This window comes from Pantoea sp. BL1, from assembly GCF_000963985.1.
Lineage (GTDB): Bacteria > Pseudomonadota > Gammaproteobacteria > Enterobacterales > Enterobacteriaceae > Pantoea > Pantoea rwandensis_B.
Map to the genome: position 1 here is coordinate 57,672 of NZ_JZRH01000008.1, position 57,450 is coordinate 115,121.

56 protein-coding genes and 2 tRNA genes (2 of these 58 running past the window's edge) are annotated in these 57,450 nt (G+C 52.3%); 28 read left to right on the forward strand and 30 right to left on the reverse strand.

The window, feature by feature from the left end; translation table 11 throughout:
* A protein-coding gene (locus tag VH86_RS25685; protein WP_197080195.1) for a hypothetical protein crosses the window boundary here: on the reverse strand, nt 1-240 show its 5' portion. Its footprint begins 42 nt before the window's first position; the window shows 240 of its 282 coding nt (coding positions 1-240); it begins with the start codon at nt 238-240; the stop codon falls past the left edge of the window.
* Between VH86_RS25685 and VH86_RS05190 the strand changes: the two genes are divergently transcribed.
* Nucleotides 185-499, forward strand: coding sequence for a BON domain-containing protein (locus tag VH86_RS05190; RefSeq protein ID WP_034828856.1), 315 nt, complete (start codon nt 185-187; stop codon nt 497-499). The two genes, VH86_RS25685 and VH86_RS05190, sit on opposite strands and share 56 nt — an antisense overlap.
* 60 nt (nt 500-559) lie before the next feature.
* Here the strand turns inward: VH86_RS05190 and ompW are convergent, their stop codons facing one another.
* Complete coding sequence (ompW, locus tag VH86_RS05195) at nt 560-1,192, reverse strand: outer membrane protein OmpW (RefSeq protein WP_038646668.1); 633 nt, start codon at nt 1,190-1,192, stop codon at nt 560-562.
* Nucleotides 1,193-1,532: 340 nt separating this feature from the next.
* Between ompW and VH86_RS05200 the strand changes: the two genes are divergently transcribed.
* Genes VH86_RS05200 through yciA form a run of 3 tightly spaced genes read left to right on the forward strand, consistent with a single transcriptional unit; the run spans nt 1,533 to nt 3,336 of the window.
* The gene (locus tag VH86_RS05200; RefSeq protein ID WP_045832157.1) at nt 1,533-2,267 is read left to right on the forward strand and encodes a YciC family protein; all 735 of its coding nucleotides are present in this window, start codon (nt 1,533-1,535) and stop codon (nt 2,265-2,267) included.
* Nucleotides 2,268-2,326: 59 nt separating this feature from the next.
* Nucleotides 2,327-2,866 carry a septation protein A gene (locus tag VH86_RS05205; RefSeq protein ID WP_038646666.1) on the forward strand — a complete coding sequence of 180 codons (540 nt, stop codon included), beginning with the start codon at nt 2,327-2,329 and terminating at the stop codon, nt 2,864-2,866.
* A gap of 53 nt (nt 2,867-2,919) precedes the next feature.
* A complete protein-coding gene (yciA, locus tag VH86_RS05210) occupies nt 2,920-3,336 on the forward strand; it encodes an acyl-CoA thioester hydrolase YciA (RefSeq protein WP_045832158.1) in 417 nt (138 codons plus the stop codon).
* 53 nt (nt 3,337-3,389) lie between these two features.
* Here yciA and tonB read toward each other — a convergent pair whose 3' ends face one another.
* Nucleotides 3,390-4,112: a TonB system transport protein TonB gene (gene tonB / locus VH86_RS05215; protein ID WP_176505717.1), complete on the reverse strand. Its 723-nt coding sequence runs from the start codon at nt 4,110-4,112 to the stop codon at nt 3,390-3,392.
* 205 nt (nt 4,113-4,317) lie between these two features.
* On the opposite strand from tonB, the gene VH86_RS05220 reads away from it, so the two are divergent.
* Both VH86_RS05220 and VH86_RS25890 read left to right on the forward strand, forming a co-directional pair.
* Nucleotides 4,318-4,614, forward strand: a complete 297-nt coding sequence (locus tag VH86_RS05220) for a YciI family protein (RefSeq protein WP_034828845.1) — start codon at nt 4,318-4,320, stop codon at nt 4,612-4,614.
* A 3-nt stretch (nt 4,615-4,617) separates the two neighbouring features.
* Nucleotides 4,618-4,788 (forward strand): hypothetical protein, encoded by a 171-nt coding sequence (locus VH86_RS25890; RefSeq protein ID WP_166936081.1) that lies wholly within the window; start codon nt 4,618-4,620, stop codon nt 4,786-4,788.
* A gap of 16 nt (nt 4,789-4,804) precedes the next feature.
* On the opposite strand, the gene VH86_RS05225 is transcribed toward VH86_RS25890, so the two are convergent.
* Nucleotides 4,805-4,978, reverse strand: a complete 174-nt coding sequence (locus tag VH86_RS05225; RefSeq protein ID WP_097117257.1) for a YciY family protein — start codon at nt 4,976-4,978, stop codon at nt 4,805-4,807.
* Nucleotides 4,979-5,141: 163 nt separating this feature from the next.
* Here VH86_RS05225 and cls point away from each other — a divergent pair, with 163 nt between their 5' ends.
* Both cls and VH86_RS05235 read left to right on the forward strand, forming a co-directional pair.
* On the forward strand, nt 5,142-6,602 hold the full coding sequence (gene cls, locus VH86_RS05230; protein WP_034828843.1) for a cardiolipin synthase: 1,461 nt from the start codon (nt 5,142-5,144) through the stop codon (nt 6,600-6,602).
* A gap of 37 nt (nt 6,603-6,639) precedes the next feature.
* On the forward strand, nt 6,640-6,969 hold the full coding sequence (locus VH86_RS05235) for an HI1450 family dsDNA-mimic protein (RefSeq protein WP_196250121.1): 330 nt from the start codon (nt 6,640-6,642) through the stop codon (nt 6,967-6,969).
* Nucleotides 6,970-7,022: 53 nt separating this feature from the next.
* On the opposite strand, the gene oppF is transcribed toward VH86_RS05235, so the two are convergent.
* The 7 genes from oppF to VH86_RS05270 all read right to left on the reverse strand — a co-directional run bounded on the left by oppF (nt 7,023) and on the right by VH86_RS05270 (nt 15,641).
* Complete coding sequence (oppF, locus tag VH86_RS05240) at nt 7,023-8,027, reverse strand: murein tripeptide/oligopeptide ABC transporter ATP binding protein OppF (RefSeq protein WP_034828839.1); 1,005 nt, start codon at nt 8,025-8,027, stop codon at nt 7,023-7,025.
* Nucleotides 8,024-9,043: an ABC transporter ATP-binding protein gene (locus VH86_RS05245; protein ID WP_038646659.1), complete on the reverse strand. Its 1,020-nt coding sequence runs from the start codon at nt 9,041-9,043 to the stop codon at nt 8,024-8,026. Before VH86_RS05245 ends, oppF begins: the two co-directional genes overlap by 4 nt.
* Nucleotides 9,044-9,054: 11 nt before the next feature.
* Nucleotides 9,055-9,963 (reverse strand): oligopeptide ABC transporter permease OppC, encoded by a 909-nt coding sequence (oppC, locus tag VH86_RS05250; RefSeq protein WP_038646658.1) that lies wholly within the window; start codon nt 9,961-9,963, stop codon nt 9,055-9,057.
* A gap of 15 nt (nt 9,964-9,978) precedes the next feature.
* Nucleotides 9,979-10,899 carry an oligopeptide ABC transporter permease OppB gene (gene oppB / locus VH86_RS05255; protein ID WP_038646657.1) on the reverse strand — a complete coding sequence of 307 codons (921 nt, stop codon included), beginning with the start codon at nt 10,897-10,899 and terminating at the stop codon, nt 9,979-9,981.
* A gap of 81 nt (nt 10,900-10,980) precedes the next feature.
* Complete coding sequence (gene oppA / locus VH86_RS05260) at nt 10,981-12,618, reverse strand: oligopeptide ABC transporter substrate-binding protein OppA (RefSeq protein ID WP_045816097.1); 1,638 nt, start codon at nt 12,616-12,618, stop codon at nt 10,981-10,983.
* 159 nt (nt 12,619-12,777) lie between these two features.
* Complete coding sequence (locus VH86_RS05265) at nt 12,778-14,418, reverse strand: ABC transporter substrate-binding protein (RefSeq protein ID WP_045832159.1); 1,641 nt, start codon at nt 14,416-14,418, stop codon at nt 12,778-12,780.
* Nucleotides 14,419-14,993: 575 nt separating this feature from the next.
* Entirely contained in the window at nt 14,994-15,641 is a 648-nt protein-coding gene (locus VH86_RS05270) for a YchE family NAAT transporter (RefSeq protein ID WP_045816095.1), read from the reverse strand.
* Nucleotides 15,642-16,085: 444 nt separating this feature from the next.
* Between VH86_RS05270 and adhE the strand changes: the two genes are divergently transcribed.
* A complete protein-coding gene (gene adhE, locus VH86_RS05275; RefSeq protein ID WP_045832160.1) occupies nt 16,086-18,764 on the forward strand; it encodes a bifunctional acetaldehyde-CoA/alcohol dehydrogenase in 2,679 nt (892 codons plus the stop codon).
* A gap of 52 nt (nt 18,765-18,816) precedes the next feature.
* Here adhE and tdk read toward each other — a convergent pair whose 3' ends face one another.
* Nucleotides 18,817-19,437: a thymidine kinase gene (gene tdk / locus VH86_RS05280; protein WP_034828884.1), complete on the reverse strand. Its 621-nt coding sequence runs from the start codon at nt 19,435-19,437 to the stop codon at nt 18,817-18,819.
* A gap of 417 nt (nt 19,438-19,854) precedes the next feature.
* On the opposite strand from tdk, the gene hns reads away from it, so the two are divergent.
* Entirely contained in the window at nt 19,855-20,262 is a 408-nt protein-coding gene (gene hns / locus VH86_RS05285) for a histone-like nucleoid-structuring protein H-NS (RefSeq protein WP_034828823.1), read from the forward strand.
* A gap of 96 nt (nt 20,263-20,358) precedes the next feature.
* Here hns and VH86_RS05290 read toward each other — a convergent pair whose 3' ends face one another.
* From VH86_RS05290 to rssA, 5 genes are all read right to left on the reverse strand, one after another.
* Entirely contained in the window at nt 20,359-21,366 is a 1,008-nt protein-coding gene (locus VH86_RS05290) for an NAD-dependent epimerase (RefSeq protein ID WP_045832161.1), read from the reverse strand.
* Nucleotides 21,367-21,380: 14 nt separating this feature from the next.
* On the reverse strand, nt 21,381-22,721 hold the full coding sequence (locus tag VH86_RS05295; RefSeq protein WP_045832162.1) for a UDP-glucose/GDP-mannose dehydrogenase family protein: 1,341 nt from the start codon (nt 22,719-22,721) through the stop codon (nt 21,381-21,383).
* A 23-nt stretch (nt 22,722-22,744) separates the two neighbouring features.
* Nucleotides 22,745-23,653 (reverse strand): UTP--glucose-1-phosphate uridylyltransferase GalU, encoded by a 909-nt coding sequence (galU, locus tag VH86_RS05300; protein ID WP_034828817.1) that lies wholly within the window; start codon nt 23,651-23,653, stop codon nt 22,745-22,747.
* A 193-nt stretch (nt 23,654-23,846) separates the two neighbouring features.
* The gene (gene rssB, locus VH86_RS05305) at nt 23,847-24,863 is read right to left on the reverse strand and encodes a two-component system response regulator RssB (RefSeq protein ID WP_034828815.1); all 1,017 of its coding nucleotides are present in this window, start codon (nt 24,861-24,863) and stop codon (nt 23,847-23,849) included.
* A 102-nt stretch (nt 24,864-24,965) separates the two neighbouring features.
* Nucleotides 24,966-25,871 (reverse strand): patatin-like phospholipase RssA, encoded by a 906-nt coding sequence (gene rssA, locus VH86_RS05310; RefSeq protein WP_045832163.1) that lies wholly within the window; start codon nt 25,869-25,871, stop codon nt 24,966-24,968.
* 96 nt (nt 25,872-25,967) lie between these two features.
* Between rssA and VH86_RS05315 the strand changes: the two genes are divergently transcribed.
* The 5 genes from VH86_RS05315 to xthA all read left to right on the forward strand — a co-directional run bounded on the left by VH86_RS05315 (nt 25,968) and on the right by xthA (nt 28,611).
* Nucleotides 25,968-26,423 (forward strand): YchJ family protein, encoded by a 456-nt coding sequence (locus VH86_RS05315; RefSeq protein WP_034828811.1) that lies wholly within the window; start codon nt 25,968-25,970, stop codon nt 26,421-26,423.
* A 57-nt stretch (nt 26,424-26,480) separates the two neighbouring features.
* Complete coding sequence (gene purU / locus VH86_RS05320; protein ID WP_045832164.1) at nt 26,481-27,329, forward strand: formyltetrahydrofolate deformylase; 849 nt, start codon at nt 26,481-26,483, stop codon at nt 27,327-27,329.
* Between the two features lie 143 nt (nt 27,330-27,472).
* Nucleotides 27,473-27,557 (forward strand) — tRNA-Tyr (locus VH86_RS05325).
* Nucleotides 27,558-27,603: 46 nt separating this feature from the next.
* Nucleotides 27,604-27,688: transfer RNA gene (locus tag VH86_RS05330), tRNA-Tyr, on the forward strand.
* A 110-nt stretch (nt 27,689-27,798) separates the two neighbouring features.
* A complete protein-coding gene (gene xthA, locus VH86_RS05335) occupies nt 27,799-28,611 on the forward strand; it encodes an exodeoxyribonuclease III (RefSeq protein ID WP_045832165.1) in 813 nt (270 codons plus the stop codon).
* A gap of 33 nt (nt 28,612-28,644) precedes the next feature.
* On the opposite strand, the gene VH86_RS05340 is transcribed toward xthA, so the two are convergent.
* The 4 genes from VH86_RS05340 to VH86_RS05355 all read right to left on the reverse strand — a co-directional run bounded on the left by VH86_RS05340 (nt 28,645) and on the right by VH86_RS05355 (nt 32,634).
* Nucleotides 28,645-28,899 carry a YnjH family protein gene (locus tag VH86_RS05340; RefSeq protein WP_369800309.1) on the reverse strand — a complete coding sequence of 85 codons (255 nt, stop codon included), beginning with the start codon at nt 28,897-28,899 and terminating at the stop codon, nt 28,645-28,647.
* Between the two features lie 41 nt (nt 28,900-28,940).
* Nucleotides 28,941-30,863: a DNA topoisomerase III gene (locus VH86_RS05345; RefSeq protein ID WP_045832167.1), complete on the reverse strand. Its 1,923-nt coding sequence runs from the start codon at nt 30,861-30,863 to the stop codon at nt 28,941-28,943.
* A 22-nt stretch (nt 30,864-30,885) separates the two neighbouring features.
* The gene (selD, locus tag VH86_RS05350; RefSeq protein WP_045832168.1) at nt 30,886-31,929 is read right to left on the reverse strand and encodes a selenide, water dikinase SelD; all 1,044 of its coding nucleotides are present in this window, start codon (nt 31,927-31,929) and stop codon (nt 30,886-30,888) included.
* A gap of 153 nt (nt 31,930-32,082) precedes the next feature.
* A complete protein-coding gene (locus VH86_RS05355) occupies nt 32,083-32,634 on the reverse strand; it encodes an NAD(P)H nitroreductase (RefSeq protein WP_045832169.1) in 552 nt (183 codons plus the stop codon).
* A gap of 169 nt (nt 32,635-32,803) precedes the next feature.
* Between VH86_RS05355 and sppA the strand changes: the two genes are divergently transcribed.
* The 3 genes from sppA to pncA all read left to right on the forward strand — a co-directional run bounded on the left by sppA (nt 32,804) and on the right by pncA (nt 36,387).
* The gene (gene sppA, locus VH86_RS05360) at nt 32,804-34,663 is read left to right on the forward strand and encodes a signal peptide peptidase SppA (protein ID WP_045832170.1); all 1,860 of its coding nucleotides are present in this window, start codon (nt 32,804-32,806) and stop codon (nt 34,661-34,663) included.
* An 85-nt stretch (nt 34,664-34,748) separates the two neighbouring features.
* The gene (gene ansA, locus VH86_RS05365; RefSeq protein ID WP_045832171.1) at nt 34,749-35,762 is read left to right on the forward strand and encodes an asparaginase; all 1,014 of its coding nucleotides are present in this window, start codon (nt 34,749-34,751) and stop codon (nt 35,760-35,762) included.
* A gap of 16 nt (nt 35,763-35,778) precedes the next feature.
* Complete coding sequence (pncA, locus tag VH86_RS05370) at nt 35,779-36,387, forward strand: bifunctional nicotinamidase/pyrazinamidase (protein ID WP_034828795.1); 609 nt, start codon at nt 35,779-35,781, stop codon at nt 36,385-36,387.
* 35 nt (nt 36,388-36,422) lie between these two features.
* On the opposite strand, the gene VH86_RS05375 is transcribed toward pncA, so the two are convergent.
* Nucleotides 36,423-36,704, reverse strand: a complete 282-nt coding sequence (locus VH86_RS05375) for a YeaC family protein (protein WP_045816085.1) — start codon at nt 36,702-36,704, stop codon at nt 36,423-36,425.
* A gap of 2 nt (nt 36,705-36,706) precedes the next feature.
* Nucleotides 36,707-37,117: a peptide-methionine (R)-S-oxide reductase MsrB gene (msrB, locus tag VH86_RS05380; protein ID WP_045832172.1), complete on the reverse strand. Its 411-nt coding sequence runs from the start codon at nt 37,115-37,117 to the stop codon at nt 36,707-36,709.
* Nucleotides 37,118-37,455: 338 nt separating this feature from the next.
* On the opposite strand from msrB, the gene gapA reads away from it, so the two are divergent.
* The gene (gene gapA / locus VH86_RS05385; RefSeq protein ID WP_039335472.1) at nt 37,456-38,454 is read left to right on the forward strand and encodes a glyceraldehyde-3-phosphate dehydrogenase; all 999 of its coding nucleotides are present in this window, start codon (nt 37,456-37,458) and stop codon (nt 38,452-38,454) included.
* Nucleotides 38,455-38,528: 74 nt separating this feature from the next.
* Nucleotides 38,529-39,404, forward strand: a complete 876-nt coding sequence (locus VH86_RS05390) for a D-hexose-6-phosphate mutarotase (protein ID WP_045832173.1) — start codon at nt 38,529-38,531, stop codon at nt 39,402-39,404.
* A gap of 21 nt (nt 39,405-39,425) precedes the next feature.
* Here the strand turns inward: VH86_RS05390 and VH86_RS05395 are convergent, their stop codons facing one another.
* Nucleotides 39,426-40,274, reverse strand: a complete 849-nt coding sequence (locus VH86_RS05395) for an aldo/keto reductase (RefSeq protein ID WP_045832174.1) — start codon at nt 40,272-40,274, stop codon at nt 39,426-39,428.
* A gap of 84 nt (nt 40,275-40,358) precedes the next feature.
* A complete protein-coding gene (locus VH86_RS05400) occupies nt 40,359-41,108 on the reverse strand; it encodes a MipA/OmpV family protein (protein WP_045832175.1) in 750 nt (249 codons plus the stop codon).
* Between the two features lie 407 nt (nt 41,109-41,515).
* Between VH86_RS05400 and yeaG the strand changes: the two genes are divergently transcribed.
* The 6 genes from yeaG to VH86_RS05430 all read left to right on the forward strand — a co-directional run bounded on the left by yeaG (nt 41,516) and on the right by VH86_RS05430 (nt 50,244).
* On the forward strand, nt 41,516-43,450 hold the full coding sequence (gene yeaG / locus VH86_RS05405) for a protein kinase YeaG (RefSeq protein ID WP_045816081.1): 1,935 nt from the start codon (nt 41,516-41,518) through the stop codon (nt 43,448-43,450).
* 91 nt (nt 43,451-43,541) lie between these two features.
* On the forward strand, nt 43,542-44,819 hold the full coding sequence (locus VH86_RS05410; RefSeq protein WP_045832176.1) for a YeaH/YhbH family protein: 1,278 nt from the start codon (nt 43,542-43,544) through the stop codon (nt 44,817-44,819).
* 230 nt (nt 44,820-45,049) lie between these two features.
* Nucleotides 45,050-46,777, forward strand: a complete 1,728-nt coding sequence (locus VH86_RS05415) for a potassium/proton antiporter (protein ID WP_038646621.1) — start codon at nt 45,050-45,052, stop codon at nt 46,775-46,777.
* Nucleotides 46,778-46,854: 77 nt separating this feature from the next.
* Entirely contained in the window at nt 46,855-47,088 is a 234-nt protein-coding gene (locus VH86_RS05420) for a DUF1480 family protein (RefSeq protein WP_034828766.1), read from the forward strand.
* Between the two features lie 377 nt (nt 47,089-47,465).
* Entirely contained in the window at nt 47,466-48,932 is a 1,467-nt protein-coding gene (wbaP, locus tag VH86_RS05425; RefSeq protein ID WP_045832177.1) for an undecaprenyl-phosphate galactose phosphotransferase WbaP, read from the forward strand.
* A 118-nt stretch (nt 48,933-49,050) separates the two neighbouring features.
* The gene (locus VH86_RS05430; RefSeq protein ID WP_045832178.1) at nt 49,051-50,244 is read left to right on the forward strand and encodes a multidrug effflux MFS transporter; all 1,194 of its coding nucleotides are present in this window, start codon (nt 49,051-49,053) and stop codon (nt 50,242-50,244) included.
* Here the strand turns inward: VH86_RS05430 and dadX are convergent.
* Both dadX and VH86_RS05440 read right to left on the reverse strand, forming a co-directional pair.
* Nucleotides 50,237-51,307: a catabolic alanine racemase DadX gene (gene dadX, locus VH86_RS05435; RefSeq protein ID WP_034828760.1), complete on the reverse strand. Its 1,071-nt coding sequence runs from the start codon at nt 51,305-51,307 to the stop codon at nt 50,237-50,239. The genes VH86_RS05430 and dadX overlap by 8 nt on opposite strands.
* A gap of 21 nt (nt 51,308-51,328) precedes the next feature.
* Nucleotides 51,329-52,630, reverse strand: coding sequence for a D-amino acid dehydrogenase (locus tag VH86_RS05440; protein ID WP_045816078.1), 1,302 nt, complete (start codon nt 52,628-52,630; stop codon nt 51,329-51,331).
* A gap of 501 nt (nt 52,631-53,131) precedes the next feature.
* Here VH86_RS05440 and VH86_RS05445 point away from each other — a divergent pair.
* Nucleotides 53,132-54,667, forward strand: coding sequence for a SpoVR family protein (locus VH86_RS05445; protein ID WP_034828757.1), 1,536 nt, complete (start codon nt 53,132-53,134; stop codon nt 54,665-54,667).
* Between the two features lie 36 nt (nt 54,668-54,703).
* On the opposite strand, the gene fadR is transcribed toward VH86_RS05445, so the two are convergent.
* A complete protein-coding gene (gene fadR / locus VH86_RS05450; protein ID WP_045832179.1) occupies nt 54,704-55,423 on the reverse strand; it encodes a fatty acid metabolism transcriptional regulator FadR in 720 nt (239 codons plus the stop codon).
* 316 nt (nt 55,424-55,739) lie between these two features.
* On the opposite strand from fadR, the gene dsbB reads away from it, so the two are divergent.
* Nucleotides 55,740-56,273: a disulfide bond formation protein DsbB gene (gene dsbB, locus VH86_RS05455; protein ID WP_034828752.1), complete on the forward strand. Its 534-nt coding sequence runs from the start codon at nt 55,740-55,742 to the stop codon at nt 56,271-56,273.
* Between the two features lie 39 nt (nt 56,274-56,312).
* Here dsbB and VH86_RS05460 read toward each other — a convergent pair whose 3' ends face one another.
* Complete coding sequence (locus tag VH86_RS05460) at nt 56,313-56,759, reverse strand: YcgN family cysteine cluster protein (protein ID WP_038646609.1); 447 nt, start codon at nt 56,757-56,759, stop codon at nt 56,313-56,315.
* 65 nt (nt 56,760-56,824) lie between these two features.
* Nucleotides 56,825-57,450, reverse strand: partial view of a fumarylacetoacetate hydrolase family protein gene (locus VH86_RS05465; RefSeq protein ID WP_038646607.1) — the 3' portion only. It continues 34 nt past the right edge of the window; the window shows 626 of its 660 coding nt (coding positions 35-660); its start codon lies beyond the right edge, outside the window — the gene reads right to left on this strand; it ends in the stop codon at nt 56,825-56,827.

Below are 57,450 nucleotides of genomic sequence, written 5' to 3' on the forward strand. Positions count from 1 at the left end.
TAGTTTTGCCCTGCTCTTCCAGCTTACCTTTTGCCTTGCTGCCTTCATTGGATCAATAAGTGGTAAAAATCGCGTATTTCCATCTTTTTCACCCCAGGCGATTTGCCGATTTGAAAAGCGCATACCACAATTAATCGCACCGTCTCGTTGCGGTGAAACACCATCTAAGACAGGGAGATAACCAATGAATTTTTTCAAAGTCGTTGCAGGATTATTAATGGCTGCGGTAATGGCGATCACACTGAGCGCCTGTGCACCAACAGCAACAAAGGAAGGGACCGGGGGCTATATCGATGATACGGTGATCACCACCAAGGTTAAGGCACAGTTGTTGAATGACGACTCGCTGAAATCCACCGAGATCAACGTCGAAACCTTTAAAGGAAAAGTGCAGTTAAGTGGCTTTGTCAGTTCTCCGCAGATGGCGAACCGTGCAGTGACGGTGACCCGCAGCGTGGCAGGCGTTAAATCTGTGGTTAACAATATGCAGATTAAGTAACAGCGCACCCATCATGCAGCGGGCGGCCTTCGGGTCGCCCGTTGTGTTTCGGTTGTTGCCTCAGAAACGGTAGCCCACACCAAAGAAGAACACCCACGGATCGATGCGCGTGTTAATGTTCTGCTGCTCACCGTTGGCTTTAAATTTCACGGTAGTATCAATGTCCATGTACCACAGGGATGCGTTTAGCATCCAGTCACGGTTGATTTGATAATCCATCCCCACCTGACCCGCCACACCCCATGAATCTTTGACGCTGAGATCGCTTAAGCCTGCGTCCTGGCCGGTTTGATTAAATTTGGCATCGTAGAACGTGGTGTAGTTGATACCCACCCCAACATACGGACGCACCGGGCTTCTGCTATCGAAGAAATAGTACTGTGCCATTAGCGTAGGCGGTAGCTGGCGCACGGTAGCGAGATTTCCGGTGGCACCAAGGCCAACTTTGTGACGGAACGGTGTCGCCGCCAGCAGCTCAACACCGATGTTGTCCGTCGCCATGTAGGTGAAGGTCAAGCCAAGCTGGGTGTCGTTGCTCACGCTAAAGCCGCCCATACCCAGCACATTGTCAGAGCCTTCGGTTGGACGAACAGTCGCGCTGCCGGCACGCATGAAGAAATCACCCGCCTGATGGGCCAGTGCCAGTTGAGGAATAGCCAGAGCCATGAGCAATGCGCATTTTGCCAGTTTCATAATCACTCCTTTGCAGAAAAGTAAGGTCTTAATCGGGTTTGCGGCACAAGATCTAACCCTTTTTTGGTAAAAGATCATCTGCATCAATTCAAATTAATCACTTAAAAAACAATGGATTGATTCAGATCAATTTCCGGCATTACACGTCAAGAAGAAAAACCGCTGAGGAGGGCTTGAACGCAGATCAAGTGGGTTTGCACCTTTTATGAACCGGTTGCGAGTGACAATTTCCTATTCTTTACCAGAGATGACACAAAGTTATGGTCTTCCGGGTGCCCGCCAGCCCACAGAACATGTACAATCGCCGGGTTAATTAACCCGGTTCCATCAAGGAGAGTACATGTCTATCACGGCAAGCTCGTTATACCGTGACACAGGAAATTTTCTGCGTCATCAGCTGGTTACTATTGTGCTGATGGCATTGCTGACGTCGTTCATTACGGTGATTGTCGGTCATGCATTAACCCCAGGCGAAGACCAGTTATCGCTTCTTAGTCAGGCTGACGACAGTGCAACCTCACTGTTTGAACTGGTACAGAATATGTCACCGGATCAGCAACGCATCTTGCTGCGTGCTTCAGCTGCCGGCACCTTCGCTGCCCTGATCGGCAACACGCTGCTGCTGGGCGGTATGCTGTGCCTGATCCCGCTGGTTTCGAATGGCCAACGCGTGAGTGCGCTGCGAGCGATCGGTGCCTCCGCGCCACTGCTGCCGAAACTGCTGCTGCAGACCTTCCTGATTACCCTGCTGGTGCAAATCGGCTTTATGGTATTGATGGTGCCTGGCGTGATTCTGGCGATTCTGCTGTCACTGGCACCGGTGATGCTGGTCAGCGAGAAAATGGGCGTGATTGGCGCGATGCGCGCCAGTATGAAACTGGCATGGAAGAACATGAAAGTCATCGCCCCCGCCATCGTGTTGTGGTTACTGGCGAAGATTGTGCTGATGTTCCTTATTTCATCACTCACGGTGCTACCGGTGAACATCGCGTCGGTGGTGATGAATGCGCTGGGTAATCTGGTCTCCGCGGTTCTGATTATCTATTTGTACCGACTGTATATGCTGTTACGTTAACAGCAGTGGCGCTCTGCGGAGCGCCTTAATTGAATGCTCCTGCCTTAACTGGAAACACTATGAAGCAGTTACTTGATTTTCTTCCCCTGGTAGTTTTCTTCATCTTCTACAAGCTGTACGACATCTTTGTCGCCTCAGGCGCCCTGATTGTTGCCACGGGCCTGGCGCTGGTCGTCAGTTGGGTGCTGTATCGCAAACTGGAAAAGATGACGCTCTTCACCTTCGCACTGGTGACGGTGTTTGGCACATTGACGCTGGTGTTCCATAACGATGAGTTCATCAAATGGAAAGTCACCGTGATCTATTCCCTGTTCGCATTGGCCCTGCTTTATAGCCAGTTCTTTATGGAACAGCCGCTGATTCAACGCATGCTCGGCAAAGAACTGCAGCTGCCAGGCGTTGTGTGGCGTCGATTGAATATTGCCTGGGCCATCTTCTTCTTCGTCTGCGGCCTGGTAAATATCTATGTTGCGTTTTGGTTATCACAAGAGTTTTGGGTTAACTTTAAAGTGTTTGGTCTGACCGGCCTGACCCTACTGTTTACTCTGTTTAGCGGCGTGTACATCTGGCGACAGATGCCGCAACAAGAACAAAAATAAGCCACTCCGCCCGGCACTGTCGGGCTTCTCTTCACCTGCAGAAGAACTGAGCAATGGACGAAAAACATAAATTGCCGCAAGGCGAAATGGTGTCGCGCACCCTGGCGATGCCAGCGGATACCAATGCCAATGGTGATATTTTTGGCGGCTGGTTGATGTCACAGATGGATATGGGCGGTGCCATCATGGCCAAGGAGATCGCCGAAGGTCGTGTGGTCACCGTACGTGTTGATGGCATGTCGTTCCTGAAACCGGTAGCCGTGGGCGATGTCGTGAGCTGCTATGCGCGTTGCATACGTACCGGCAACAGTTCGATGACCATCAATGTAGAAGTGTGGATCAAGAAGGTTTCGTCTGAGCCAATCGGTCAAACGTATTGCGCCACTGAAGCGGTTTTTGTTTACGTTGCCGTGGATAACACCGGAAAATCCCGACCGCTGCCACCTGGCAAAGGCAATCTTGCCGATTAACAGCGATAAAAAAAGCGGTCAATGACCGCTTTTTCTTTGCCTCGAACCCAGGCTTACTCAATGTTCGCGCCGCCGTTAATGCGGAACACAATGTTCATGGTCAGGCCTTTGCCAGGACGACCTGGCTGATAACGCCACTTCTTCATGGCCTGCTTCACTTCACGCTCAAACATATTGCGCGGTTCGGCAGAGAGAATTTCCACGTTATCGACACGACCATCGCTATCCACATCAAACTGTACGCGTACACGCCCTTCCACGCGTAACGCAAACGCGCGCGCTGGGTAGGCAGGTTTGCTCACGTTCATCGCTTTCGGCCCATCAGAGACGGTCTGCGTTGGTGCTGGATTGCTTTTCGGTGCCGTGGTCGGGCGCGTCTGGGTGGTCGGGATATCCTGCTTAACCGGATTCTCCTGCGGCTTCACTTCTTTACGCGGCTTCGGCTCGACCTTTTTCTCTACCTTGGGCTTCGGTTTTGGCTTGGGCTTCGGTTCAGGTTTCGGAATCGGCACGGGCTCGACTTTAGGCGGCTCTGGTGCGACTTCCGGCTCAGGTTCGGGCTCTGGCGGCGGCGGAGTCACCACGGCGGGAGCCGGTTCTGGCTGCACTTCAGGCGCCACCATGGTCACGCTGATTGGCTGGGATGCTTTCGGAACCTCAATGGTCTGATGAAACGATGCATAGAGAATGCCCGCAATCAGCGAGCCGTGGAGTACCACGGACAAGATCATAGCTACGGGGGTACGTGTAGGAAGAGGCGTAGTCAACGTCGTCATATCAGTCATATTCATTGAGTGAAGCGCAGATTTTAAATGCAAATAGCAATCAGTTTCAATAAGCGATGTGTAAGCCACTCGCAGAAAGGCGTTTTTTAGCGGGGATTGCGCTATATGACGGTGGATTTATCTTTCATTTGCACTCTGATTAACGATCACTTAACGTGTCTCGCAATTTCGGCAAGTCTAACGGGAGTACCCCATCGTGCTTTACGTCATTTATGCGGAAGATACCGCAGATTCACTGGAAAAACGCAATTCCGTACGCCCTGCGCATCTCGCGCGCTTGCAGTTACTGCAGGATGAAGGTCGACTGATCGCCGCTGGCCCAATGCCCGCTGTCGATAGCAACGATCCGGGTCCCGCAGGTTTTACCGGTTCAGTGATCATTGCCGAGTTTTCCTCGCTGGAAACCGCACAATCCTGGGCTAATGACGATCCGTACATTGCCGCTGGCGTGTATGAGAAAGTGGCGGTTAAACCGTTTAAACGCGTATTTTAATCGATGTGGCAGTCTGTTTTACTGCTGGTAGCGGTGTTAACGCTGATTGGCAGAGCACTCTGGATTTGGCGTCAGCAAGGCTGGCGCCAGGCCCGGCAGCACATTGTGATGTTAGTCGTGCTGGCAGCCGCATTACAGATCGTCAATGTCTCTCTGGTGTTACGCGGCGCTTAACGGCCGCGTAAGCCATTTACATATTCTGCGTGATGAACAGGATGGATCGGCGATGCTGCTGCGCCACCTGATGACGAATGGCATGGATACGTTTATAGCGACGTGACTGCCCTTCCAGCCAACGTGCACGACGGCGGTGTACCTGACGTAACATTCTCCAGCGCGCCACTTCATTTCTGCTTCGTCTCATCACATCCTCATCAGACAGGCTAAACTCGCCAGGCATTATAAAGATCTGATTGAAAATGCCAAATCGAAAGCTTCATTGAACTGTCATTCACGATTAAAGGTTTCACTAGTGCTATTCAGCACGTAAACTTTCCCCATCAAAGCGCGAACAGGATGTCCACTTAATGACTACATTTTATACCCTAATCAGTTGGTTACTGCTGTTCGGCTACTGGTTGCTGATTGCGGGTGTCACGCTGCGTATCCTGATGAAACGCCGCGCAGTGACGTCCGCCATGGCCTGGTTGCTGATCATCTATATTCTGCCGCTGGTGGGTATTATCGCGTATCTGTCGTTTGGTGAACTTCATCTGGGCAAACGCCGGGCGGAGCGCGCACGCACCATGTGGCCCTCCACCGCCAAGTGGCTTAACGACCTCAAACAGTGCCGCCATATCTTTGCCACCGAGCACAGTGACGTGGCACGTTCATTATTTGAACTCTGTCACCATCGTCAGGGCATTGCGGGTGTAAAAGGCAATCAGCTGCAGCTGCTCACTAACTCTGATGATGTGATGCATGCGTTGATCCGTGATATCCAACTGGCTCGTCACAACATCGAGATGGTGTTTTACATCTGGCATCCGGGCGGCCTGGCGGATGAGGTCGCGGAGTCGCTAATGGCGGCTTCACGCCGGGGCGTGCATTGCCGCCTGATGCTGGACTCCGCGGGCAGCGTGGCATTTTTCCGCAGCCCCTGGGCGAATATGATGCGCAATGCCGGTATCGACGTGGTTGAGGCGTTACAAGTGAGCCTGCTGCGTGTGTTCCTGCGCCGTATGGATTTGCGACAGCATCGTAAAGTGGTGCTCATCGATAACTATATTGCCTACACCGGTAGCATGAACCTGGTCGATCCTCGCTACTTCAAGCAGGATGCAGGCGTGGGTCAATGGATCGATTTGATGGCGCGTATGGAAGGGCCGGTCGCGACCACGATGGGCATCGTTTACGCCTGTGACTGGGAGATCGAAACCGGCAAACGCATTCTACCGCCCGCGCCGGATGCCAACATCATGCCCTTTGAGCAGGAAAGCGGTCATATCATCCAGGTGATCGCTTCGGGACCGGGCTTCCCGGAAGATATGATTCACCAGGCGCTGCTGACGGCGGTCTACTCCGCACGTGAACAGCTGATCATGACGACGCCCTATTTCGTCCCCAGTGACGACCTGCTGCACGCCATCTGCACCGCTGCGCAACGCGGTGTGGAAGTCAGTATTGTGGTGCCACGCCACAATGATTCGCTGTTGGTGGGCTGGGCCAGCCGCGCGTTCTTCACCGAGTTGCTGGAAGCCGGCGTAAAAATTTATCAGTTTGAGGACGGTTTGCTGCATACCAAAAGCGTGCTGGTCGATGGACAGCTGAGTCTGGTCGGTACCGTAAACCTTGATATGCGCAGCCTGTGGCTTAATTTTGAAATCACGCTGGTGGTGGATGATGATGGATTTGGCAGCGATTTGGCCACGGTGCAGGATGACTATATCGCCCGCTCACGCTTACTGGATGGTGCGCGCTGGGCTAAACGTGCGTGGTGGCAGCGCATCGTTGAACGACTGTTTTACTTCTTTAGCCCTTTACTGTAAAACGAGCGACAAGATTACCGCCTCAGAGTAAGCAGGAATGACCATGGATTTAAATAATCGCCTTACCGAAGATGAAACGCTGGAACAGGCCTACGACATTTTTCTTGAACTGGCAGGTGATAACCTCGATCCGGCTGACATCATTCTGTTCAATCTGCAGTTTGAAGAGCGCGGCGGTGCAGAGTTGTTTGACCCGTCGGAAGACTGGCAGGAGCACGTCGATTTCGATCTCAACCCGGACTTCTTTGCGGAAGTGGTGATTGGTTTGGGTGAAGCGGACGGCGAGCCGATTACCGATGTGTTTGCCCGCGTGCTGCTGTGCCGCGAGAAAGACCATAAGCTGTGCCACATTCTCTGGCGTGAATAATCGCTGACGCATAAAACAACGCCGGGCAATTGCCCGGCGTTTTCTTTTCGACCTTATAAAGGATCGACCTTCAAACAGGATACTGCGTGGCGGAAACTCCCCTCCAGCAAAGGACGCGTTTTCGCACACTCAGGTCCGGCAATCGGACAACGGGTGCGGAATACGCAGCCCGATGGCGGATTGATCGGTGAAGGCAGTTCACCCTCCAGCAGCTGGATCTGTTTGTTTTTTTCCAGATCCGGATCCGGGATCGGCACCGCAGACATCAGTGCACGGGTGTAAGGATGCTGCGGATTGTTGTACACCGAGTCATAAGTACCCAACTCGACCGCATGACCGAGATACATCACCAGCACACGGTCAGAGATATGCTTCACCACCGCCAGATCGTGCGCAATAAAGATCAGCGATAATCCCATTTCACGTTGCAGCTGCTGCAGCAAATTCACTACCTGCGCCTGAATCGACACATCCAGCGCCGAAACCGGTTCATCGCAAATAATCAGCTTGGGTTCGAGGATAAGCGCACGCGCAATACCGATACGCTGACACTGACCACCGGAAAACTCGTGTGGATAACGGTTGATGAGGTTTGGCAGTAGCCCAACCTTCATCATCATGTTCTTCACCTTATCCTTCACTTCCTGCTTTGGCATCTTCGGATAGTAGGTGCGCAGCGGCTCGGCAATGATGTCGCCAATGGTCATGCGCGGGTTCAGCGAGGCCAGCGGATCCTGGAAAATCATCTGGATATCGCTGCGCGCCTGGCGCCACTCATCCTGACTCTGTCCCAATAAATCACGTCCCAGCCAGGCCACACGACCGTCGGTGGCTTTCACCAGGCCGATGATGGCGCGTGCCAGGGTTGATTTACCACAGCCCGATTCGCCCACTACGCCGAGGGTTTCCCCCTCATACAAGCGCAGGCTAACGCCATCCACTGCTTTCAATGTTTTTGGCGGCTGCCAGAACCACTGTTTGCCGTCTTTAATATCGAAATGCACCTTAAGATCGGCGATTTCCAGTAAGACTTTCTTCTCTTCGATGACGGTGCTCATGCTAATTCCTCCACCGGTTTGAAGCAGGCACGCAAACGCCCCTCCGCGAAAGGCTCCAGCGGCGGTGACTTGGCACAGACGTCCATCGCAAAGGCGCAACGTGGCTGGAACGGGCAGCCCTGCGGCAAGCGCAACAGGTTAGGCGGGTTGCCAGGAATCGTGGTGAGTGAATCCCCCTCTTCCGCATCCAGGCGCGGCACCGCACTTAGCAAGCCAATGGAGTAAGGATGTGCAGGCTGATAAAACACATCGCGTGCGCGGCCATACTCCATGGTACGACCGGCGTACATCACCAGCACTTTGTCACAGATACCGGCAACCACCCCGAGATCGTGCGTGATCATGATGATCGCGGTGTTGAATTCGCGTTTCAGCTCGTTCAGCAGCGTCATGATTTGTGCCTGCACCGTCACATCCAGTGCCGTGGTCGGTTCATCGGCAATCAGCAATTTAGGACGGCACAGCAGTGCCATGGCGATCATCACACGCTGACGCATGCCGCCAGAGAACTCATGCGGGAACATCTTCATGCGCTTGCGTGCTTCAGGCATTTTCACCGCATCCAGCATGCGCACGGACTCTTCAAACGCCTGCGCGCTGCTCATCCCTTTATGCAGTTTCAGCACTTCCATCAGCTGCTCGCCGACGCGCATATACGGATTAAGCGAGGTCATCGGGTCCTGGAAAATCATCGCAATCTGCTCGGCGCGCAGCTTGTTCAGTTTGTTCTCCGGCAGATTGAGAATCTCATCGCCATTGAATTTTGCCGAACCGCCAATGCGTCCGTTTTTTGCCAACAGGCCCATCAGGGCGAAAGCGGTTTGCGACTTGCCCGATCCCGATTCGCCGACGATACCCAGGGTTTCGCCGGCACGCAGTGAAAAGTTCAGGTCGTTGACTGCGGTGACATCACCATCGTGGGTGCCAAAGGTCACGCGCAGGTCTTTAACGTCCAGCAGCAGGTTACTGTTTCCCGCACGTGCAGCCATTGCTGGCTGAAATTCATGTATGGTCATCGGGAAACTCCTTAACGATCTTTCGGGTCGAGGGCATCACGCAGGCCATCGCCGATAAAGTTGAAACAGAACAGCGTAACCACGAGGAAACCCGCCGGGAACATCAGCAACCAGGGCGAGACTTCCATGGAGTTGGCGCCGTCACTCAGGAGTGCGCCCCAACTGCTTAGCGGCTCTTGCGTACCCAACCCGAGGAAACTGAGGAAGGATTCAAACAGAATCATGCTGGGCACCAGCAATGAGGCATAGACCACGACCACACCCAGCACGTTTGGCACGATGTGACGCAGCACGATGTTGAAGGTCGACACTCCACCCACCTGAGCCGCTTCAATAAACTCTTTGCGCTTCAGGCCCAGCGTCTGGCCACGCACGATACGCGCCATATCCAGCCACGACACCATGCCGATCGCCACAAAGATCAGCAGGATATTACGGCCGAAGAAGGTCACCAGCAGGATCACGAAGAACATGAACGGGAAGGAGTTGAGAATTTCCAGAATACGCATCATCACGGAGTCGATTTTGCCGCCGAGATAGCCCGCCAGCGAACCATACAGCGTGCCCACCAGCACCGCGATCAACGCGGAGGCAATGCCGACCATTAATGAGATACGACCACCAATCGCCACGCGCACCAGCAAGTCACGTCCCGAGGAGTCGGTACCAAACCAGTGGCCTGATACCGTATCCGGTGCCGCAGACATCATGCCCCAGTCGGTATCATCATATTTAAACTGCGACAACACCGGCGCAAAGATCACGAACAGAGTAATCGCTAACAACACCAGCAAACTGATCAGCGCAGCGCGGTTATGGATGAAGCGGCGACGCGCATCCTGCCACAGGCTGCGCCCTTCGACTTCCAGTTTTTCACTGAAGGCATCCAGAGCTTCGCTGTTTTTCTTACTTAACATCATGGGCGAACTCCAGAATCAGTAACGAATTTTCGGATCGATGACGGCATACAGCACATCAACAATCGCGTTAAACAGAATGGTCAACACGCCGACCAAAATGGTCAGACTCATCACCAAAGAATAGTCACGGTTCAGGGCACCGTTGACAAACAGCTGGCCAATACCCGGCAGACCGTAAATCGATTCGATCACCATTGAACCGGTGATGATGCCGACGAATGCCGGCCCCATATACGAGAGCACGGGTAACATGGCAGGTTTCAATGCATGGCGCAGTACGATACGGCGCAGCGGCAACCCTTTAGCACGCGCAGTGCGGATAAAGTTGGAGTGCATCACTTCAATCATCGAGCCACGGGTGATACGTGCGATGCTGGCGATATAGGCCAGAGAGAGCGCCACCATCGGCAGCAGCATGTAATTCCACTGCCCGCCGTTCCAGCCACCGCCCGGCAACCAGCGCAAGGTGATGGCAAAGACCAGCACCAGCAGCGGCGCAACGACAAAGCTGGGTATCACGACGCCCGTCATGGCGACCCCCATCACCGCGTAATCCCACAAACTGTTTTGCTTAAGCGCGGCAATAACGCCGGCCGTCACGCCGAGGATGACAGCAAGGAAGAAGGCGGCGAGGCCGAGTTTGGCCGAAACCGGGAAGGCGTGGCCGACCAGATAGTTTACGGAGTAATCTTTGTACTTAAACGATGGACCAAAGTCGCCGTGCGCCAGTTGCACTAAATAACTGACGTACTGTTTGCCGATCGGATCGTTCAGGTGATATTTGGCTTCGATGTTCGCCATCACTTCAGGCGAGAGCGTACGTTCGCCGGTAAACGGACTGCCGGGTGCCAGTCGCATCATAAAGAAGGAGATGGTGATCAGGATGAAGAGCGTCGGGATCGCTTCCAGAAGCCGACGCAGGATGAATTTTAACATTGCCGTACCTACCAGGCTGTTGCTTCACAAAGTCAAAAAGGCGGCGCTACAGCGCCGCCACTGTCGATAGCCTGAGTGCTATTAATGTTTAATGATATACAGGTTTTTATCGAGGGTTTTATCCAGCGGGTCATTGCCGGTGTAACCGCCAACGTACGGTTTCACCAGACGCGCATTCACGTAGTAGTAAACCGGTACGATGGTGCTGTCTTTATCCAGAATCTGCTCAGCTTTCTGGTAATCCGCGACACGGGCTTTATCGTCAACCGCTTTCACCGCATCGTGGATCACTTTATCGAAGTCCGCGCTCTTATAGTGCGAGGTGTTACTGCTGCTGTCAGACAGCATGATGTTCAGGAACGAGGTTGGCTCGTTATAGTCTGCACACCAGGCCGCACGGGAAACATCGAAGTTGCCCTGATGGCGGGTATCCAGGAAGGTTTTCCACTCCTGGTTTTCCAGCTTGATGTTGACGCCGATGTTCTTTTTCCAGATCGAAGAAGCGGCGATAGCCAGTTTCTTATGCAGATCTGAGGTGTTATACAGCAGGTTGAAGGTCAGTGGCTTATCAGCGGTATAACCGGCTTCAGCCAGCAGTTTTTTCGCTTCTTCGTTACGCTTGTTCTGATCCCACTTGAACCAGTCTGGCGGCAGCAATTCCATACCATCGGTGGCTGGTGGGGTGAAGCTGTAGGCGGGTAACTGACCCTGCGCCAGCACCTTGTTCACCATGATGTCGCGATCCAGACCCAGTTTCAGCGCAGTACGCACGCGCGGATCGGTGAATGGCGCTTTCTGGTTGTTGATTTCATAGTAATAGGTGCAGAGATACGGCTTCACCATCAACTCTTTGCCGTTATCACGCTGCAGTTTTTTGAACAGCTCGATCGGCATGTTGTTATAAGTGATGTCGCTGCCGTTTTCAGAGAAGTAACGGTTCACGTCACTGACTTCTGAGTTAATTGGCAGGAAGGTCACCTTGTTCAGCACGGTATGCGCGTTGTCCCAGTATTCTGGGTTACGCACGATGGTGACACGTTCGTTGATGACGTGTGATTCCAGTTTGAAGGCACCGTTGCCGACCCAGTTTTGCGGCTGCGTCCACTGATCGCCAAACTTATCGATGGCTGGTTTATACACCGGAGACATCACGGAGTTGATCAGCAGCTTGTAGAAGTAAGGAACCGGCTCGCTGAGAGTTACTTCCAGCGTATGATCGTCAATGGCTTTCACACCGAGATCGGTGATCGGTTTTTTACCGGCAATGATGTCATCGACATTCAGGATGTGGCCGTACTGTGGATAGCTGGCGTAAGGAGATGCAGTTTTAGGATCGACTAAACGCTCCCAGCTGTAGACGAAATCTTGTGCCGTTACCGGCTCACCATTGGACCATTTGGCATTCTTACGCAGATGGAAAGTCCAGACTTTAAAATCTTTGTTTTCCCAGCTTTCCGCTACGCCCGGAACCGGTTTGCCATCGCTGTCGCTGATGATCAGACCTTCGTACAGATCGCGTGCGATGTTATCTTCTGGCACGCCTTCAATTTTATGTGGGTCGAGTGATTGCACTTCATCACCGTTACCACGTACCAGCTCCTGTTTTGCTGCCAATTCAACGCCTGCTGGCACTGCTGCCAAAGCGGCATTCCCTGCCAGCGCGCCGATTGCTGCAAGAACGCCTGCGGCAATCAGGCTTTTTTTCGTGATGTTGTTCATTACTTAGCTCCAGTTTTATTATCGTCACCGGGTCAGTGAACTGCCCGGCGTACCCCGTTTCCGGGAGATCTCTGCCTGTCTGAACAGAGACCACTATCACCCTTCAGGGTTTACCACGTTAATGTGCCGTCCGACTGTAGCGCCGGTTCCCCACATTACTCAATGTTTCTTTATGTAATAGTATTTCAATGCCAGCATATCTTGCGGATCCTTGCCGGTGAAACCGCCTACCCAGGGTTTCACCAGACGAACGCTGACACGATAGTAAACCGGCACGATGGGCGAGTCCTTATCCAGCTGCGCTTCGGCCTGCTGATACAAAGATGCCCGTTGAGTGTTATCGGCAACCGTCAGGGTTTGCGCCATCAATTTATCGAAAGCATCGCTGTGATAAAATGCGGTGTTAATGGACGATCCGCTCAACAGCATGTTAAGGAAGGTTGAGGGCTCGTTATAATCCGAGCACCATGTCGCACGCACTACATCGTATTGTGCCTGACGACGTGTCTCCAGCAGCGTTTTCCACTCCTGATTTTGTAGCGTCACCTCGGCACCGAGATTCTTTTGCCACATTGAGGCGGCGGCGATGGCCTGCCGTTTGTTCTGTTCAGAGGTGTTATAAAGCAGCGTGAAACGCAGCGGATGTTGAGCATTGAAACCCGCTTCTGTCAGCAGTTGCTTCGCACTGGCGTTGCGCTCGGCCTGAGTTTGCTTCGACCATGCCGGCGCTTCAGGCGAGATGCCGTGCGTAAATGGCGGCGTCAGCGCATAGGCGGGAATCTGACCTTGCCCCATGATCTTGTCGGCGATGATGTCACGATCGAGCGTCAGCTTCAGCGCTGTTCGTACCCTGGCATCATCGAACGGGGCTTTTTTGTTATTCATCTCATAGTAGAAGGTGCAGAGCACAGGGCTGACTTTGACTTGATCGCCCAAATCCTGCTGCAACTTCTTGAACAAATCAGGAGGCACCACGCTATTGGTCATGTCCGTGCCGCCGCTGCGATAGCGGTTGATGTCACTGTTTTCGGAAGAGAGCGGCAGAAAAACGCCCTCATCAATCACGCTGTGCGCGTTATCCCAATATTGCGGATTACGCTTCAGGACAATCTTTTCATTCACCACCCAGTCAGCCAGCATGTAGGCACCATTCCCCACATAATTCTGCGGTTGGGTCCACTGCTCGCCGAATTTTTCAATCGCCGCGCGATACACCGGCTTCATCGCGGTGTGGGCCAGCATATCGACAAAATAGGGAACAGGCTCAGTGAGTGTCACTTCGAGGTGATGCGCATCAATCGCTTTCACGCCCAGTGAATCCGGCGAGGCTTTACCCGCCAAAATGGCGTCAATGTAGGCGATATGGGCGGCTTGCAAATAACTGGCATAGGGTGAAGCTGTTTTCGGATCGGCCAGACGCTGCCAGCTGTAGACGAAATCTTGCGCGGTGACGGGTTCACCGTTGCTCCAGCGCGCATCTTCACGCAGGGTGAAGGTCCAGATACGCCCTTGCTGGTTGCTCCACTGCGTTGCAACCCCGGGCACAATCTGACCGTTGTTATCGGTCTCAACCAGCCCTTCGAGCAAATTGCGGATAACGTTGGATTCAGGCACCCCTTCCGTTTTTTGCGGATCGAGAGAAGACACTTCACTGCCGTTGTTGATGACGATGCGCTGTGTTGCGGATAATTGCGTCCCTGCCGGGATGTCAGCGGCCTGACTGTGAGAGACAAAACCTGCACCTGCCAGACAAAGTGCCAAAGACGTGCGCGCAACCTTTTTCGCTACCATGCTTTTCATCAACAGATATCAACCTTAAATAAAAACCTGATAGCGAGTAAGCAAGAAGCGTACACATTTGTCGCGAACAGGGAAAAAATTTGTGATGAGCCGAAAATTATCAGAACCGATGCCCGCACGCCAAAGCTAAACAGCAAAAATGTTAGCTAATTCTCTTTTATCATGGAGTCCGCGACAGGAGAAGTGTTAATTTTCACCCTAAAATATTATTCAAGCAGATGTTTTATAAGCAATAAGTCAATATTCAGTCGATTTTCTCGCCAATAAAGCGCTGCAACCCGCCATTTTACTGTTAACGCTGCCAAACCCTCGACCAACAATATGAAACGTTATTTGAGACGATAGAACATCCGAATAGTGACTGATTAAAATGAATATAGCAGTGAAATATACTGTGATAATTATCACATATATTTATTGATGAACTGGCGCAGGAAGGAAAAGTAGTAGCAAAAGTGATGACAGGCAAATCATATTAAGCCAGGCGAATAATTTCACCCTATTGGTGCAAAATACCGGCCAATTGCACCAACATGGATCACGAAAGTTATTTTTTAACTGAAAACACCGACAATTTAATTCAGCAAACCCGGAAATATCGCTTTCATTCCGGTGACAACAAACTCAATCCCCAGTGCCATTAATAGCAATCCCATGATTCGGGTAATCACGTTAATGCCTGTTTGCCCTAAAACGCGCACCATTAAAGGGGCAGCCCGAAACAGTAACCAACAGCAGAAAGCGAAAATCGCAATGGCGATAGTGAAACCGATCAGGTTTATCCAGCTGTGGTAACGCGTGCTCCAGACGATGGTCGAACTGATCGCACCCGGGCCGGCCATCAAGGGCAAGGCCAGTGGCACTACACCAATACTTTCACGAATCGCGGTTTCTGACTTTTCTTGCTTGTTTTGCTTATCCTCGCCCAGCTTGCCGCTGATCATCGACATCGCGATTGTGACCACCAGAATGCCCCCGGCGATACGGAATGAGTCAATGGAAATGCCAAACAAATGGAGAATGGCATCCCCCAGGAACAGTGAGGTCCAGAGAATAATCGCCACAGCAAGATTTGCCGTAAAATTGGTTTTATTCCGCTCAGCGACCGCCTGGTAGCTGGTCATGCTGATAAACACGGGGATGATCCCTACGGGATTAACCAGGGCAAATAAACCGACAAAAAACTTAACGTAGCCGGAAAAATCAAGTAGCACGGGGTTCACGGTGAGCTCCACGAAGGTAGTGTTTCAAATCGCGCTTAATGTAGTGCATAAGTCGGACGGAAAACCAGTGGGTTAAGTAGAAATATATGCTGCTATTTCCACTTACTTCCAGTTTATTCCTCTGCGAACAAGGGGTCGTCACCCACCTCACGTCATCTCAACCAGCCAAAACCGCTTAATGCGTTACTTTAGTTGCTAAAGTCGGTGCTGAAAGGTGTCAGCTTGGCGCCAGATTGATCCACATCAAAATTTGACTACCTCATCAGGGGTAATCTTAACCCATCGAAACTATTGAAATAGGCATAAGCATCTTATCCTCGAAACCCTTTTAGTAAGCAACGGCAATCTACTCGCCACTCTGAACAACGTATAAGCATAGCGCGCCTATACTTTCGGACTCAGGCTTGCTTACTAAAAGAGTTTAACTTCCTTCAGGAGAGCACTATGGCCGTTACAAATGTTGCCGAACTTAATGCACTGGTAGAGCGTGTTAAAAAGGCACAGCGTGAATACGCCAACTTTAGTCAGGAACAAGTTGATACCATTTTCCGCGCTGCTGCACTCGCCGCTGCTGATGCCCGTATCCCCCTCGCCAAAATGGCCGTCGCCGAATCCGGCATGGGTATCGTTGAAGATAAAGTGATCAAAAACCACTTCGCTTCTGAATATATCTACAACGCTTATAAAGATGAGAAAACCTGTGGTGTGCTGGATACAGATGACACCTTTGGTACTATCACCATCGCTGAGCCGATTGGCCTGATTTGCGGTATCGTCCCGACCACTAACCCAACCTCAACCGCCATCTTTAAAGCATTGATCAGCCTTAAAACCCGTAACGGCATCATCTTCTCACCCCATCCACGCGCCAAAGATGCCACCAACAAAGCAGCCGACATTGTGTTGCAAGCCGCCATTGCCGCCGGTGCACCAAAAGACATTATTGGCTGGATCGATGTTCCTTCAGTAGAACTGTCTAACCAGTTAATGCATCACCCTGATATCAACCTGATTCTGGCCACCGGTGGCCCAGGCATGGTAAAAGCCGCATACAGTTCCGGTAAACCAGCGATTGGTGTCGGTGCCGGTAATACGCCAGTGGTGATCGATGAAACCGCCGATATCAAACGCGCAGTCGCTTCTATCCTGATGTCCAAAACCTTCGATAACGGCGTCATTTGTGCGTCAGAGCAGTCAGTCATCGTGGTGGACTCGGTGTACGATGCGGTTCGCGAGCGTTTCGCCAGCCACGGCGGCTATCTGCTGCAGGGCAAAGAGTTGAAAGCCATTCAGGATATCATCCTGAAAAATGGCGCACTGAATGCCGCTATCGTCGGTCAGCCTGCGGCAAAAATTGCTGAACTGGCCGGTATCAGCGTCCCTGCGACCACTAAAATTCTCATCGGCGAAGTGAAGCTGGTGGATGAGTCTGAACCGTTTGCCCACGAAAAACTGTCGCCAACCCTGGCGATGTATCGTGCAAAAGATTATTACGACGCGGTAGATAAGGCAGAAAAACTGGTGGCTATGGGCGGTATCGGCCATACCTCTTGTCTCTACACTGACCAGGATAACCAACACGAACGCGTGCACTTCTTTGGCGACAAAATGAAGACCGCCCGAATTCTGATTAACACACCAGCTTCGCAAGGCGGTATTGGCGACCTCTATAACTTCAAACTTGCGCCATCGTTGACGCTGGGTTGTGGTTCCTGGGGCGGTAACTCAATTTCTGAGAACGTCGGACCTAAACACCTGATCAACAAGAAAACCGTGGCCAAGCGAGCTGAAAATATGTTGTGGCATAAACTTCCGAAGTCTATCTACTTCCGTCGTGGTTCACTGCCGATTGCCCTGGAGGAAGTCGCCACCGACGGCGCTAAACGCGCCTTTATCGTCACCGACCGTTTCCTGTTTAACAATGGCTACGCCGATCAAGTCACTCGCGTGCTGAAAGCCCACGGCATTGAAACCGAAGTGTTCTTTGAAGTTGAAGCGGACCCAACGCTGAGCATCGTACGTAAAGGTGCTGAGCAGATGAATAGCTTCAAACCTGATGTGATTATCGCCCTGGGTGGCGGTTCGCCAATGGATGCCGCGAAAATCATGTGGGTAATGTACGAACATCCTGAAACCCACTTCGAAGAGCTGGCGCTGCGTTTCATGGATATCCGTAAACGTATCTACAAGTTCCCGAAAATGGGCGTGAAAGCACGCATGGTGGCTATCACCACCACTTCCGGTACCGGTTCTGAAGTCACGCCGTTTGCGGTAGTCACTGACGATGCGACCGGCCAGAAATATCCGTTAGCGGACTATGCACTGACGCCTGATATGGCGATTGTGGATGCCAATCTGGTGATGGATATGCCACGCTCGCTCTGTGCATTTGGTGGTCTGGATGCGGTGACTCACTCGCTGGAAGCCTATGTCTCTGTCCTTGCAAATGAGTACTCTGATGGCCAGGCGCTGCAGGCGCTGAAACTGCTGAAAGAGAACCTGCCTGCCAGCTATCGTGAGGGTGCGAAGAATCCCGTGGCGCGTGAACGTGTGCATAATGCGGCAACCATCGCCGGTATCGCCTTCGCGAACGCCTTCCTCGGTGTGTGTCACTCAATGGCGCATAAGCTGGGCTCGGAGTTCCACATTCCGCACGGTTTGGCGAACGCCCTGCTGATTTGCAACGTCATCCGTTACAACGCGAATGACAACCCAACCAAACAGACGGCTTTCAGCCAGTACGATCGCCCACAGGCACGTCGTCGCTACGCTGAAATTGCCGACCATCTTGGATTGAGTGCACAGGGTGACCGCACTGCCCAGAAAATTGAAAAACTGCTGGCATGGCTGGAAGAGATGAAAACTCAGCTGGGCATCCCAACCTCTATCCGTGAAGCAGGCGTGCAGGAAGCCGATTTCCTGGCGAAAGTCGATAAGCTGGCAGACGACGCGTTTGATGACCAGTGTACCGGTGCGAACCCGCGTTATCCGCTGATTGCTGAATTGAAGCAAATCATGCTGGATACCTTCTATGGCCGCGAATTCTCTGAAGCTGAAGGCCCAATTGCTGAAGCCGCCGATGATAAAACGGTGAAAATCGAGAAAAAGACCAAAAAAGCCTAACCGGCTAAAAAACAAAAAACCCGCTGCGGCGGGTTTTTTTATCACTAAATAATCAAGCGTGCGGAGATTGCGCACCATAGATAGCTTTTAACGATCCTTCATCAATCGCCTGTTTATAGTGTTTACGGCAGACAGAAATATATCGCTCATTGCCGCCAATCACCACCTGCTCTCCTTCACTGAACGGTTTACCGTTGGCATCAAGGCGCAATACCATGCTGGCTTTACGGCCGCAATGGCAGATGGTTTTAAGCTCAACCAGTTTATCTGCCCATGCCAGTAAATATTGACTGCCGGTAAAGAGCTCGCCGCGAAAATCAGTGCGTAATCCATAACACAATACGGGAATATCCATATTGTCGACCACATCCGATAACGCTCTGACTTGCTCACGTGTCAGGAACTGACTCTCATCCACCAGCACACAATGAACCGGTTGCTTCGCATGCTCCCTGGCTATTTCCTGATTTAATTGTGTCGCAGCGTTATATAAAAAAGCAGGAGACGAAAGACCAATCCGCGAGCTTACCTTGCCCGCACCAAAGCGGTCATCAATCTCGGCGGTATACACCAGAGTGCGCATGCCGCGCTCCTGATAGTTATAGGAGGACTGAAGCAAAGCAGTGGATTTACCCGCGTTCATCGCGGAGTAATAAAAATAAAGTTGGGCCATATGCAGAATCTCATCGCAGCACAAATCTGATGGCGCGCAGTTTACCATAAACAAGTAAACCTGTAGCGATGCATTATTTTTATCATTTGCTCAAATTAACGGCAATGGCAGGTACGTGATTCCTCATCAAAGTTAAAACAGCACTTTTTGGCAAAGAACAATCTATGCTGAGAAATTATTCAGCATTATTACCGCCAAAGTGTAAGGATTAGCACAACGTCACGGTGGCAAACGCGGATAATCAAGGCTTCAGATCTAAGCGCTAATGGTAAATATATTTGTAAACCGTTATACAATGTGATTTCTGGTTTTTACTTTACGTTTTACTTTTTAATCTGACTATTGCAGTTATTTTTTAGCCCCACTATTATGAGTCGGCAGAACAACTCCCATTTATTATATTTTGAGATTAGGACAATGAGCGAAGCACTTAAAATTCTTAATAATATCCGTACATTGCGCGCGCAAGCTCGGGAATGCACTCTGGAAACACTGGAAGAGATGCTGGAAAAACTCGAGGTTGTCGTCAATGAGCGTCGTGAAGAAGAAACTCACGCGCAGGCTGAAAATGCTGAACGTAACCGCAAACTGGAACAATACCGTGAAATGCTGATTGCGGATGGTATCGATCCAAACGAACTGTTACAGGCACTTTCTGAGACCAAAGCACCGGGTAAAACCAAGCGTGCTGCACGTCCTGCCAAGTATTCTTACGTTGATGAAAATGGTGAAAACCGTACCTGGACAGGCCAGGGTCGTACACCAGCCGTGATTAAAAAAGCGATTGAAGAACAAGGTAAACAACTGGACGATTTCCTGCTGTAATTCTCCAGTGCTTCGAATTGTGAATAACGCTAACGTGAGTTCACTTTACACCGGGTAAGAAAAAGGAAGCCGCTGGCTTCCTTTTTTAATGCGTCGTTATTGCTGATAGAAGCGACGATACCAATCAACAAAGTTCTGCACGCCCTGCTCAACCCTGGTTTGCGGACGGAACTGAATCGCGTCATATAACGGCTGGGTATCCGCACTGGTATTGAGCACATCTCCCGGCTGCATCGGCAGCATATTTTTCTTCGCTTCAATGCCCAACGCTTTTTCCAGTGACTCGATATAGGTCATCAGGCTGGTCGGCTGGCTGTTGCCGATATTGTAAACACGGTATGGCGCAGAACTGGTGGCCGGCGATCCCGCTTCCACGGTCCAGTTTTCATCAGCCTGCGGAATCACATCCTGCATGCGCACGATAGCTTCAGCAATATCATCAATGTAAGTGAAATCTCGGGTCATTTGCCCACGGTTATAGACGTCAATTTGCTCACCGGCCAGCATTGCGCGGGTGAATTTGAACAATGCCATATCTGGACGTCCCCACGGACCGTAAACAGTAAAGAAGCGCAGACCGGTGGTGGGCAACTGGTACAAATGGGAATAAGTATGCGACATCAATTCGTTGGCTTTTTTGGTGGCCGCATACAGAGAAATCGGATGATCAACAGAATCATCCGTTGAGAAAGGCATTTTGCGGTTAAGCCCATATACTGAGCTGGATGACGCATACAGCAGGTGGCCAACTTTATGATGGCGGCACCCTTCGAGAATATTGAGGTGGCCAATGAGATTGGCATCGGCGTAAGCGTGTGGGTTATCAATTGAATAACGAACGCCCGCTTGTGCACCCAGATGGATCACGCGATCAAATGCATGATCATCGAATAATGAAGAAATGGCCTGGCGATCTGCCAGGTCCATTTTCAGGAAAATAAACTCGGGATGCTGAAGGATCTGGTCTAAGCGCGCTTGTTTCAGGCTGACATCGTAATAGTCATTCAGGTTATCGATACCGACGACCTGGTGACCGGCGGCCAGCAAACGCTGACTCACGTGAAATCCAATAAAACCTGCCGCACCGGTAACCAAAAACTTCATACATCCCTCATTTATTACACAATTTGAATTGATGCTCCGCGGCCGATAGCGTAATACGTAAAGCCGCGTTTGCTGATACGTTCCGGATCATACAGGTTACGACCATCAAAAATCACGGGTTGTTTTAACGCGGTTTTGATAACGTCGAAATCTGGCGCACGGAAGTTCTGCCATTCAGTACAAATGACCAGGCCATCAGCACCCTGCAACGCCGCTTCTTTGGTACCGGTCAGCTTCAGATCGTCGCGGTGGCCATAAATACGCTGCGCTTCTTCCATTGCTTCCGGGTCAAATGCCTGAATGGTCGCACCCGCTTCCCACAGCGTTTCCATCAGCACACGGCTGGAGGCTTCACGCATATCGTCGGTATTAGGTTTGAACGCCAGGCCCCAGAGAGCGAAGGTTTTGCCACGCAGATCGTCGCCAAAATGACGTTTGATGAAGCTCGGCAGTTTGTTCTTCTGTGAATCATTCACATCTTCTACCGCCTGCAACAGACGCGGCGTGTAACCAATCGACTCAGCAGTGCGAATCAGCGCCTGCACGTCTTTCGGGAAGCACGAACCACCGTAGCCGCAGCCAGGGTAGATGAAGTGATAACCAATACGTGAATCTGAACCAATCCCCTGGCGGACTTTCTCAACGTCTGCTCCCAAACGTTCTGCCAGGTTAGAGATTTCGTTCATGAAGCTGATTTTGGTCGCCAGCATGCAGTTCGCTGCGTACTTGGTCAGCTCTGCACTGCGAATATCCATCAGAATCATACGATCGTGATTGCGATTGAATGGCTCATAAAGCTCACGCAACAACTCAACCACTTCGTCGTTATCGGTACCCACTACGATGCGCTCAGGACGCATGCAGTCGTTTACTGCAGCCCCTTCCTTGAGGAATTCAGGGTTAGAAACCACATCAAACGGGATGTTTGCATCACGTTTTTGCAGCGTCTCGGCCAGTACTGCACGCACACGATCAGCCGTTCCAACAGGGACGGTAGATTTATCGATCACCACTTTATGATCGTTCATGTGCGCTGCAATTGTCCGCGCAACCGCAGTCACATATTTCAGATCGGCAGAACCGTCTTCATCCGGCGGCGTACCCACAGCAATAAACTGCATCACACCGTGGTTAACACCCTCTTCTGCATTGGTGCTGAACTTCAGGCGACCCGCTTCATAGTTAGACATCACCAGCGGCGTCAAACCCGGTTCGAAAATCGGAATATGGCCTTTTTTCAGGTTTTCGACTTTCTTTTCATCGACATCAATACAGAGAACGTCATGTCCGACTTCGGCTAACACCGCAGCCTGAACCAGACCGACATAGCCGATACCAAATACAGTGACTTTCATTGAATTATCCTGTGTTTAATGAATTACTTTTTGTTGCCTACAGCGCCTTCCAGCCATTGAGTAAAGTCTTTACCCAGTACTGGATGACGAACGCCATACTCAACGAAAGCCTGCATATAACCCAGTTTGTTACCGCAGTCATGGCTTACACCGGTCAGGTGATAGGCTTCAACGGTCTCTTTTTCCATCAGCATGGCGATGGAGTCAGTCAGCTGAACTTCGCCGCCAGCACCTGGAGGGGTTTTCGCCAGCAGAGGCCAGATGTCAGCAGACAGCACGTAACGACCCACAACCGCGAGGTTAGATGGCGCTTCAGAAGCTTTAGGCTTCTCAACCACACCCACCATAGGCGCGCTCTGGCCTGGCGCCAGGTCAGCACCTTTGCAGTCAACGACACCGTAAGCGGTCACATCAGCAACCGGCTCTACCATGATCTGGCTGCGGCCGCTTTCTTCGTAACGCGCCAGCATTTCTGCCAGGTTGTCTTTGGTCGGATCAGATTCGTACTCGTCGATGATCACATCCGGCAGAATCACGGCAACCGGCTCATCACCGACCAGTGGGTGTGCACACATCACTGCGTGGCCAAGGCCTTTCGCAATACCCTGACGCACCTGCATGATGGTCACGTGTGGAGGACAGATAGACTGGATTTCGTCCAACAGCTGACGCTTAACGCGTTTTTCCAGCATGGATTCCAGTTCAAAACTGGTATCAAAATGGTTTTCGATGGCGTTTTTAGAAGAGTGTGTAACCAACACAATTTCGTTAATGCCCGCAGCGATACACTCATTCACGACATATTGGATCAGCGGCTTATCGACCAGCGGTAACATCTCTTTTGGAATAGCTTTAGTAGCAGGCAGCATACGCGTACCCAGACCTGCAACCGGGATTACCGCTTTTTTTACTTTAGACTTATAGGCAGACATCTAAATACCTCTCTTAATAGGCCGTTCAAGTTAATACTTGATATGTCGGTTTAAAAACGAAATGAGTATATCAGTTACTATCAGACGGAATTATCCTGGATGGAGCTAATCCGCGGAATTTAAGACTATTACCCAAGTGTAAAGCTTACCCCTGGCCCTGTCTCCAGCCCGCAAAAAATATAAATCCAATCGCTTATTCTTCAGCCGATAACATCAGCCGTAGCCTGCCACCCGCGCCCCACACATGGCACTGCCAAGCATCCGCGCGTTGGCTGATCTGATTGAGGTGCGTACTGCCCATAGTACCAAGCGGTACGCCGTTACTGAGTTGAATCTGATGGGTGTTAATGTGCAATGTGGCGTTGAGGCCAGCGGAGACCAGAATCAGGTTTTTCAACTGACGATGGTAGTACCCCACCAGCAAGGGGAACTGGCCACTGAGATTGGCCTGGCGTAACAGCATATTGACCTGGCGTAGCAGGCCGTTTAACTCCGGCAGGCGCTGTTTCTGTCCGGAAAGTTGTTCCTGTAACAGGCCGTTGAACAGCGCGCGCAACAGTAAGGCGGCCAACACGCCATTATCGCCTGCTCGGGTCACATCAAGACAGTAGAAGGCCAAATCCTTGTCGGACAACGCGGCGATATCCAGCACCAGCCCCGGCTGTTCAGCCATGGTCAGTTGGCGATAGTTAATGCGGCAATTGGCGATGGTTTGCTGAACCGGCGGTTGCAACTGCTTCAGTAGCTTAGACGCAGCTAAAGGATCGCGAACCAGTGCATCCCAGTCCTGAAACAGTTGTTCATCTTCCTCAACTTTAGAAGTGAACATCGAAGGGTAAAGACACTCATATACAGCTTCACGAAAACGTTCGAGGTTTCTGAGCGGCTTAAGCAGAACATCCTGAACCCCAAGGCGCAGGACATGCGCAATATCTGCCATGTTCTGCGTGGCGGAAATGATCAAAATTGGCACACTATTGCCGCGACTGCGAATACGTTCGACGAACTGAAGTCCCCCCATGCGCGGCATCTCCAGATCGCAAATCACCAGATCCACGGCTTGAGCCGACAGTAAGGTTAAGCCATCGAGGCCATCTCCCGCTTCCAGCGTGCTGGCTCCCAGCCCCACCAACATAGTGTCTAACATCGAACGGAAAACGACCTCATCTTCGACAATGAGTATCTTTTTGCCGATTAGTGGTTTTTCCATTCTCTCCCCCTGCGTACCAGATATTTCAATAGTGGTTCATAAAACGCAGTTGCGCCTTTCAGAATTGACTGAAGTCGCACTGCCTGTGAATGAACAACCTGATTATCTGCCACGGACCAGCGGTAATAGTTCATCCATTTTTTTCTCGACGGCGGCTTTACCTGCCGCAATGGCTTCTTCTGCACGATGAAAATCCAGTGTGGATATCTGCGGACAAAACGGTTGAATCAGCACATCCGGTGGATCGCCCGCCATACGATTACGTTTAAGGCGGTTTTCCAGAATCTGGATGGATGTGGACATGATCTCCATGGCGCCCGGCGTTTGATTGGCCCGGCGGTGCGTCAGACCCAGTATGCGCTGGCGCAATTTTTTGCCCCAGCTTAATGCTTCAGCCGCGGCCTCTTCTTCGCCGCTCTGTGGTGTCACCGACAATAAATCCTGCTGCATTAAATGCGCGTCATGCTGTAAGTCCACCGCGATGACAATATCGGCGCCAAGGGCTCGTGTCAGAGATATCGGTACCGGATTGACCACGGCACCATCCACCAGCCAGTAACCATTGTAGCCAACAGGTGGTAATAAGCCTGGCATACTACAGGACGCGCGTACTGCCTGATGCAAATCACCTTCGGTTAACCACAACTCACGGCCGGTACTTAAATTCGAGGCCACCACGCCAAAAGGTTTATTGCACCCCTCAATAAATTCATTGGGGATCAACTGACGGATGTGGCTGAACACGCGATCACCGCGAAGCAAACCACCACGCTGCCACGACAGATCCATGAGGCGGATCACATCCCAATAGCGAAATGCGCTCACCCACTTTTCCATTACGCCCAGCCGCCCTTTGACGTATGCCGATCCCACCAGCGCGCCGACTGAGCAGCCTGCAACCACATCAATTTCAATGCCGGCACGCTCCAGCGCATTAATTACACCAATGTGCGCCCAACCTTTGGCGGCACCTGAACCCAGGGCCAGCCCGATCCTCACCTTTCTCATCGCACCTCGTGATTAGTCTGGTACGTAGCATCCCGCTCAGCAGTCGGCTACCATAGCGCACACTTTAATTAACTTTAATCACTCACAGGAGATGACGTGTCTGAAAAGTGCCCCTGCTGCAGCGGAAAGCAGTATAGCTTATGTTGCCAGCCCTTTCTGAGCGGTCAGGCATTCCCTGCCAGCGCTGAACAATTAATGCGTTCACGCTATACCGCCTATGTTGAAAAGAACGCGGGCTATCTGGCTGCGACCTGGCACTCCAGTAAGCGTGTGGCCGACCTTGAGACGTTATTATCTGAAAGTTTTTCCGGCACTGAATGGCTGGGCTTGAATGTAACCCGTTGTAATCATGGAAGCCACGAGAATGAAGCCTTTGTGACCTTTTTTGCGCGTTACCGCGAAAAAGAGCGCACTTCGGCCATCTATGAATGTTCACGCTTTCTTCGTGAGGATCAACGCTGGTACTATATCGACGGAACGGTGCCCGAGCTGGGGCGCAACGATCGCTGTCCTTGTGGCTCCGATAAAAAATACAAAAAATGTTGTGGTTAATCTGGACAGATGCACAACGGCTTTACCATTCATCGCTTTGACAGGACTCTGATCGAGATGCAAGCGCAAAACACGCAACGAAAAGTTTTACGGACCATTTGCCCAGACGCGAAAGGTCTGATCGCCAAGATCACCAATATTTGCTACAAGCATGAACTCAACATCGTGCAAAACAACGAGTTTGTCGATCACCGTACCGGGCGCTTTTTCATGCGCACAGAGCTGGAGGGGATTTTCAACGACAATACCCTGCTGGCCGATCTCGACAGCGCATTGCCAGTCGGTTCGGTCCGTGAATTGCAGAGTGCCGGCCGTCGTCGCGTGGTGATTTTGGTGACTAAAGAGGCGCACTGCCTGGGCGATTTACTGATGAAATGCGCGTTTGGTGGTCTCGATATGGAGATTGCTGCCGTCATCGGTAACCATGAAACACTGCGCTCGCTGGTTGAACGTTTCGATATTCCGTTTGTGCTGGTCAGCCATGAAGGCCTGGCGCGCGAAGAGCATGACAATCGCATGGGCGACGAAATTGATCGTTACCAGCCGGATTACGTGGTTCTGGCAAAATACATGCGCGTGCTGACACCGGCCTTCGTGCAGCGTTACCCTAATCAAATCATCAATATTCACCACTCGTTCCTGCCTGCCTTTATCGGCGCGCGCCCTTACCATCAGGCTTACGAGCGTGGCGTTAAAATTATCGGTGCCACCGCGCACTACGTGAATGACAACCTGGATGAAGGTCCAATCATCATGCAGGACGTGATCAACGTCGACCATAGCTACACCGCAGAAGAGATGATGCGTGCCGGGCGTGATGTCGAGAAGAATGTCCTGAGCCGTGCGCTGTATAAAGTGCTTGGCCAGCGCGTGTTCGTTTACGGTAACCGCACCATCATTCTGTAAGCTTCCTGGCGCTGAATTGTGCAACTCTTCAGCGCCACGGATGAAAAGTGGACAAACGATTCATATTTTTGTTTTCAGCGCTTTACAGTCAGAGCGCATTTGGTATGATGCGCCCCGCTTTCAGGCACATTATTCAGGCCAGTGGCGGGATTCCCGAGCGGCCAAAGGGAGCAGACTGTAAATCTGCCGTCATCGACTTCGAAGGTTCGAATCCTTCTCCCGCCACCATCTGAATAATCCCCCCCGCCTGAATCGTTAAGAGCTTTATATCCCTGGCGGGATTCCCGAGCGGCCAAAGGGAGCAGACTGTAAATCTGCCGTCATCGACTTCGAAGGTTCGAATCCTTCTCCCGCCACCATCGTTTTCCCTCTTGCTCTCATCGTCGTTTCTTCCCGATTCAATCCATGACTTTTTAACGAAAACTCGCTACCATCCAGACATACTTTTGCGGATAAAAATGGCAGCGAAATGAAATTCATCTCTTTCAACATCAACGGCTTGCGCGCACGCCCCCATCAACTTGAAGCCCTCGTCGAGCAGCATCAGCCGGATGTGATTGGCCTGCAGGAAACCAAAGTTCACGATGACATGTTCCCGCTCGAAGACGTCAGCAAACTGGGTTACAACGTTTTTTATCATGGTCAAAAAGGCCACTACGGCGTCGCGCTGCTGACCAAGGCTCAGCCCGTTTCGGTACGTCGTGGTTTTCCCGGTGATGATGAAGATTCACAACGCCGCCTGATCATGGCGGAAATCCCCAGCCCGATTGGCGACATCACCGTGATTAACGGTTACTTCCCGCAGGGTGAAAGCCGTGACCATCCAACCAAATTCCCGGCGAAAGAGAAGTTCTACCGTGATTTACAGGATTATCTGGAACAGCAGTTGGCGGTTGATAAGCCGGTGCTGATCATGGGTGACATGAATATCAGCAGTACCGATTTTGATATCGGAATTGGCGAAGATAACCGTAAGCGCTGGCTGCGCACCGGTAAATGCTCATTCCTGCCAGAAGAGCGTGAGTGGATGGATCGCCTGTTGCATTGGGGTCTGGTTGATACCTGGCGCGCGAAATACCCGGAAACGGCTGACCGTTTCTCCTGGTTCGACTACCGTTCAAAAGGTTTTGATGATAACCGTGGTCTGCGTATCGACCTGTTGCTGGCCAGCCAACCGCTGGCCGCACGTTGCATCGAGAGCGGCATCGACTACGAGATCCGCAGCATGGAAAAACCCTCTGATCATGCACCGGTCTGGTCAACGTTCAATCTGGAAAAATAAGTCAACTGCGTGGCGTGAGAACGCCACGCACCTTTACTTGATGATTTTCCAGATAAGCGGGTTAGTGCCCATCACTTTCTCATCACGCCCGCACTGCAGCAGCACGCCTTCCGCTTTCACGACCGCCCCTTCAGAATAACTGCGATTCTCATAAGTGCAGCACTGCAGACAGTTACTCTGCTGATTATTCTGTCCCTGTGTCCAGACTTCCGGTGGCATATCAACCACCACATCCGTATTGCCCATGCGATTGTTTTCCGGCTGGCGGTTCGCCTGCGCCGAATTCATGCACAACAGCAGCCCGCTGAGCGCTAATAGAATATAACGCATCACTCTGTCTCCTTGGTTTTACGCCGGGTCGATTTCGGTTTTGCTTTACGTTTAGCGGCCGGTGCGGCAATGCCTCTAAATGATTGCAACGAGGGTCGCTGACGCGCTTCGCCAATTAACCCGATCAGCGTGGCAACCAGCGGCTGCATAAACTCATCGTAGCGGCAGGCCTTTTCACTGATGCGTGTTAATGTCGATTCCCATTGAGCCGTCATATCTGGCCGGGCCGCCATTTCAGGTAACGCATGTATCAGCGCCCTGCCCGCGTCCGTAGAATGAATATAGCGGCCTTTCTTCACGAGGAATGTCCGGCGGAACAATAATTCAATAATGCCGGCACGCGTCGCTTCCGTTCCTAAACCATCGGTCGCACGCAGCACTTTCTTTAATTCTTTATCCTGAACAAAACGCGCGATGCCGGTCATGGCGGATAACAGCGTAGCATCGGTGAACGGGCGCGGCGGCTGTGTCTGCTTGGCAAGCACTTCACCGCGCTCGCACAGCAGCTCATCCCCTTTCGCGACCACCGGTAAAGGCGTGCCATCGTTCTCTTCATCGCGCTCTTTGCTCCCCAGTAAGGCACGCCACCCCGCTTCTGCCAGAAAGCGCGCTTTGGCAACAAACTTGCCGCCGCCAATCTCGAGATCGATAACGCATTTACGGAACACCGCATCAGGGCAGAATTGCATCAGATACTGACGCGCCACCAGGCCGTAAATATTGGCTTCATTTTCCGTCAGGTTCACTTTGCTGGCGCGGGCGGTAGGGATAATGGCGTGGTGAGCATCCACCTTCTTATCATCCCAGCAGCGGTTCTTCTGTTCAGGATTAAAATCCGTGGGCGGTGTCAAATTGGGCTGGTGTGCCTGAATCGCATTCAGCACCGCATGCCGTCCGGCAAAATGTTCATCCGGCAAATAACGGCTGTCAGAACGCGGATAGGTAATCAACTTATGGGTTTCATACAGACGCTGGCAGCAGTCCAGGACGTTTTGCGCACTCAGGCCGAAACGCTTTGCCGCCTCGATCTGCAGGCTGGAGAGCGAAAACGGCAATGGCGCGGTGTCAGATTCCCGTTTGTCGTTATAGCCCGTCACTATCGCCGGCTTGCCGTTGATGCGCTCTAAGACGTGATCGGCCAGCGATCGATGTAACAGGCGACCTTCCTCATCCTGCCAGGGTTCGCAGGCGTCGCTGGGTATCCAACTGGCAACAAAACGCTCATCCTTCGGCGTCACGATGTGCGCTTTCACTTCGAAGTAATCTTTCGGGATGAAGTTTTCGATCTCTTCATCGCGACGCACCACCAGGCCGAGCACCGGCGTTTGTACGCGACCGACCGACAGCACGCCATCATAACCGGCATTGCGGCCTAACAGCGTCCAGGCACGGGTCATATTGATGCCGTAGAGCCAATCTGCGCGGGCGCGGGCCAATGCGGAGACGCACAGCGGGATAAACTCGCGATTCTCACGTAAACGGCTTACTGCTCGCTCCACGGCGGAGGGGTTGAGATCGTTGATCAGACAGCGCTGCACTTTCTGCCGCTTTTCCGGCGCGAGTTGCAGGTAGTCCAGCACTTCATCCACCAACAGCTGACCTTCACGATCCGGGTCACCGGCGTGCACCACTTCACTCGCCTGTTGCAACAAACCCTCAATCACTTTGAGTTGCTTCGCCACCGACGGGCGTGGCTGTAAACGCCACTTTTCCGGAATGATCGGCAGGTCGGCAAGATTCCAGCGCGCATAGCGGCTGTCATAGCTGTCCGGCTGCGCCTGTTCCAACAAATGCCCGACACACCAGGTGACCATCTGATCGTTGCCACAGGCAATAAAACCGTCACCGCGTCGATGCGGTTTCGGCAGTACATCAGCAATGGCACGCGCCAGGCTGGGTTTTTCAGCAATAAACAAACGCATGTCTGGCGTCGTTCCTTCTACGTCAATTCACGACGGTAATTAATGGGCAGGAAGGATCGGCTGCGAAGAGTTCACCTATCGCTGTCGCCTGCACGCCGGCCAATGTAGCGCAGCGCTGGAAGGCTTCGACCTCGCTGGGTTGCACCGCCACCAGTAAACCACCCGAGGTTTGCGGATCGCACAGTAACGCGCGAGTCGCATCGTCCATCGCGGAAATAAGGGCGCCATAGCTGGCAAAATTGCGCTGAGTACCCCCGGGCACGGCACCTTTAGCAATATACTCATCGACACCCGGTAAGCGCGGAACTTGCGTGGCGTGGACTTGCGCACGCAAACCTGACCCCTGGCAAATCTCACTCAAATGTCCGAGCAAGCCAAAACCGGTGACATCGGTCATGGCGCTAACGCCATCCAGTTTGGCGAATTCGGCACCGGCTTTATTCAACTGACACATCACCTCCGCCGCTAAGGATTGGTGTTCTGGCAGCAGAAGGCCTTTTTTCTCGGCGGTGGTCAGGATGCCGATCCCCAGTGGCTTAGTGAGAAACAGCTGGCTCCCCACCTGCGCGGCGCTGTTCTTTTTCACCCGCGCCACATCAACAATTCCCGTGACGGCCAGGCCAAAAATCGGCTCCGGCGCATCGATCGAATGCCCACCCGCCAGAGCAATGCCAGCAGCCTGACACGCCGCACGCCCGCCTTCAATGACCTGCTGAGCCACTTCCGGGCTCAGCACGTTGACTGGCCAACCCAGGATGGCAATCGCCATGATCGGTTTGCCGCCCATAGCATAAATATCACTGATGGCATTGGTGGCGGCGATACGGCCAAAGGTATGGGGATCATCGACAATCGGCATAAAAAAGTCAGTGGTGCTGACCACCGCCGTGCCGTTGCCGAGATCATAAACGGCAGCATCGTCACGTGTTTCGTTGCCCACCAGCAACTGAGGGTCATGAAAAGGGGTCAGCTCACTATGAAGAATGGTTTCCAGTACCTGCGGCGAAATTTTGCAGCCGCAGCCAGCTCCATGGCTGTATTGCGTCAGACGAAGAGGTTCACTCATGGCGGGTTCCTTATGCGCTGAACAGAAGGCTGTATGTTAGCCTGGCTGTCAGCCGGTGGTAAGTGTTGCGCGGTTTAAGCTCGATCTTTCGCACACGCGGTGTGCAATCTTTGCAACACGGCTCACCCTGCCGAAGAAACCCGCCGATGTCTGTCAGAAATAACTGACAAATTGCGCGGTGTCCGGTGCAACCACCGTGGTATTGGCTTTAAGCTGCGGCGTACCGAGATAGAGGAATCCGACAATCGCATCCTGCTCGCGGCAACCAAAGGCTTCGCGTACCGAAGGATGGTCAGTCCATGGGCCGCTACGCCAGATACCGTTAAAGCCTTGTGCCACCGCGGCCATTTGCATCGCCATCACGGCACAACCGGCTGAAACCAACTGTTCCCAATGCGGGACTTTGGCATGCTCTTCACAGTGCGCCACCACAGTGATAATCATCGGCGCTCGAAACGGTGCGGTGGCCGATTTTTCAATCGCCTTTTCATCGAGGTCGCTGTCACGCGCCGCTTGTTCAAGCAATTTACCAAAACGCTCACGCCCTTCATTCTCTACAATGATAAAGCGCCACGGCTGCAACGTACCATGATCCGGTGCACGTAAGCCTGCGTGCAAAATGTTCTGCAAGACTTCGCCCGCGGGTGCCGGTTCTGCCAGACGCGATGCCGAACGGCGGTTAATTAATAAATCCAGTGCATCCATCATTATTCTCCCGTGAATAAAAAGCGTGGGCTAATCCTGGCACAGCAAGATCTTTTGTAACAGTCTGGCGCGATTTCCTGCTGACATTTCGCACGCTGCTCTTTAGGATGAACCCGACATCGGGGCAGACCGCGTGGCGACTGCCCTGTTACGTGAATATGGAGAGTTTATGCGCACATTGTGGCGAATTATTGCTGGCCTGTTCCGCTGGAGCTGGCGGGTGTTGAATTTTATTCGGGAATTCATTCTTAATTTATTCCTCATCGTCCTAATCCTCGCCGGTGTCGGTATCTGGTTACAGCTTTCCAGCGCCAACAGCAGCGAACCGGTGCAACAGGGTGCACTCAAAGTGGATTTAAGCGGTGTATTGGTGGATAAACCCTCCGTCAGCAATCGCCTGAGTCGCATCAGTCGTGAGTTGCTGGGCGCGAGCAGCGATCGCCTGCAAGAGAATTCATTATTCGACGTGGTGGATGCGGTTCGTCAGGCGAAAACTGACAAAAACATCACCGGGATTGTGCTTGATTTGCGTGATTTTGCGGGCGGCGATCAACCCTCATTACAATATCTGGGCAAATCGCTGCGTGAGTTCCGTGATGCGGGCAAACCGATATACGCCATTGGTGATAGCTATAGCCAGGCGCAATACTACATCGCCAGCTATGCCACCAAAATTTATCTGTCACCGCAGGGCACCGTTGATCTGCATGGCTTTGCGACCAATGGGTTGTATTACAAATCCCTGTTAGAGAAGCTCAAAGTCAATTCTCATGTGTTCCGTGTGGGCACCTACAAATCTGCCGTCGAGCCTTTCCTGCGTGACGATATGTCTCCGGAAGCCCGTGATGCGGATGGTCGCTGGATCGGCCAGCTGTGGCAGAACTACCTGAACACCGTTTCCGCCAATCGCCAGATTACGCCGGATCAACTGTTCCCAGGAGCAGCCGGCGTCATCAGCGGATTGCAGGCTGTTGACGGCGATACCGCAAAATATGCGCTGAACAGTAAATTGGTTGATGTGCTGGATAGCCGTGCGGCTGCGGATCAGGAACTGGTGAAAACCTTTGGCTGGGATAAAGCCAATAACGATTATCGCAACGTCAGCATTTACGATTACACCGTGAAGCAGCCTCAGCAGGACCAGGATGGCAATATTGCGGTGATCTTCGCCAGCGGTGCGATTATGGACGGTGAGGAAACCGCCGGAAACGTGGGTGGCGATACCACCGCTTCGCAGATTCGCGATGCGCGTCTCGATCCGAAAATTAAAGCGATTGTACTGCGCGTCAACAGCCCAGGTGGCAGCGTGTCGGCATCGGAAGCGATTCGTGAAGAGTTAGCCGCAGCCCATGATGCTGGCAAGCCAGTGGTGGTCTCAATGGGCGGCATGGCGGCTTCAGGTGGCTACTGGATCTCGACGCCAGCAGACTACATTGTGGCCGCCCCCAGCACCCTGACCGGTTCAATCGGCATTTTCGGCGTGATTAACACGGTTGAAAATAGCCTGAACAGTATTGGGGTACACACGGATGGCGTGGCCACTTCTCCGCTGGCTGACGTTGCCACCACCAAAGCCCTGCCGACGGAAGTGCAGCAATTGATGCAGCTGACCATCGAAAACGGCTATCGCAACTTTGTCGGACTGGTGGCGAAGTCACGTCATAAAACGCCAGAACAGATCAATGATATCGCCCAGGGTCATGTCTGGACCGGCAGCGATGCGAAAGCCAATGGCCTGGTGGATGCGTTGGGTGATTTTGACGATGCCGTGGCGAAAGCGGCTGAGTTGGCAAAAGTCGCCAGGCCGCAGCTTAGCTGGTATCAGGACGACCCCGGCATGATTGACCTGCTGTTAAATCAGATGAATGCCTCGGCACAAGCGATGCTGCCAGCAGCACTGAAAGTGTGGCTGCCCGCGCCGATGCTGGACGTAATGAGTGCAGTGAAAGATCAGCCTGGCCTGATGAACAATCTCAATGATCCGCAAAATCGCTACGCCTTCTGCCTGAACTGCGGCAACGTACGCTAATCTTTACAGCCCGGCCGCTGGTCGGGCTGCTTTTCGCTGTTAATCCCCTTATACTGCGCGTTTTACGGCAAGTCTGAGTTCTTCCATGCAAAAGAAAAATATCTATGTAGCCTACACGGGCGGTACCATCGGTATGCAGCGCTCCGCGCACGGCTACATTCCGGTTTCCGGCCATCTGCAGCAGCAACTGGCCAACATGCCAGAGTTCCATCGGCCTGAGATGCCGAATTTCACCATCCACGAATATCAGCCTCTGATGGATTCGTCAGATATGACGCCATTGGATTGGCAATCGATTGCTGATGACATTAAACAGAATTACGACAGCTATGATGGCTTTGTGATTCTGCACGGCACCGACACCATGGCGTTTACCGCCTCGGCGCTGTCATTCATGCTGGAAAACCTCGCGAAGCCCGTCATCGTAACCGGCTCGCAAATTCCTTTGGCAGAATTGCGCTCAGATGGTCAGCAGAACCTCCTCAATTCGTTGTATGTTGCGGCGAACTATCCCATTAATGAAGTGGCGTTGTTCTTTAACAACACACTGTTTCGTGGCAATCGCACCACCAAAGCACATGCCGACGGCTTCAACGCCTTCGCTTCACCGAATCTCGCTCCTTTGCTGGAAGCCGGTATTCACATTCGTAAACTCAATACGCCGCCGGCACCGCAGGGCAGTGGCGAGTTGATTGTGCATCCGATTACCCCACAACCGATTGGCGTGGTGACCATTTACCCCGGGATCTCTGCCGATGTGGTGCGTAACTTCTTGCGCCAGCCGGTGAAAGCACTGATTCTGCGCTCTTATGGTGTCGGCAACGCGCCGCAAAATGCAGAATTCCTGGCTGAACTGCAGCAGGCCAGCGAACGTGGGATTGTGGTGGTGAATCTGACGCAATGCATGTCCGGCAAAGTGAACATGGGGGGCTATGCCACCGGTAATGCGCTGGAGCATGCGGGGGTGATCAGCGGTTTTGACCTTACCGTTGAGGCAACATTAACAAAACTGCACTTTTTGTTGAGCCAAAACCTCACCAACCCGGAAATTCGTGCCAGAATGCAACAGAATTTACGCGGCGAACTGACCGACGACTGATACGGAGCGAGATGTAATGAAGCGGGCATTGATAATCATCGATATTCAGAACGATTTTTGCCCCGGCGGCCCAATGGCGGTGCGCGAAGGCGACCAAACGGTTGCCGTTGCTAATCGCTACGCACGCGAGTTCCGCGATCGGGGAGAATGTGTAGTGGCATTGCAAGACTGGCATCCGGCAGATCATGGCAGCTTCGCCTCCGTCTCTGGCGAACCGGTGTATACTCTGGGTGAATTGAACGGTTTGGCGCAGATTTGGTGGCCCGATCACGGAGTCGAGAACTCAGTGGGGGCGGATTTCCATCCAGAGCTGGACCGCACACTGATTGATGCGGTGTTCCATAAGGGGGGCGATGCTGATGTGGATAGCTACAGTGCTTTCTTCGATAACGGCCATCGCCGCAAAACGGAGCTGGACAGTTGGCTGCGTGAACGCGACATCAGCGACCTGGTGATGCTGGGGCTCGCTACCGACTATTGCGTCAAATACAGCGTGCTGGATGCGCTGGAGCTGGGCTACAACGTTGAAGTGGTGAAAGAGGGGTGCCGCGGCGTCAACCTGAATCCTGATGACAGCGATATTGCCATCGAACAGATGCAAGCTCAGGGTGCGGTAATAATCTGAAAATGAGGGCTGGTGAAAACCAGCCCTTTTGCGTTCTAGTGCAGGTTAATGCGCGTGATGTCCGGCTCGATACCAAACTCTTCCTTAAGCTGCTTTTTCGACTTCATCACCATCTCGCCCCCTTTGCCAATGGTCATATGCTGTGGGTCGTCGTTGTGACGCGCCTGCCACAGCATCACCAGCTGCAGGCAATTATCGCGCTGCTCCTGCGTCAGCGCGACACCGTCCGGCCATTTACCGGTTTCCACTGCGGTGGCGAGACGCTCGTAGACTTCCGGCGTCATTGCCGCCAGCATGGCTTCCAATTCTTGCTTCATGCTCAGCCCTCTTGTTGCTTGCCGTGCTCATCGGTAAAGCTCAATGAGGCAGAGTTAACGCAGTAGCGCTCACCGGTAGGCTGCGGGCCATCCGGGAACACGTGGCCGAGATGCGCATCGCAATTGCCACAGCGAATTTCCACGCGGTGCATGCCGTGGGAATCATCTTCCAGGTAACGAATCGCTTCGTCGCTGTAAGGCTGGTAAAAGCTCGGCCAGCCGCAGCCTGAATCATATTTAGAGTCGGAGAGGAACAGCGGTGAATTGCACACTAAACAGTGGTAAATGCCTTCCTGCTTGTTGTGCAGTAGTGCGCCACTGAAAGGAGGTTCCGTGCCGCGATGCTGTGTGACATAGCGCTGCATCTCAGAAAGCTGCGCGATTTTTGCCTCGGGTGCGGTGTCTTTAGCCATTTTGAGTTCCGGAGTGTCATTCTGTAAAAATCGACTAGTATTCTAACAAACGAACAACATCTTCATGGTCTTTTTTCGTGCGAACCCGTTCGCCACGACTCTCATAGCGCAAAATTGTGACATCGATCACTCTTTGCAAAAGTCATCCCTTTTCGGCCGCCATTCGGCGTAACATAGGCGCGCAATAAGGGTGCTGCGTAAGCGATTGCGCAACCAATTATTCCTGGCGTTGGAATTGACCTGTCGCAACAATTGACACGATTCCGCTTGACGCCTGGTAAGGTTTTTGTAATTTTACAGCCAACCTTTTATTCACTAACAAATAGCTGGTGGAATATATGACTATCAAAGTAGGTATCAACGGTTTTGGCCGTATCGGTCGCATCGTTTTCCGTGCTGCACAGCAGCGTTCTGACATCGAAATCGTTGCAATCAACGACCTGCTCGACGCGGATTACATGGCTTACATGCTGAAGTATGACTCTACGCACGGTCGTTTCGACGGTACCGTAGAAGTTAAAGACGGCGCGCTGATTGTTAACGGCAAAAAAATCCGTGTTACTGCTGAGAAAGACCCGGCTAACCTGAAATGGGATGAAGTGGGCGTTGACGTTGTTGCTGAAGCAACCGGTATCTTCCTGACCGACGAAACCGCACGCAAACACATTCAGGCTGGTGCGAAGAAAGTGGTTCTGACCGGTCCTTCTAAAGATGCGACCCCAATGTTTGTTCGTGGTGCAAACTTCGACAAATACCAGGGACAGGACATCGTTTCTAACGCCTCTTGCACCACCAACTGCCTGGCGCCACTGGCTAAAGTGATCAACGATCACTTCGGTATCGTTGAAGGCCTGATGACCACCGTTCACGCCACCACTGCAACCCAGAAAACCGTTGATGGCCCGTCTCACAAAGACTGGCGCGGCGGCCGTGGCGCAGCTCAGAACATCATCCCATCTTCTACCGGTGCTGCAAAAGCAGTCGGCGTGGTTCTGCCAGAGCTGAACGGTAAACTGACTGGTATGGCGTTCCGCGTTCCTACCCCGAACGTGTCTGTTGTTGACCTGACTGTACGTCTGGAAAAACCAGCAACTTACAAAGAAATCTGTGCCGTAATCAAAGCTGAATCTGAAGGCAAGATGAAAGGCGTTCTGGGTTACATCGAAGACGACGTCGTATCTACCGACTTCAACGGCGAAACCCTGACTTCAGTATTCGATGCTAAAGCCGGTATCGCACTGAACGACAACTTCGTGAAACTGGTTTCATGGTACGACAACGAAACTGGCTACTCACACAAAGTTCTGGATCTGATTGCACTGGTTGCTGCTAAGTAAGCAACTGGCGAACCAGACAAGGGGTGACTTCGGTCGCCCCTTTTTTTTCATTTGGAAGAAGAGAAGGTCTGACGATGCAAGACACGCTTTATAATTTGCCGGTGGTGAATCAGATCACCCCATATCTGTCACAACGCCAGATGGGCGATTTGCCCATCGTCGTCGTGAGTCATCCCAAGGTTCGTGCGGCGATTGCGCTGCAAGGCGCGCATCTGCTCTCATGGCAGCCCAGCGGTCAGCAACCGGTGATTTGGTTGAGCGAGAAGACGCCGTTTGCCACAGGCAAAGCGATTCGCGGTGGTGTGCCCATTTGCTGGCCATGGTTTGGCCCTGCAGGTGAACCGGCGCACGGATTTGCCCGTAATCAGCCCTGGACACTGACTGCACACGATGAGAACGAAGATGCCGTGATGCTGACGTTCACACTGGAAAGCAACGCACAAACGAAGAAACTGTGGCCGCATGATTTCACCCTGCTGGCCCGTTTCCGTATCGCCGAGCATTGTGAAATCGAGTTGGAAGCCTGGGGCGATTATGAAGCCACCGCAGCCTTGCACACCTACTTCCAAATCGCCGATATTGCTCAGGTTGAAGTGAGTGGCTTAGGAAATAGCTATATCGACAAGGTGAATGCTAACACGGTGGGCAGTTCGGCTGATGGCAAGCAAACCTACCCTGATCGCGTCGATCGGATTCACACGGCTGCCGAGGATTGCAGTGTGATTCATGACATCGCGGGTAAACGTCAGATTGAAGTGTACCACCACTATCAAAGTGACGTTGTCACATGGAACCCAGGGCCGGAATTGTCGTGTAGCATGGCGGATATGCCTAATGAGGGTTACAAAACCATGGTCTGCGTAGAAACGGCTCGCATCAACAAGCCGATGAAAAGTGCCGGTGAATCCCCTGCTCGCCTCGGTACCACCCTGCGCGTGCGCCATAAGTAGGTTTGCGGCGCAGATGCGCCGCTATACCACGTCTAAGCCCGTTTTATGTTGCGGTGCTGGAAACGCCCGGTCAATGATCGCCAACTCCTCAACACTCAAATGCAGGTCTAACGCAGCCGCATTTTCCGCCACGTGTTGTTGGCTGCTGGCCTTGGGAATGGCGATCACGCCTGGCCGACGAATCGCCCACGCGAGCAGCAATTGCGCCACGCTGATGCCCTTATGTTGTGCAATTTGGTGCAAATGGGGATCTTCAAACAGTGACTGACGCAAGCGTCCCGCCTGCGCCAGAGGGCAATACGCCATGATCGTCATATCACGTTGCTGGCATGCCGCTAATAAATCGTATTCGATTCCTCGTGATGCCAGGTGATACAGCACCTGATTAGTCGAGCAGTTTTCACCGCCCGGCTCGCTCCACAGTTCTTGCAGATCGTCAGTATCGAAATTGGATACGCCCCAATGCCGTATTTTTCCCTGCTGTTGCAAGGTTTCCATGGCATGAATCGTCTCCTCCAGTGGCACATTACCGCGCCAATGCAGCAGATAGAGATCAAGGTAATCGGTCTCTAAGCGCTTTAAGCTGCGCTCGCAGGCCTCTATGGCATCCACTTCGCCGGCATTCCACGGATAGACTTTTGACACCAGCCAGGCCTGATGGCGGCGTCCGCGTAACGCTTCACCCACCACCTCTTCCGCGCCGCCTTCTGCATACATTTCCGCGGTATCAATTAGTTGTAAGCCCAAATCCAATCCAGCCTGTAATGCCGAGACTTCCTGACGACGCAGCGCTGCATTCTCCCCCATGTACCACGTTCCTTGCCCAATGGCAGGTAATGCTGGTTCTTCACGGAATTGAATCGTCTTCATTAAAGCTCCCGATGCGCCAGGATGGGGCGCGCTATTGGTGCAATGTAATAAAAACGCCTCATTAAGAGGCGTCGCAGAAAACCATTAGAAACTGTAGCTGATGCCGGTCCAGAGGGTGAACTGGCCACTTTTGTCCACCATCGGACTGTCTTTGATTTCGCTGTCAAAGCGGGTGTAACGCCCGGACAAACTGGCGTTCCAGCTGTCGCTAATCTGGTAGCTGGCGTTCATTTCCACATAGGGTGACCAGCTGTCGTCCGGTTGATATTCAGCAATACCTGTCCGTGCGCTTTCATGCGAAGACACGCCATAGTAGTAGCGGTTTTGGTTGGCGCTGTTCCACATTGCACCGATGCCTGGTGTCAGGGTAAACGCGCCAAAATCGAAGCGATACAGATAGGTAAGATCCCAGATGATGCCATTACTGTTGTTTAGCACATCGCCCAGCAGCGCAGTACGCACAATGCCCCAATCGGCAACATGGCGGTAGCTGGCACCCGCCATCAGGGTCATCCGACGCTTATCCAGTGCCTTCATATCCCCTAAATCATTATCTTTAGGATCGTACTGCTGTGGTGAACCCAGCAGCGTTAACGACAGTTGATTCTGCTGATCTTTCCACAGGTAATAGCCGCCTTGCAGGCTACGGAACCAGAAGTTTTCGCCTTCATAATTGATGACCGGGATGGGGATGTATCGGTCCTGCCCACCGCGATAAGGTGACTGGGCATAAATAACCGAAGCCCCGAGTGATAAGGGTTCTGCATGAGTGCTGAACGCCGCAAAATAACAAGGAACAACACAAGCAAGCGCTTTAAGTTTGAATTGGTTCACAATTTAATCAGTCCATTAATATAACAATCACACGCAGAGTCTAACTAAATTTTCGCGATGGGTTAACGTTAAATCAGGGATGTTTATCACCCGCACGGAATAGTCTGAGGCTGGTTGCCAGCGTAGACATGCAAACTGAATGCCTTAGTGCTTATGAGACTTTGTTATTGATATATCGCTAAATAAGGAGAAAAGTGGCTGCAGATTTTCTGAATGCCTTCTACAGTTAAAAGTAAGACGAGACTTTTTGTACGAGCAGAGTAACCATAAGAATTGTGTATCCCGATAAAAAAACGTCAGGTTGGCATAAGGGTTGCTGTACTCAATAAAGAATATCTTCCGGGAGCTGCAAACGTATCTAATTTCGCTCCTTTACCTGTGCTAAAAACGAAAGGACGGGCATCGCTATGAATATATTCGATCACTATCGTCAGCGTTATGAAGCTGCCAAGGACGAAGAGTTCACACTGCAGGAATTTCTCGCTATCTGTAAGCAGGATCGCAGTGCATACGCCAACGCTGCAGAGCGACTATTGATGGCTATCGGTGAGCCGGTGATGGTTGACACGGCGCAGGAGCCACGCCTTTCCAGAATCTTCTCTAACCGCGTCATGGGACGCTATCCCGCCTTCGAAGAGTTTTATGGTATGGAGGAAGCGATTGAACAGATCGTCTCCTACCTGAAACACGCTGCGCAAGGCCTGGAAGAGAAGAAACAGATTCTCTATTTGCTGGGGCCGGTCGGTGGCGGTAAATCGTCACTTGCTGAGCGTTTGAAAGCCCTGATGCAACGCGTACCGATCTACGTGCTGAGCGCTGATGGCGAACGCAGCCCGGTAAACGATCATCCTTTGTGCCTGTTCAACCCGCAGGAAGACGCCAATATTCTGGAGAAAGAGTATGGCGTGCCGCGGCGTTACCTGGGCACCATCATGTCGCCGTGGGCGGCAAAACGCCTGCATGACTTCGGCGGCGATATTACCCGCTTTAAAGTCGTCAAAGTCTGGCCTTCTATCCTGGAGCAAGTGGCCATCGCCAAAACGGAACCGGGTGATGAGAACAACCAGGATATCTCTGCATTGGTCGGTAAGGTGGATATCCGCAAACTGGAAAACCACGCGCAAAACGATCCTGACGCTTATGGTTACTCGGGCGCACTGTGCCGCGCGAACCAGGGCATTATGGAATTCGTTGAGATGTTCAAAGCACCGATCAAAGTGCTGCATCCCTTACTGACCGCCACTCAGGAAGGTAATTACAACGGTACTGAAGGGATCTCTGCCCTACCGTTTAACGGCATCATTCTGGCGCACTCCAATGAATCAGAATGGGTGACTTTCCGTAATAACAAGAACAACGAAGCGTTCCTTGACCGTGTGTATATCGTCAAAGTGCCTTACTGCCTGCGGGTGTCGGAAGAGATCAAAATCTACGACAAACTGCTCAATCACAGTGAGCTGACGACGGCGCCATGTGCCCCGGGCACGCTGGAGACCTTAGCGCGCTTCTCTATCCTGTCGCGTTTGAAAGATCCGGAAAACTCCAGCATCTATTCAAAAATGCGCGTCTACGATGGTGAAAGCCTGAAAGATACCGATCCAAAAGCGAAATCATGGCAGGAGTATCATGACTACGCCGGCGTGGATGAGGGCATGAACGGCCTTTCGACCCGCTTCGCGTTTAAGATTCTGTCGCGCGTGTTCAACTTTGATCATGCCGAAGTGGCGGCCAACCCGGTACATCTGTTCTACGTACTGGAGCAACAAATTGAACGCGAGCAGTTCCCGCAGGATCTGGCCGAGAAATACCTTGAGCACCTGAAAGGTTACCTGATCCCGAAATACGCGGAGTTTATCGGCAAAGAGATTCAGACCGCCTATCTGGAGTCTTATTCAGAATACGGCCAGAACATCTTTGACCGCTACGTAACCTACGCCGACTTCTGGATTCAGGATCAGGAGTACCGCGATCCCGATACCGGACAGTTGTTTGATCGTGAATCACTGAATGCCGAGCTGGAGAAAATCGAGAAACCTGCCGGGATCAGTAACCCGAAAGATTTCCGTAACGAGATCGTCAACTTTGTGCTGCGTGCCCGGGCGCAAAATAGTGGACGTAATCCCAACTGGACCAGCTACGAAAAACTGCGCACGGTTATTGAGAAGAAAATGTTCTCCAATACCGAAGAGTTGCTGCCGGTGATTTCGTTTAATACCAAGACCTCAACGGACGAACAGAAAAAACACGATGATTTTGTCGATCGAATGATGGAGAAAGGCTATACCCGCAAGCAGGTACGCCTGCTGTGCGAATGGTATCTGCGCGTGCGTAAATCGTCTTAATCGTTACCTGTAAGCTACGCGGCGCCTCGACGCCGCAACAGGAGGCCGGTGTGGTTCCGGCCTGGCTTGCACTGTAGTTTGGGGGATATGTATGGCCTATTTTATCGATCGGCGTCTGAACGGTAAAAACAAGAGCGCGGTCAATCGGCAGCGTTTCCTGCGCCGTTACAAGTCGCAAATCAAGCAGTCGATCTCCGAGGCCATCAACAAGCGGTCGGTCACCGATGTGGAGAGCGGCGAATCTGTCTCGATTCCTATCGATGACATCAATGAACCTATTTTCCATCAGGGACGCGGCGGCAGTCGCCACCGCGTGCATCCGGGGAACGATCATTTCGTCCAGAACGACCGCATTGAGCGCCCACAAGGGGGCGGCGGTGGCGGCGGCAGCGGTCAGGGCAACGCCAGTCAGGACGGTGAAGGTCAGGATGAGTTTGTTTTCCAGATATCGAAAGATGAATATCTCGATCTGCTGTTTGAAGACCTTGCCTTACCGAATCTGCGTAAAAATCAGCACCGGCAGCTGAATGAATATAAAACCCACCGCGCAGGCTTTACCTCCAATGGGGTTCCGGCCAACATCAGCGTAGTGCGTTCGTTACAAAATTCACTGGCACGTCGCACTGCGATGACCGCCGGCAAGCGCCGCATGCTACACGAACTGGAAGCCACGCTGACGGAAGTGGAAAACAGTGAACCCGCTCAGTTACTGGAAGAGGAGCGGCTGCGCAAAGAAATTGCCGAACTGCGGGCACGTATTGAACGTGTGCCTTTTATTGATACCTTCGACTTGCGCTACAAGAACTTTGAGAAGCGCCCCGAGCCTTCGAGCCAGGCGGTGATGTTCTGCCTGATGGACGTCTCCGGATCAATGGATCAGGCCACGAAAGACATGGCGAAGCGTTTTTATATTCTGCTCTATCTGTTCCTGAGCCGTACCTATAAAAATGTTGAGGTGGTGTATATCCGTCACCATACGCAGGCGAAAGAAGTCGATGAGCAGGAGTTCTTCTACTCGCAGGAAACCGGCGGCACCATTGTGTCTAGCGCATTGAAGTTAATGGATGAAGTGGTTAAAGAGCGCTATGACCCGGCGCAGTGGAATATTTATGCGGCACAGGCCTCTGATGGTGACAACTGGGCGGATGACTCTCCGTTATGTCATGAGATTCTGGCCAAACATATTTTGCCGGTTGTACGTTATTACAGCTACATCGAAATCACGCGCCGTGCGCACCAGACGCTGTGGCGTGAGTATGAACATCTGCAGGCCATGTTTGATAACTTCGCGATTCAGCACATCCGCGAGCCAGAAGACATTTATCCGGTATTTAGAGCACTTTTCCACAAACAGGTGGCAGAAGCCTGAACATCAAGCCGGTCATTGACCGGCTTTTTCTTTCCCGCGCCACCGCTCATTCGCCTCAAATCCCCGCTGATTTTTCACACAATTTTAACGATCTATGGGATAGCGCTCCGCAGATTGAAAAAATATGCAATTAAGCGCTGACAAGCTATTGATAAGGCATTATCTTTTCAGCTTGTCTGTGTGAATCCCCCGCAGTTTGTCATTTTCGCTCGTACCGCAGGAGAACGCCGTTGAATGCCAGCATGATTTACAGTTTGTTTATTATTGGTTCCGTGCTGGTTGCAGCAAGTATTCTTCTGAGTTCATTCTCGTCACGGCTTGGCATCCCTATTCTGGTGATTTTCCTTGCATTAGGCATGTTGACTGGCGTTGACGGAATTGGCGGCATCGCTTTTGACAACTACCCCGTGGCGTATCTGGTATCCAACCTCGCGCTGGCCATTATTTTGCTGGATGGCGGCATGCGCACCAAAGCCAGCTCATTCAAGGTGGCGCTGGGGCCCGCATTATCACTCGCCACGGTCGGTGTGATGATAACCGCCGGTTTAACCGGTTTGGCGGCGGCCTGGCTCTTTAAACTCGATTTGATGCAAGGTTTCCTGATTGGCGCAATTATCGGTTCCACCGATGCCGCCGCAGTCTTCTCGCTGCTGGGGGATAAAGGGCTTAACGAACGTGTCAGCTCCACGCTGGAAATTGAATCCGGCAGTAACGATCCCATGGCGGTATTCCTGACCATCACGCTGATTGACATGATCCAGCAAGGCCAGTCAGGCTTAAGCTGGATGTTTGTGGTGCATCTGGTGCAACAGTTCGGTCTCGGTATTGTACTGGGGCTGGGCGGCGGCTGGGCATTACAGCAACTGATAAACCGTATCAATCTGGCGCAAGGTCTCTACCCCCTGCTGGCGTTAAGCGGCGGCATCATTGTGTTTGCACTGACCACGGTCATGGAAGGCAGTGGCATACTGGCCGTTTACCTGTGTGGTTATCTGCTGGGTAACAGCCCGATCCGCAACCGTCACGGTATTCTGCAAACCTTCGATGGTATGGCGTGGTTGAGTCAGATCGGCATGTTTATCGTGCTCGGCTTACTGGTGACGCCATCTGATCTGTGGCACATCGCCGTTCCAGCCATGATTTTATCTCTCTGGCTGATTTTGGTGGCGCGCCCGCTTTCAATTCTGGTGGGTCTGTTGCCATTTAAAGGCTTTACCGGCCGCGAACGCATCTTTATCAGTTGGGTTGGCCTACGTGGCGCAGTACCTATTATCCTCGCGGTATTCCCGATGATGGCCGGGCTGGAAAACGCCAAGCTCTACTTCAACATCGCCTTCTTCGTGGTTCTCGTGTCGCTAATGCTACAGGGCACCTCGCTGGGCTATGCGGCCAAACGCGCCAAAGTTGTGGTTCCCCCTACTGCCTCACCAATCAGTCGCGTCGGACTGGATATCCACCCTGAAAACCCCTGGGAGCAGTTTGTTTACCAACTCAGTGCTGACAAATGGTGTATCGGTGCCGCGCTGCGTGATTTGCAGATGCCACGCGAAACGCGCATCGCTGCCCTGTTCCGCGATAACGCGCTGATGCATCCCAATGGCAGTACGCGCCTTAAAGAGGGCGATGTGCTATGTGTGATTGGACGTGAACGCGATTTGCCCGCTTTAGGTAAAATGTTCAGTCAGTCGCCACCCGTCGCGCTCGATCAACGCTTCTTTGGTGACTTCATTCTGGATGCCGAGGCACGTTTACGCGATGTGGCGCAAATTTATGGGCTGGAACTTGATGAAACCACCAACGATCAGCAATCCCTCGGTCAACTGGTGATGGGCCTGCTGGGCAGTACACCAGTGGTGGGCGATCAGGTGGAGTGGAACCAATTGACCTGGACCGTAGCGGAGAAAGAGGACAACCAAATCGTTAAAATTGGCGTACGTGTCATGGAAGACAAGGAGTAATCCGAACCGCGAAAACGCCAAAACTGCGTGTGAGCGACTATGATCACTATTCCACCCAGCACAAACGGGAGAAGCGCATGGGACACGTGGTAAAGATTGGTCGTTACGAGATCGTTGATGCAGAACTGAATGCTGAAAAGCTCGATACCATCAGCATTCCCTGCAATACCAACCCCGGCCTGAGTTACCAACTCGATGGCTGGGATCATGAAACCAGTGTGCCGGCGTGGATTGATGGCGAGCCCGTCGATCTGCAGATCGGACACTATGACAAGCAACAAGACCGCTGGGTATTAAAAAAACCTGCCTGATGTACCCCCGCCGCCATCCGCTTCGTATGGCGGTCATTCCTAAAAGCAGTCTTAAAATGAAGCGTTCTATCTGCGTTTTTTTTGGTTTTAACCTTGTATTTCAATTAGCTAACTCACTATTTCACGCAGCATTTATTTCCTTTTAAGACTATTTCCATATTAACTCTGTCAAATAACTCCTGCATACTCTTAAACGTTGCTGCAGCTTTTCGTGACGTATATCACGTCTCAAACGGCCCTTTCCATGCAGCGCTTATGGCAGCATTGACTTATATCGCACTGAAAAATCATTTCTTTTTATTTTCGGTGGACAACTCCTGAGCGCGTACTTGATTCTGGTCAGGCCATCTTTTACTTAAGAAAAGAGAGCAGGTTTTATGGCAAGTACATTGGTAATGAATGATGCAACCCGCTCGTGGAGCGGATTGCGTAAAAATCTCATCGCAAAAGTCGCTTTAAGCTTTTCGGATTTAATTGCTCTGAATCTGGCTTTGTTTTTATCTGCAGCAACCGTTCAGGGTATTTGGGGAGAACTGGACACCTTTATTCCGCCGCAGCAGATTGAATACCGCTTTATCGCTCAATTAGGGCTTTCTGTACTTTGCACCGCGTGGTTTTGGGTGCGCATGCGTCATTACACTTACCGCAAACCGTTTTGGTTCGAGTTAAAAGAGATTGTAAAAACCCTGTTCGTTTTTTCGCTGCTGGATTTGGCGCTGATCGCCTTCTCCAAGTGGGACTTCTCACGCATGGTTTGGGTGTTTAGCTGGACTTACGCACTGCTACTGCTGCCGCTGATGCGTGCGGTGGTCAAGCGAGCCATCAACCGCGCAGGTCAGTGGCAGAAAGAGACCATCATTATTGGTTCAGGCAAGAATGCCATGGAAGCTTATGCAGCACTGCAGAGTGAGGAAATCCTCGGCTACAACGTCCAGGCTTTCATCTCACTGGAAGATGAGCACCACCCTGAGAACGTTAATGGTGTACCCGTGATCACCTGGAAAGACATCAACTGGCAAACGATGGATCGCGACAACACGCAATTTATCGTCGCCACTGAGTTTGAACAGCAGGTGGTGCGCGATAAATGGCTGAAGTTCCTGTCCAAAATGAAGTGCCGCTCGATCTCCGTGATCCCAACCCTGCGCGGCGTGCCGCTTTACGGTACGGATATGTCATTCATCTTCAGCCACGAAGTGATGATCCTGCGCGTCAGTAATAACCTGGCAAAACGTTCTTCTCGCTTCCTCAAGCGTACCTTCGATATTGTGGTCGCCTCCCTGTTGCTGCTGTTCCTCGCCCCGGTATTCGGTCTGCTGTGTGCGATGGTAAAACGTGATGGCGGCAATGCGATCTATGGGCATGAACGTGTTGGGCAGGATGGCGTCAAGTTTAAATGCCTGAAATTCCGTTCGATGGTCACTAACTCTCAGGAAGTGTTGCAAAATCTGCTGGCGACCAGCGAAGAGGCGCGCGCAGAATGGGATCGTGATTTCAAACTGAAAAACGATCCACGTATCACCAAAATTGGCGGCTTCCTGCGTAAAACCAGCCTCGACGAATTGCCGCAGTTGTGGAATGTGATTCGTGGTGAAATGAGTCTGGTGGGTCCACGTCCGGTGATTGAAGTTGAGCTGGAACGCTATGCGGGGGATGTTGATTATTACCTGATGGCGAAACCGGGCATGACCGGTCTGTGGCAGGTGAGCGGTCGTAACGATATCGACTATGACACTCGCGTCTATTTCGATTCCTGGTATGTGAAAAACTGGGCGTTGTGGACCGACATCGCCATTCTGTTCAAAACCGCAGGTGTGGTGTTACGCCGCGACGGGGCCTACTGATCCTACCCGCGATGCGATGTCTGTGTTGTCTCAGCAGACATCGCTTTTTTATTCCTTTCTTTTTCCCTGCTAAGTCATTACCCTTCCCGCTTGTTTAACAGGACGTTTCTGGTTTCAGATGCAAAAATTTACCCTGCTGCTTTTAAGCCTGGTGCTGCTGGCACCACTCGGCATCGATTTATACCTTCCTACTCTGCCGCAAATCGCTGAAGGCCTTAACAGTCCGGTCAGTTTGATTCAGATCACCATCCCGCTGTTCTTACTGGTGATGGGCATCGGCCAGCTGGTGACCGGCCCCTTGGTAGATAATTTTGGCCGTAAGCCGATTGCGATCATTGGCCTGGTGCTTTACATCATTGGCAGCGCCGTGGCGGCAACGGCCACCGTATGGCCAGTGTTCTTCCTCGCCCGTTTGATTCAGGGCTGCGCGGTCTGTTGCAGTGCGGTAGTGGCCTTCAGTGGCGTGCGCGATCGTTTAAGCGGTGATGAAGCTGCGCGTGCCTATGGTTTTCTCAATGGTGCATTGAATATTGTGCCGGCATTGGCGCCACTACTGGGTGGTATCCTTGCTGAAGCCTATGGCTGGCGAGCGCCCTTCTGGTTCCTGTGTGGCTATGCTGCAGTCATTGGTTTGATTGTGGTGTTCTTCCTGCCGGAAACCCGTCCAGCCGATACGTTACGCGTCAAAGGATTGCCGTTAGCGCAATATGCGGCGATTGCACGTGAGCCGCGTTTTCTTGCTTTCGCGTTTGCCAACGCGGGTGCGCTCGGCATGGTGCTGACTTATGTGTCACTTGCCCCCCACGTGCTAATGACGGAAGGGGGTCTGACGCCCCTGCAATTCTCCTTTGCCTTTGGTGCCAACGGCTTTTGGATCATGCTGGTCAGTGCGTTTGTGAATAAGACTATCCGTAAAGCCGGACGCCCGTTCTGCCTGGCGATGGGCTTTGTCACCATGCTGCTGGGTGCCATTCTGCTGCTGGCGGGAATGATGCTGTTGCCTGCCGCTTGGCAGACACACTGGGCGCTGTATATGATTCCGGTGGCGGTATCGGTTGCAGGACTGGCCTTTACCGTTGGCCCCGCTACCAGCTACGCGTTAGAGCCGTATCAGCAGCAGGCAGGCGTTGCCGCGGCCTTGCAGGGGTTTATTCAAATGGCGTGCGGCGCGGGTGGCAGCCTGATGATTGTGGCATTACCGGTCGCAGAAAAATCAGCACTGGCTTTAATGATGCTTTTAGGTGCAGCGCTGGCCCTGATTGCCTGGCGCTGCAGTAAGAAGATGCACGGCAGCGTGACCGCGCTTAAATAATCTCAACTGGTACGCGGGGCGCGAGCGCACACATCAGCTCGTAGCCCACCGTGCCAGCGGCTTTCGCCACCTCATCGATTTTCACCTGATTGCCCCACAGTTCCACTTTGGAACCAATCCCGGCCTGCGGGCAAGGTTCGAGGTCAATCATCATCATATCCATGGAGATCGCGCCCAGCGTCTGGGTACGAATACCATCGACGCTGACTGGCGTGCCGGTTGGCGCATGGCGTGGATAGCCATCTGCATAGCCGCAAGCCACAATACCAATGCGCTGTGCGCCCGATGCATGATAGCGATAGCCATAGCCCACGCCGTCACCAGCACTGAGCTGCTGCACACCAATGATTTCACTGTTCAGCGTCATCACCGGCTGCAAGCCGCTGCTGGCAATATCCTGCCAATTCCCACTTGGCGATGCGCCATAGAGAATGATCCCCGGACGCACCCAGTCAAAGTGCGCCTCTGGATGCCACAAAGTGGCGGCAGAGTTGGAGAGCGAGCGCGGGCAATCCAAACCTTCGGCGGCCAGTTCAACGCGCTTCATCGGTTCGATAAGTCCTTCCGGGTTTTCCGCGTCCGCAAAATGTGCCATCAGCGTCATCTCACCGACGTTAGGGAGCGCACGCAGTTTCTGCCACGCCGCCTGCACCTGTTCCGGACGGAAACCCAGCCGATTCATGCCGCTGTTCATCTTCACATAGATATCAACCGGTGCAGAAAGTGAAGCTTTGGCCAGCGCCTGAATCTGCCAGTTGCTGTGCACACTGGTGGTCAAACGATAACGATCGATCAAGGTTAAATCTTCGGCATGGAAGAAACCTTCCAGCAACAGAATCGGTTTTTTCCAACCCTGCTCACGCAACAGAATCGCTTCTTCCATATTCAACAGCGCAAAACCATCGGTCTCTGCCAGACTTTGCCAGACACGCGCGATACCGTGCCCGTAAGCATTGGCTTTGACCACTGACCAAACCCGCGACTGCGGTGCAGCCTGCCGTACAATCGCCAGATTGTGGCGCAGCGCCTGTTGGTTAATGGTGGCGCCAGTAGGACGTGACATGCTTGTGCTCTCCCTGAGGTCTCAACGCGCCGCGTTAGCGTTACGCAACGGCGACGAATGGGGTTCGAAACCCGGCAGGTAGCGCAGTACTGACAAATCGTCTGCGGCAATCGCCGGTTTCTGACCGGAAATCAAATCGGCCAATAGCTGACCGGAACCACAGGCCATGGTCCATCCCAGCGTTCCGTGACCGGTGTTGAGATAGAGATTGGACAGCGGTGTACGCCCGACAATCGGCGTGCCGTCCGGCGTCATCGGACGCAATCCTGTCCAGAACGTGGCCTGTTCAACAAAACCGCCTTCAGGATAGAGATCGCTGACCACCATCTCCAGCGTTTCACGTCGTGCAGGCGTCAGTTTGGTGTTAAAACCAACAATTTCCGCCATGCCTCCCACGCGGATGCGATCGTCAAAGCGCGTGACCGCCACTTTGTAGGTCTCATCGAGGATGGTGGAGACCGGGGCTGCGTCTGGATTCTTAATCGGAATAGTGAGGGAATAGCCTTTAAGCGGATAGACCGGAATTGACACGATGTCTTTCAGCAGCGCGGTCGAGTAGGAACCGAACGCCACCACATAGGCGTCCGCCTTAATCACCTCTTCGCCACACTTCACGCCGTAAATACGATTGCCTTCACGCAGCAGTTGGTCAACCTGAGTGTCGTAGCGGAAGGTGACACCCGCAGCGGCTGCCATCTCGGCCAGGCGCTGCGTAAACAGCTGGCAGTCTCCGGTTTCATCATTCGGTAAACGCAGCCCGCCGGTCAGTTTATGTGCCGTCGTGGCCAGCGCCGGTTCAACGCTGTGTAACTGGTGTGCTTCCAGGAGTTCGTAAGGCACGCCGGCTTCTTTAAGCACGGCAATATCTTTGCTGGCGCTCTCAAACTGTTGCTGAGTGCGGAACAACTGCAAGGTGCCGCCCTGCCGGCCTTCATAGGCGATACCGGTCGAGGCGCGCAATGCTTTCAGGCAATCACGACTGTATTCCGCGATACGTACCATGCGTCCTTTGTTTTCCTGATAATGGCGCATGTCACAGTTGCGCAGCATGTTCCACATCCATTCCAGCTGGAACTTGCTGCCATCGAGGCGGACGGCCAATGGCGCGTGGCGCTGGAACATCCATTTAACCGCTTTCAGTGGCACACCCGGTGCCGCCCAGGGCGCCGCATAACCTGGAGAGATCTGGCCAGCGTTACCGGCACTGGTTTCCAGCGCGGCCCCCGGCTGGCGATCGATGACCGTAACCTCATGTCCAGCCTGCGCCAGATACCAGGCACTCGCCACTCCCACGACACCACTTCCAAGAATCACTACGCGCATAAGCCCCTCGCCGCGGCAAAAGCATAATCAACTATGAATGCTGTTTGTACCAGCATAACCAGACAGCACTTCTTATCTTACATTCGACAGACATATTTCACATGTTTTTCACCTTCCTGCACACAGAAATCATGAGGTAGTGCAAAAATCAGGATTTTTTATGCCATAAAACCATTAATCAGCAATTTATTATGCGCAAGGGAGTGCTTTTCTCTTTTTTCAGGAGAAAGCGCCGCAGTCATATAATGCGCTTATAAACAGAGTTTTATTCTGCAAGTTAGCTAAAAACCAACAGTTGTCATCAGTAATGACTTAAGCGACGATTTTTGAATGATTTTCTGCCAAAAGAATTCGATTGAGTTCCGGTTTCGGATAAGCGACAGTGGACTATCATTGAAGTGTTCGCTCAGTTTTATTGGGCCGTCTTTCTCAGGATGAAGCCTTAAACGATCGTGACAGGTGACACTCCGTTGCCTGCCGCTTGCAAAACAGAGGTGCGCTATGACGACAATCTTTGACGAGCCAACCCGGAGCAGTAAACGACTCAGTGATGGACCCGACTGGACCTTTGAACTGCTTGATGTTTATCTGGCAGAAATTGACCGTGTAGCGAAAAGCTACGGGCTTGATACCTATCCGCATCAAATCGAAGTCATCACCTCCGAACAAATGATGGATGCCTACTCCAGCGTGGGTATGCCGATTAACTATGCCCACTGGTCGTTCGGTAAAAAATTTATTGAAACCGAACAACGCTATAAACATGGTCAGCAGGGCTTAGCGTACGAGATCGTCATCAACTCCAATCCTTGTATTGCTTATTTAATGGAAGAGAACACCATGACCATGCAGGCGCTGGTGATGGCGCACGCGTGCTATGGGCACAACTCTTTCTTCAAAAATAACTATTTATTCCGCAGCTGGACCGATGCCAGCTCCATCGTCGATTACCTGTTATTCGCACGTAACTACATCACTGATTGCGAAGAGCGATATGGCGTGGAAGAAGTGGAGCGGCTGCTCGACTCCTGCCATGCTCTGATGAACTACGGCGTTGATCGCTACAAGCGTCCGCAAAAAATTTCGCTGCAGGAAGAGAAAGCGCGACAAAAAAGTCGTGAAGAGTATCTGCAGAGCCAGGTAAACACCTTATGGCGCACCCTGCCGCGTAAAGAGAAGGAGTCCGTACACGTGGAAGCGGCGCGCTATCCTTCGGAACCGCAGGAAAACTTGCTCTACTTTATGGAAAAAAACGCCCCGCTGCTGGAGTCCTGGCAACGTGAAGTGCTGCGCATCGTGCGTAAAGTTAGCCAGTATTTTTACCCGCAGAAACAGACGCAGGTGATGAACGAAGGATGGGCGACGTTCTGGCATTACACCATCCTCAACCATCTATACGACGAAGGGAAAGTGTCGGAACGCTTTATGATGGAGTTCCTGCACAGCCACACCAATGTGGTGTATCAGCCGCCGTATAACAGCCAGTGGTATAACGGCATAAACCCTTACGCTTTGGGCTTCGCCATGTTCCAGGATATCAAGCGTATCTGCCAGTCACCGACGGAAGAAGATCGCTACTGGTTCCCGGATATTGCGGGTTCCGACTGGCTGAAAACGCTGCACTTTGCTATGCGCGAGTTTAAAGATGAGAGTTTCATCAGCCAATTCCTGTCACCCAAAGTGATGCGAGACTTCCGCCTGTTTACGGTAATGGATGACGATCGCAATAACTTCCTGGAAATTGCCGCGATCCACGATGAGGCAGGCTATCGCGCCATCCGCCAGCAACTGTCAGCACAGTACAACCTGAGCAATCTGGAGCCTAACATCCAGGTCTATAATGTGGATCTGCGCGGCGACCGTTCGCTGACCTTACGCTACGTGCCACAGCAACGCGCGCCGTTGGATAAAAGCCGCCGCGAAGTGCTGAAGCATGTGCATCGGTTGTGGGGTTTCGATGTGATTCTGGAACAACAGAACGAAGATGGCAGCGTTGAGCTGCTGGACCGTTCGCCTTCACGTGGCCCGGCACTGTAAGCATAAAAAACCGGACTGTTAAAGTCCGGTTTTCTTTTAGCGCTTGCTGGCTAAATCTTCGGGCATGCTTTTTTGCATGCTATGCCAGATCTCTCCACTGCGACGACCATACTCACGTACTGTATCGACAATCTGGTCCTGCGTGGGATTCACACTGCACAAATCCGCCAGTTGACGATAGAAGCTACGAGCCTGCTGACGCGCCTCAGGATTAGAGAAGTAGTGGCGCCCCACGCGGGTATACAGCCCTTTCAAACCGTTCAGGATCAAACCATAAATCGGGTTACCGGAGGCAAAGGCCAAACCACGGAACACGCGATAATCCAGTTCGGTGTAGGCTTCTGCTTTATCCTCTTCGCTCAGTGCAGTTTCCAGCACCTCGCGCGCTTTGTCCGGATGATGGCGCAGTGCGCGGCTAATAAAAATCGACGCGATATTGGTACGCACCGACAGCAGATTATCAATCAACTGCGGTACGCTATCGTGATCGAGGCGGGCAAGCGTTTCGAGAATGTTAAGACCGGAGGTTTCCCAGAAATCATTCACGCGCGTAGGTTTACCATGCTGAATGGTTAACCAGCCATCGCGTGCCAGACGCTGTAAAACTTCACGCAGCGTAGTGCGCGTGACGCCAATCAGTTCAGAAAGCTCACGTTCAGCAGGCAGAATAGACCCCGGCGGAAAGCGACTGTTCCAGATGCTTTCAATAATATACTCTTCAGCAAATCCTGCGGGGCTTTGCGCCTTAATCACCATAGCATTTATTTCTCATTGCTTTCTTTGTCGTAATGGCACTCATCATACCAGAGCGGCTATAGCGGAAATAGACTGACAATCGATTAAAAGCGCGCGCTGGCGCAAAATTCATCGGTGTTTTTAACCGGTCAGACGGCAACGCACTCGTTTGCGTGGTATGGACCTTCTGTCACCTCCGCTTGATCAGTAAATGCGCTTTTTATGGTCTGGATCAGGCTTAAGTCATTTTTGTACATGATTTTTTCCCCTTACCTGGCTGGCACGGTTACGCTTTTGGTTTACACTGCGAAGCATTAATGGTTACAGGATAAGCAATATGTTGCGATATTTGAATCAATGCTCACGAGGACGCGGGGCATGGTTATTGCTGGCTCTGACAGCACTGGCTTTTGAACTGACTGCACTCTTCTTTCAACACGTCATGGGACTGAAACCCTGCGTGATGTGTATCTACGAACGTTGTGCGCTGTTTGGCGTCATGGGTGCAGGAATCGTTGGCGCGTTCGCCCCGAAGTCCCTGCCACTGCGCTGGGCCGCTATCCTGATTTGGCTGTACAGCGCTTATAAGGGCTTAATGCTTTCGATTGAACATACGAATATTCAGCTGCACCCGAATCCGTTTGTCACTTGTGACTTTGCCGCGCGCTTCCCGACCTGGCTGCCGTTGGATAAATGGCTGCCATCGGTATTTGTAGCCAGCGGTGATTGTGCTGAACGCAGCTGGACATTCCTGACATGGAGTATGCCGCAGTGGATGATCGTCATCTTTGCCGCGTATCTGCTGGTTGGGGCACTGGTACTGATTGCCCAGCCGTTTAAGCCAAAACGCCGCGATCTGTTTAGCCGCTAATCAAAACAAAACAGGCAGCTCTCGCTGCCTGTTATCACGTCAACCGTTACGATCGGGCCGATCGATAATGTGATCTTCCCAGTCGCGCACTTCACTCTCCCGCACCGCGATATACCGCACCGAGATACGCTGCGCATGCATCGCTTTTTTCGAACCGGCCACCAATGGATGCCAGGCTGGCAATGTGCCGCCTTCGCCTAACAGACGATAGGCGCAGGTGCGCGGCAACCAGTTAAAGGTGGTGAGGTTTTCACGCGTCAGCTTGATACAGTCCTCTTCAAATTCAAACCGGCGCTCGTAGTTACGGCACTGGCAGGTTTTGATATTCAGCTGATTGCAGGCCACATTGGTGAAATAGATTTCGTCGGTGTCCGCATCCTGCAACTTATTCAGGCAGCACTGGCCGCAGCCGTCGCACAGTGATTCCCACTCTGCATCGTCCATTTGGTCAAGGCGTTTTGTCTGCCAGAAAGGTTGTTCAGTCATGATCGCGGTCCGGGTTGTGCAATAAGACCGCACCTTATAAAGGGTTAGGTGCGGTGATGCAAGTTTTACAGTACGCGGGTGGTAATTCCGTGACCGGCCAGCGAGATTTCGAGTTTATCGCCAGATCGCATTGGCCCGACACCTTCCGGGGTGCCCGTCAGGATCACATCGCCAGCGCGCAGCGTAAAGTACTGACTCATATAGGCAATCAGCGGCAGGATTTTGTGAATCATATCCGCCGTGCTGCCATGCTGGCGCACTTCACCATTCACCACCAGTTTCAGTTCGGTGTCTTGCGGGTCGCCGCTGAATTCAGAAACCGGAATAAAACCTGACAGCGGGCAGGAGTTATCAAACCCTTTGGATTTTTCCCACGGCTGTCCGGCTTTTTTTAAGCCCGCCTGCACATCGCGCAGCGTCAGATCCAGTGCCACGCCATATCCGGCAATGGCCTTCACCACATGCTCTTCACTGGCTTGCTTCAGTGTTGATCCAATCAACACTGCCAGTTCCACTTCGTGATGCACTTCGCCGAAGTTAGCGGGAATTGAGAGCGGCTGACGCAGATCGCACACCGCCGTTTCCGGTTTGATAAACACCACCGGTTCTGTCGGCGTGGCGCTGCCCATTTCCTTGATGTGCTTCGCATAGTTGCTGCCTACGCAAACCACTTTGCTGACGGGATAATCCA

Bases quoted from the DNA above. Each gene is read 5' to 3' on its own strand.
- VH86_RS05190 (WP_034828856.1), top strand. From the start codon at position 185: ATGAATTTTTTCAAAGTCGTTGCAGGATTATTAATGGCTGCGGTAATG.
- ompW (WP_038646668.1), bottom strand. From the start codon at position 1,192: ATGAAACTGGCAAAATGCGCATTGCTCATGGCTCTGGCTATTCCTCAA.
- VH86_RS05200 (WP_045832157.1), top strand. From the start codon at position 1,533: ATGTCTATCACGGCAAGCTCGTTATACCGTGACACAGGAAATTTTCTG.
- VH86_RS05205 (WP_038646666.1), top strand. From the start codon at position 2,327: ATGAAGCAGTTACTTGATTTTCTTCCCCTGGTAGTTTTCTTCATCTTC.
- yciA (WP_045832158.1), top strand. From the start codon at position 2,920: ATGGACGAAAAACATAAATTGCCGCAAGGCGAAATGGTGTCGCGCACC.
- tonB (WP_176505717.1), bottom strand. From the start codon at position 4,112: ATGACGACGTTGACTACGCCTCTTCCTACACGTACCCCCGTAGCTATG.
- VH86_RS25890 (WP_166936081.1), top strand. From the start codon at position 4,618: ATGTGGCAGTCTGTTTTACTGCTGGTAGCGGTGTTAACGCTGATTGGC.
- VH86_RS05225 (WP_097117257.1), bottom strand. From the start codon at position 4,978: ATGAGACGAAGCAGAAATGAAGTGGCGCGCTGGAGAATGTTACGTCAG.
- cls (WP_034828843.1), top strand. From the start codon at position 5,142: ATGACTACATTTTATACCCTAATCAGTTGGTTACTGCTGTTCGGCTAC.
- VH86_RS05235 (WP_196250121.1), top strand. From the start codon at position 6,640: ATGACCATGGATTTAAATAATCGCCTTACCGAAGATGAAACGCTGGAA.
- oppF (WP_034828839.1), bottom strand. From the start codon at position 8,027: ATGAGCACCGTCATCGAAGAGAAGAAAGTCTTACTGGAAATCGCCGAT.
- VH86_RS05245 (WP_038646659.1), bottom strand. From the start codon at position 9,043: ATGACCATACATGAATTTCAGCCAGCAATGGCTGCACGTGCGGGAAAC.
- oppC (WP_038646658.1), bottom strand. From the start codon at position 9,963: ATGATGTTAAGTAAGAAAAACAGCGAAGCTCTGGATGCCTTCAGTGAA.
- oppB (WP_038646657.1), bottom strand. From the start codon at position 10,899: ATGTTAAAATTCATCCTGCGTCGGCTTCTGGAAGCGATCCCGACGCTC.
- oppA (WP_045816097.1), bottom strand. From the start codon at position 12,618: ATGAACAACATCACGAAAAAAAGCCTGATTGCCGCAGGCGTTCTTGCA.
- VH86_RS05265 (WP_045832159.1), bottom strand. From the start codon at position 14,418: ATGAAAAGCATGGTAGCGAAAAAGGTTGCGCGCACGTCTTTGGCACTT.
- adhE (WP_045832160.1), top strand. From the start codon at position 16,086: ATGGCCGTTACAAATGTTGCCGAACTTAATGCACTGGTAGAGCGTGTT.
- tdk (WP_034828884.1), bottom strand. From the start codon at position 19,437: ATGGCCCAACTTTATTTTTATTACTCCGCGATGAACGCGGGTAAATCC.
- hns (WP_034828823.1), top strand. From the start codon at position 19,855: ATGAGCGAAGCACTTAAAATTCTTAATAATATCCGTACATTGCGCGCG.
- VH86_RS05290 (WP_045832161.1), bottom strand. From the start codon at position 21,366: ATGAAGTTTTTGGTTACCGGTGCGGCAGGTTTTATTGGATTTCACGTG.
- VH86_RS05295 (WP_045832162.1), bottom strand. From the start codon at position 22,721: ATGAAAGTCACTGTATTTGGTATCGGCTATGTCGGTCTGGTTCAGGCT.
- galU (WP_034828817.1), bottom strand. From the start codon at position 23,653: ATGTCTGCCTATAAGTCTAAAGTAAAAAAAGCGGTAATCCCGGTTGCA.
- rssB (WP_034828815.1), bottom strand. From the start codon at position 24,863: ATGGAAAAACCACTAATCGGCAAAAAGATACTCATTGTCGAAGATGAG.
- rssA (WP_045832163.1), bottom strand. From the start codon at position 25,871: ATGAGAAAGGTGAGGATCGGGCTGGCCCTGGGTTCAGGTGCCGCCAAA.
- purU (WP_045832164.1), top strand. From the start codon at position 26,481: ATGCAAGCGCAAAACACGCAACGAAAAGTTTTACGGACCATTTGCCCA.
- xthA (WP_045832165.1), top strand. From the start codon at position 27,799: ATGAAATTCATCTCTTTCAACATCAACGGCTTGCGCGCACGCCCCCAT.
- VH86_RS05340 (WP_369800309.1), bottom strand. From the start codon at position 28,899: ATGAATTCGGCGCAGGCGAACCGCCAGCCGGAAAACAATCGCATGGGC.
- VH86_RS05345 (WP_045832167.1), bottom strand. From the start codon at position 30,863: ATGCGTTTGTTTATTGCTGAAAAACCCAGCCTGGCGCGTGCCATTGCT.
- selD (WP_045832168.1), bottom strand. From the start codon at position 31,929: ATGAGTGAACCTCTTCGTCTGACGCAATACAGCCATGGAGCTGGCTGC.
- VH86_RS05355 (WP_045832169.1), bottom strand. From the start codon at position 32,634: ATGGATGCACTGGATTTATTAATTAACCGCCGTTCGGCATCGCGTCTG.
- sppA (WP_045832170.1), top strand. From the start codon at position 32,804: ATGCGCACATTGTGGCGAATTATTGCTGGCCTGTTCCGCTGGAGCTGG.
- ansA (WP_045832171.1), top strand. From the start codon at position 34,749: ATGCAAAAGAAAAATATCTATGTAGCCTACACGGGCGGTACCATCGGT.
- pncA (WP_034828795.1), top strand. From the start codon at position 35,779: ATGAAGCGGGCATTGATAATCATCGATATTCAGAACGATTTTTGCCCC.
- VH86_RS05375 (WP_045816085.1), bottom strand. From the start codon at position 36,704: ATGAAGCAAGAATTGGAAGCCATGCTGGCGGCAATGACGCCGGAAGTC.
- msrB (WP_045832172.1), bottom strand. From the start codon at position 37,117: ATGGCTAAAGACACCGCACCCGAGGCAAAAATCGCGCAGCTTTCTGAG.
- gapA (WP_039335472.1), top strand. From the start codon at position 37,456: ATGACTATCAAAGTAGGTATCAACGGTTTTGGCCGTATCGGTCGCATC.
- VH86_RS05390 (WP_045832173.1), top strand. From the start codon at position 38,529: ATGCAAGACACGCTTTATAATTTGCCGGTGGTGAATCAGATCACCCCA.
- VH86_RS05395 (WP_045832174.1), bottom strand. From the start codon at position 40,274: ATGAAGACGATTCAATTCCGTGAAGAACCAGCATTACCTGCCATTGGG.
- yeaG (WP_045816081.1), top strand. From the start codon at position 41,516: ATGAATATATTCGATCACTATCGTCAGCGTTATGAAGCTGCCAAGGAC.
- VH86_RS05410 (WP_045832176.1), top strand. From the start codon at position 43,542: ATGGCCTATTTTATCGATCGGCGTCTGAACGGTAAAAACAAGAGCGCG.
- VH86_RS05420 (WP_034828766.1), top strand. From the start codon at position 46,855: ATGGGACACGTGGTAAAGATTGGTCGTTACGAGATCGTTGATGCAGAA.
- wbaP (WP_045832177.1), top strand. From the start codon at position 47,466: ATGGCAAGTACATTGGTAATGAATGATGCAACCCGCTCGTGGAGCGGA.
- VH86_RS05430 (WP_045832178.1), top strand. From the start codon at position 49,051: ATGCAAAAATTTACCCTGCTGCTTTTAAGCCTGGTGCTGCTGGCACCA.
- dadX (WP_034828760.1), bottom strand. From the start codon at position 51,307: ATGTCACGTCCTACTGGCGCCACCATTAACCAACAGGCGCTGCGCCAC.
- VH86_RS05440 (WP_045816078.1), bottom strand. From the start codon at position 52,630: ATGCGCGTAGTGATTCTTGGAAGTGGTGTCGTGGGAGTGGCGAGTGCC.
- VH86_RS05445 (WP_034828757.1), top strand. From the start codon at position 53,132: ATGACGACAATCTTTGACGAGCCAACCCGGAGCAGTAAACGACTCAGT.
- fadR (WP_045832179.1), bottom strand. From the start codon at position 55,423: ATGGTGATTAAGGCGCAAAGCCCCGCAGGATTTGCTGAAGAGTATATT.
- dsbB (WP_034828752.1), top strand. From the start codon at position 55,740: ATGTTGCGATATTTGAATCAATGCTCACGAGGACGCGGGGCATGGTTA.
- VH86_RS05460 (WP_038646609.1), bottom strand. From the start codon at position 56,759: ATGACTGAACAACCTTTCTGGCAGACAAAACGCCTTGACCAAATGGAC.